At 53.5% G+C, this 53081-nt stretch carries 31 protein-coding genes; 14 read left to right on the top strand and 17 right to left on the bottom strand.

What is annotated here, in order from left to right; all coding sequences use genetic code 11:
* Nucleotides 1-301 precede the first annotated feature (301 nt).
* A complete protein-coding gene (locus RC85_RS10385) occupies nucleotides 302-688 on the bottom strand; it encodes an ATP-dependent Clp protease adaptor ClpS (protein ID WP_068262143.1) in 387 nt (128 codons plus the stop codon).
* A gap of 163 nt (nucleotides 689-851) precedes the next feature.
* Here RC85_RS10385 and RC85_RS10380 point away from each other — a divergent pair, with 163 nt between their 5' ends.
* A complete protein-coding gene (locus tag RC85_RS10380) occupies nucleotides 852-2225 on the top strand; it encodes a dipeptidase (protein ID WP_068262124.1) in 1374 nt (457 codons plus the stop codon).
* Nucleotides 2226-2287: 62 nt separating this feature from the next.
* Complete coding sequence (serS, locus tag RC85_RS10375; protein WP_068262121.1) at nucleotides 2288-3562, top strand: serine--tRNA ligase; 1275 nt, start codon at nucleotides 2288-2290, stop codon at nucleotides 3560-3562.
* 99 nt (nucleotides 3563-3661) lie between these two features.
* On the opposite strand, the gene RC85_RS10370 is transcribed toward serS, so the two are convergent.
* The 10 genes from RC85_RS10370 to RC85_RS10320 form a co-directional block, all read right to left on the bottom strand.
* Entirely contained in the window at nucleotides 3662-4666 is a 1005-nt protein-coding gene (locus tag RC85_RS10370) for a serine/threonine protein kinase (RefSeq protein ID WP_068262140.1), read from the bottom strand.
* Between the two features lie 159 nt (nucleotides 4667-4825).
* On the bottom strand, nucleotides 4826-7189 hold the full coding sequence (locus RC85_RS10365) for an alpha-L-rhamnosidase-related protein (RefSeq protein WP_068262118.1): 2364 nt from the start codon (nucleotides 7187-7189) through the stop codon (nucleotides 4826-4828).
* On the bottom strand, nucleotides 7186-10734 hold the full coding sequence (locus RC85_RS10360) for a glycosyl hydrolase (RefSeq protein ID WP_149752671.1): 3549 nt from the start codon (nucleotides 10732-10734) through the stop codon (nucleotides 7186-7188). The genes RC85_RS10365 and RC85_RS10360 overlap by 4 nt, the downstream gene beginning before the upstream one ends.
* 683 nt (nucleotides 10735-11417) lie before the next feature.
* A complete protein-coding gene (locus RC85_RS10355) occupies nucleotides 11418-14375 on the bottom strand; it encodes a glycoside hydrolase family 2 protein (protein ID WP_068262113.1) in 2958 nt (985 codons plus the stop codon).
* A 344-nt stretch (nucleotides 14376-14719) separates the two neighbouring features.
* Nucleotides 14720-16306: a GH39 family glycosyl hydrolase gene (locus RC85_RS10350; RefSeq protein ID WP_068262111.1), complete on the bottom strand. Its 1587-nt coding sequence runs from the start codon at nucleotides 16304-16306 to the stop codon at nucleotides 14720-14722.
* 1206 nt (nucleotides 16307-17512) lie between these two features.
* Nucleotides 17513-17770: a hypothetical protein gene (locus tag RC85_RS10340; protein ID WP_149752670.1), complete on the bottom strand. Its 258-nt coding sequence runs from the start codon at nucleotides 17768-17770 to the stop codon at nucleotides 17513-17515.
* Nucleotides 17771-18162: 392 nt separating this feature from the next.
* Complete coding sequence (locus RC85_RS10335; protein WP_068262102.1) at nucleotides 18163-21387, bottom strand: sulfatase-like hydrolase/transferase; 3225 nt, start codon at nucleotides 21385-21387, stop codon at nucleotides 18163-18165.
* A 163-nt stretch (nucleotides 21388-21550) separates the two neighbouring features.
* The gene (locus RC85_RS10330; protein WP_160148087.1) at nucleotides 21551-22351 is read right to left on the bottom strand and encodes a PEP-CTERM sorting domain-containing protein; all 801 of its coding nucleotides are present in this window, start codon (nucleotides 22349-22351) and stop codon (nucleotides 21551-21553) included.
* Nucleotides 22352-22770: 419 nt separating this feature from the next.
* Nucleotides 22771-23421: a response regulator gene (locus RC85_RS10325; protein WP_068262138.1), complete on the bottom strand. Its 651-nt coding sequence runs from the start codon at nucleotides 23419-23421 to the stop codon at nucleotides 22771-22773.
* Nucleotides 23422-23428: 7 nt separating this feature from the next.
* Nucleotides 23429-25714, bottom strand: coding sequence for a sensor histidine kinase (locus tag RC85_RS10320; RefSeq protein ID WP_160148086.1), 2286 nt, complete (start codon nucleotides 25712-25714; stop codon nucleotides 23429-23431).
* 583 nt (nucleotides 25715-26297) lie between these two features.
* Between RC85_RS10320 and RC85_RS10310 the strand changes: the two genes are divergently transcribed.
* The 6 genes from RC85_RS10310 to RC85_RS10290 all read left to right on the top strand — a co-directional run bounded on the left by RC85_RS10310 (nucleotide 26298) and on the right by RC85_RS10290 (nucleotide 34070).
* Complete coding sequence (locus RC85_RS10310; RefSeq protein WP_068262093.1) at nucleotides 26298-27578, top strand: DUF1559 domain-containing protein; 1281 nt, start codon at nucleotides 26298-26300, stop codon at nucleotides 27576-27578.
* A 126-nt stretch (nucleotides 27579-27704) separates the two neighbouring features.
* Nucleotides 27705-27866, top strand: a complete 162-nt coding sequence (locus RC85_RS26790; protein WP_157593911.1) for a hypothetical protein — start codon at nucleotides 27705-27707, stop codon at nucleotides 27864-27866.
* A 594-nt stretch (nucleotides 27867-28460) separates the two neighbouring features.
* A complete protein-coding gene (locus RC85_RS10305) occupies nucleotides 28461-29876 on the top strand; it encodes a sulfatase-like hydrolase/transferase (RefSeq protein WP_068262091.1) in 1416 nt (471 codons plus the stop codon).
* Nucleotides 29877-29918: 42 nt separating this feature from the next.
* Nucleotides 29919-31133 carry a sulfatase/phosphatase domain-containing protein gene (locus RC85_RS10300; protein WP_068262084.1) on the top strand — a complete coding sequence of 405 codons (1215 nt, stop codon included), beginning with the start codon at nucleotides 29919-29921 and terminating at the stop codon, nucleotides 31131-31133.
* A gap of 55 nt (nucleotides 31134-31188) precedes the next feature.
* Nucleotides 31189-32601, top strand: a complete 1413-nt coding sequence (locus RC85_RS10295) for a sulfatase (RefSeq protein ID WP_068262083.1) — start codon at nucleotides 31189-31191, stop codon at nucleotides 32599-32601.
* 53 nt (nucleotides 32602-32654) lie between these two features.
* Entirely contained in the window at nucleotides 32655-34070 is a 1416-nt protein-coding gene (locus RC85_RS10290; protein WP_068262082.1) for a sulfatase, read from the top strand.
* A 357-nt stretch (nucleotides 34071-34427) separates the two neighbouring features.
* On the opposite strand, the gene RC85_RS10285 is transcribed toward RC85_RS10290, so the two are convergent.
* The 3 genes from RC85_RS10285 to RC85_RS10275 are packed head-to-tail and all read right to left on the bottom strand — an operon-like array spanning nucleotide 34428 to nucleotide 40974.
* Nucleotides 34428-37826 carry a glycosyl hydrolase gene (locus tag RC85_RS10285; RefSeq protein WP_068262081.1) on the bottom strand — a complete coding sequence of 1133 codons (3399 nt, stop codon included), beginning with the start codon at nucleotides 37824-37826 and terminating at the stop codon, nucleotides 34428-34430.
* A gap of 39 nt (nucleotides 37827-37865) precedes the next feature.
* Nucleotides 37866-38582: a 3-keto-disaccharide hydrolase gene (locus RC85_RS10280; RefSeq protein WP_149752669.1), complete on the bottom strand. Its 717-nt coding sequence runs from the start codon at nucleotides 38580-38582 to the stop codon at nucleotides 37866-37868.
* A 40-nt stretch (nucleotides 38583-38622) separates the two neighbouring features.
* On the bottom strand, nucleotides 38623-40974 hold the full coding sequence (locus tag RC85_RS10275; RefSeq protein WP_068262076.1) for an alpha-L-rhamnosidase-related protein: 2352 nt from the start codon (nucleotides 40972-40974) through the stop codon (nucleotides 38623-38625).
* A gap of 615 nt (nucleotides 40975-41589) precedes the next feature.
* Here RC85_RS10275 and RC85_RS10265 point away from each other — a divergent pair.
* Nucleotides 41590-42342 (top strand): hypothetical protein, encoded by a 753-nt coding sequence (locus tag RC85_RS10265; protein ID WP_068262070.1) that lies wholly within the window; start codon nucleotides 41590-41592, stop codon nucleotides 42340-42342.
* Here RC85_RS10265 and RC85_RS10260 read toward each other — a convergent pair.
* Nucleotides 42284-43456: a glycosyltransferase family 4 protein gene (locus RC85_RS10260; RefSeq protein WP_235033490.1), complete on the bottom strand. Its 1173-nt coding sequence runs from the start codon at nucleotides 43454-43456 to the stop codon at nucleotides 42284-42286. The genes RC85_RS10265 and RC85_RS10260 overlap by 59 nt on opposite strands.
* Before the next feature lie 167 nt (nucleotides 43457-43623).
* Nucleotides 43624-44508, bottom strand: a complete 885-nt coding sequence (locus RC85_RS10255) for a polysaccharide deacetylase family protein (RefSeq protein WP_068262066.1) — start codon at nucleotides 44506-44508, stop codon at nucleotides 43624-43626.
* Nucleotides 44509-44802: 294 nt separating this feature from the next.
* Here RC85_RS10255 and RC85_RS10250 point away from each other — a divergent pair, with 294 nt between their 5' ends.
* The 3 genes from RC85_RS10250 to RC85_RS10240 all read left to right on the top strand — a co-directional run bounded on the left by RC85_RS10250 (nucleotide 44803) and on the right by RC85_RS10240 (nucleotide 49408).
* Nucleotides 44803-46101, top strand: a complete 1299-nt coding sequence (locus tag RC85_RS10250; RefSeq protein WP_149752668.1) for a DUF1559 family PulG-like putative transporter — start codon at nucleotides 44803-44805, stop codon at nucleotides 46099-46101.
* A gap of 420 nt (nucleotides 46102-46521) precedes the next feature.
* On the top strand, nucleotides 46522-48717 hold the full coding sequence (locus RC85_RS10245; protein WP_068262065.1) for an APC family permease: 2196 nt from the start codon (nucleotides 46522-46524) through the stop codon (nucleotides 48715-48717).
* Between the two features lie 7 nt (nucleotides 48718-48724).
* Nucleotides 48725-49408 carry a DUF2293 domain-containing protein gene (locus RC85_RS10240; protein ID WP_068262062.1) on the top strand — a complete coding sequence of 228 codons (684 nt, stop codon included), beginning with the start codon at nucleotides 48725-48727 and terminating at the stop codon, nucleotides 49406-49408.
* Nucleotides 49409-50097: 689 nt separating this feature from the next.
* Here RC85_RS10240 and RC85_RS10235 read toward each other — a convergent pair.
* A complete protein-coding gene (locus tag RC85_RS10235) occupies nucleotides 50098-50820 on the bottom strand; it encodes a peroxiredoxin-like family protein (protein WP_084422546.1) in 723 nt (240 codons plus the stop codon).
* A gap of 258 nt (nucleotides 50821-51078) precedes the next feature.
* Between RC85_RS10235 and RC85_RS10230 the strand changes: the two genes are divergently transcribed.
* Both RC85_RS10230 and RC85_RS10225 read left to right on the top strand, forming a co-directional pair.
* Entirely contained in the window at nucleotides 51079-51825 is a 747-nt protein-coding gene (locus RC85_RS10230; RefSeq protein ID WP_084422538.1) for a Bax inhibitor-1/YccA family protein, read from the top strand.
* Nucleotides 51826-51884: 59 nt separating this feature from the next.
* On the top strand, nucleotides 51885-52652 hold the full coding sequence (locus RC85_RS10225) for an LON peptidase substrate-binding domain-containing protein (RefSeq protein ID WP_068262058.1): 768 nt from the start codon (nucleotides 51885-51887) through the stop codon (nucleotides 52650-52652).
* Nucleotides 52653-53081 lie beyond the last annotated feature (429 nt).

The raw sequence follows: 53081 nt of genomic DNA, 5'->3' as shown, positions 1-53081 counted from the left end.
CCCTCCAACCCGACACGACGACTTAACGAGGCTCCCGCTGCGCGATGAGCGCAGCGGGGGTAAGGGGGAAACCACCCCAAAACCCATCGAAAACGAGATAGTTCAACAAGTCGCCAAGAGTTTCGGCCACGATCGCGGGATCACCGAAAGCCCTGGTCTTGGCGACTTCCGCTACCAATTGCGTCACAGCGATACCAGCCGTAACTCGCTCCACTCGCTACGGCCTACTTTGGCAACCGTCACAGCTACGGTTGCGGTTTTCAGGTCCGGAATCCAATTCCAAAAACTCTTGCGAAGCAGTTTATTCGGGAACCGGTTCGATCGTTGCCGACATGCTGCCTTTGCAACGTGCAATCAGATCGTCTTTGCCGAACGCATGAATTTGATCGCGTTTCAATTCGGCGTGTTCCAGCGTTGTGGTCAAGCAACATGCCTTGCCACCCTTATCGACCTGCTTGGCAATTTGGAAACCAATTTCGATCGGATGATGAAATAAATCCTTCATCATTAACACGACATAGTCGTAGCTGTGATCTTTATCATCCCACAAAATAACGTTGTACCGAGGTTGGCGTTTACGCTCGGTCTTTTCTTGGCGTTGTCGTCGTGTGCTGTAACGTTCTTCGACTTGATCTTGGGTCTGTTCGTCGATTTCAAGTTCAGCCACCATGGATTGTTCGTCTGACATGATGCCGCTTGCTCCTTGCAACTTCTACCGGGCATTAATCTTCGGCCACTTTGGCGTTATTCTTTCACTGCTAACATTCTAGCGCGTCCGACCACCGATCGGGAGTCCCAAAATTGCGAAATACCCAGGCGAAACGTACGTGACCGAATCCACTCAAAAACCAATGTCAGCCCATTTCATGGCCCAATCGCTTCAGCAATCACAACAGCGACATCTGGACGAATTGATTCAATGGCTAAAAATTCCCAGCGTTAGCAGCGACACCTCCAAAATCGGCGACGTCAAAGCCGCTGGCGACTGGATCGCTAACAAGTTGGCAGATTCCGGCTTAAAGGTCGAAACAATCCAGACCCAAGGCCATCCGATGATCTATGCGGAAAGTCCGGCGATCGATGGTGCGCCCGTTGTTTTGGTCTACGGACACTACGACGTTCAGCCGCCCGAACCGCTGAATCTTTGGACCACCCCCGCGTTTGAACCCACCGTCCGCAACGGAAATTTGTATGCACGCGGTGCGACCGATGACAAAGGCCAAGTCTTAACACACGTCCATAGCATTTGTGATTGGATGGCGACCGGTAAACCCTTGCCGCTACAGATCAAGTTGCTGATCGAAGGCGAAGAAGAAGTCGGCAGCGAAAACTTGGAACGCATGATGCCAGAATTGGCCGACAAGCTGGCATGCGACTGCGTTGTGATCAGCGACAGCAGCCAATACGGTCCCGGCCAGCCGGCGATCACCTACGGACTGCGAGGAATCGCGACCTACGAATTGTTGGTGCAAGGTCCAAAACAGGATCTGCATAGTGGTTCGTTTGGCGGTGCGGTGATGAATCCGGCGATCGCGCTGTGCCATCTGATGTCATCGATGGTCGATCGCGAAGGCAGAATTGCAATCGATGGTTTCTACGACAGCGTTCGCGATCTTTCGCCAGCCGAGCGTGAAGCATGGGACCAGCTTCCTAAAACTGACGACTTCGCCAAGTCCGTCGGTGCGAGTGAACTGTTCGGCGAAAAAGGTTACTCGGCCGACGAGCGACGATGGGCGCGGCCGACGTTCGACATCAACGGCCTGACCAGCGGCCATCAAGGCGAAGGCGTCAAAACCGTCTTGCCAGCACAAGCGTCCGCAAAGTTCAGTTTTCGTCTTGTTCCCGATCAGGATCCCACGCAATTAACTGATGCCATTAATTCACACCTGACAAAGCACTTGCCGACCGGCGTCACGTTTAAACTGACGCCCGACCACGGAGCACCCGGCATGTTGGCCGACACCAACAGCCGTTTCATGGACGCAGCCCGCGCCGCCATCACGGCAGCTTTTGAAACGCCACCCGTCCTGATTCGCGAAGGCGGTTCGATTCCCATCGTCACACGGTTCCAAGAAACACTCCGGTGCGATTGCCTGTTATTGGGATGGGGTCTGTCGGATGACAACGCTCACAGCCCCGACGAAAAATTCTGCATCGAAGATTTCTACCGCGGCATCCAAGCATCAACGATGCTGTGGGAATCGATTGGGAAGTTGTCTTCCTGAATTGATTCTCCCGTGTAATTTCCACCGCACATTCCTCTCCACTGAACCCAATCACGATTCCCATGCTTGATCGAAAATTCCTTATCGAAAACTTGGACGCCGTTATCAAAAATTGCGCCTCGCGTGGCGTCCAATGCGATCCGTCGGCAGTGATTGCTTTGGATGCCAGTCGGCTGGAAAAACTAAAGCTCGCCGAAGACCTCAACCGCCAAGCCAACGAAACCAGCAAGCTGATTCCGAAAGCAAAGGATAACGATGAACGTCAAGTGCTGATCGAAAAAGGCCGAGAACTTCGCGCCGCCAAAGACGCAGCGCAAGCCGAACAAGATGCAATTGATCAGCAAATTAGCGAGATCATTTCAGAACTTCCCAACATGACGCATCCTGACGTGCCCGAAGGTGGCGAGGATGATGCAAAAGAATTGTCGTTTGGGAAAACAGCCAAGCCGGAGTTTGATTTCCAACCGCTGGACCATGTTGCGATTGGCGAAAAACATGACCTGTTCGACTTCGAGGCCGGTGCCCGCGTTTCCGGTTCGGGTTTCTACTTTTTGAAGAACGATGCCGTGCTTTTGGACTTGGCGCTGCAACAGTTTGCAATCAGCAAGCTGGCCGGTGTCGGCTTCACCCCGGTCACCACACCTGACTTGGCCCTGACCCATATCCTACAAGGAATTGGGTTCAATCCGCGTGGCCCTGAAACTCAAATTTACAGCGTCGAAGACACCGAGTTAAACCTGGTCGGAACGGCTGAAATCACGCTCGGTGGCATGATGGCTGGTCAAACGATCGACGCAGCTGATTTGCCGCTACTGCTTTGCGGACTGAGTCACTGTTTCCGAACCGAAGCAGGCGCGGCGGGTCGAGCGTCCAAAGGTTTGTACCGTGTACACCAATTCACAAAAGTCGAAATGTTCGCTTTCACATCACCCGAGCAAAGCGATGCAATGCACGATCGACTTCGCGATTTAGAATGTGAGATCTTTGACGCGTTGGAAGTTCCCTATCGTGTCATCGACACCGCTGCCGGCGACCTTGGCGGACCGGCCTACCGCAAATTCGATCTGGAAGCATGGATGCCAGGCCGTGGAGATTCGGGACAATGGGGCGAGGTCACCAGCACAAGTAATTGCACCGATTACCAGGCACGCCGATTGAACGTGCGATCCAAACAGGCCGGGAAAAAAGGAACCGACTTCGTCCACACGCTCAACGGTACCGCCGTAGCGACCGGCCGAGCCATGATCGCGATCCTGGAAAACCACCAACAAGCCGATGGCTCGGTCAAGGTTCCCAAGGCGTTGCAGCCCTGGGTTGGCAAAGCAGTCATTGGGTAACGCGAACGAAGGTCCGTCTGCCCAATGCATCAGCGAGCCAAGCAAAGCCAGGCCAAGCAAAGTTAGGCCAAGCAAAGTTAGGCTAGGTTACGGTGAACTTCAGAGCGATTGGATTAACTCTTCCAGATCTACAATCAGTTGATGCATCGATTCGTACCTTGCGGATGGCTGCTTTGCGATCGCTCTGGAAACGATCGCATCCGCACGTGCTGGGATCTGGTGTTGTGGCGAACGTTCGCTCGGTGGAGCGGGTTGCCGAGAGCAGATATTCTCGAAAGTTTCGTCTTGATTCGTGCCGCGAAAAGGTTCCGCAATTGCCATCGCTTCGTACAGGCAAATGCCGGCTGAAAAGATGTCGCTTCGCTCGTCGAGATCAAGATTGCGAATCTGCTCGGGTGACATGTAGGTCGGTGTCCCGAGCAATTGCTTGGTCGGCGTGAGTGCTGGCAAGTCGGCGATGCCGCTGTGGATGTGTTGGACAGCAGGATCATCAACCTCCGCTGACATCGCATGTTGTGGACGCGTAGGAGTCACTTGATATCGGTCATCGTCAAAGTTGGATTCTCCCCAAACCTTAGCCGTGCCCCAATCCAGCAACGTCACTTCGCCAAAGTTCCCCACCCAGATATTGTCGGGCTTGACGTCTCGATGAATGACACCGACCGCATGAGCGAACGATAAAGTGCGACAGGTTGCAGTCACGATTTCGATCCGACGTCGCAGCGGAAACGCTCCGACCGTCTCTTCGTCGCCCTTCCCAATTCTCCGTAGCACCGCAAAGAAGTTCTCGCCAGAGATTCGTTTCATCGCGTAATAGATTCCGAATTCGTCGTCGTCTCCGATTTCGTGAACCGGCACCGTGCCGGGATGTTCAAGTTGCGCCGTCACGCGAGCCTCTCGCAAAAGCCGCCGACGATACGAACGGTCAAAGCGGAACTGAGGCAACAGCGTTTTGATGGCGACTGTTCGCCCGACAATTTGATCGTGGGCAGAATACAAAACCCCGTTACCGCCACGGGCCATTTCCTTCAATTCGCTGTACTTAGCCAGCCCATGAAGGTCGCCGGAAGGAAGTTGGATGTCGGTGTTGGAAAGTGTGATCATCAGCGAAATCTTTCGATTGCAGTCCCCTTCATCAAATGCGGCCGCTGTTACGTCCGCATCTGTTCTAGCAGGTTCAACAACGCTTCTTGGGCGACCGACGCACAGTCCTAATTGGTCTTGCCCTATCAGTTGCAAGGGTGGTCAGCATGAACTTTTCATTTACCGAGCCGTCGCGGAGATTTTCCAGGTGCCGGCGGGGAGTTTGAACTTCAGGTATTTGTCGTCTTCATCTGCTTGCTGGATCTGCAAACCGCTGCTGATGAACTGCCCTTCCTTCCAGATCGGTTTGTCGTTGGCACGGATTTCGGCCAGGGTTCCGATTGATTTTGGAATACCGATGACTGCCGTCGTTCCATCTGGCGAAACGAGGTCCAGGTTGAAAGCGTTTTCCTTTTGTTCTAGGCCAACGGTGATGTCTCCACTCACACTTGGAACCACCTGTTTCAGCGAAGCGAAGTGTTCCATGTTTGGCAAGATCTGAAATTCGCTCCAGCCGATACCGGTCGGTTCAATGCCAGCGATGTGCTTGGAAAGAATCGTGTTCGGCGCGTTCCAAGCGTGGTTGTACGTTCCACCATTGGGGAACATTTCATACAACGTGCTCATCCCCTCGCGATCGACCTGACTCTGATATCGTTCTTTCATTCGCGTCAGAGCAGCGTCGTATCGCCCGGCATAGCACATCGCCTCCTCCACCATCCACTCAAAGTGCGGACTGCAAAACTGGTTGGGGATCAGCACATTTTCGACGATCGAATCGTGCTTATCCTCGTCAGCTAACCCGGACAGAATCGTCAGGCAGTTCGCCCGATCGTCCTGCAACTTTCCTGGGCGACTGCTGTAATACTTGCCCGTCCAGTACGCCTTGTTGAAAGCCTTGTCCATCGACTCGATACGCTCGTCGTACCAGACGATGTCTTTTTTCTCGCCGAGTTCCATCGCCATTTTCTTTGCGCTGTTCAGTGCCATGTAGTACAGCGAATCAAGCACAACGTCCTGATCGAGCGTATTCTTCACTCCCCAGTCGCTCCAGTTCCAAAAATCGCTCGAACGCTTTTCTCGTTTGGGCAAACCATTGGCACCGATGCTCCACAGATTCAAGTATTCGCGAACATACGGGTAGGCGTATCGCAGCGTTTCTTCGTCACCCGTGTTGAAATAGTATTGCCAGATGCACTGGTCCACAAACTGCAGACTCTGGCTAGGAAGTTCACGCAAACGCAGCGGCCCCAGCGCGGCATAGACGCCGTCTTCGCTATACGCCATCGTCACCCGGATCGCTTTTTTCAGCAGTTGTCGTCCCGGATCGTCCATGCAGTAAAACAGATAGCTGGCCTGATCCGACACGTCGCCGATCCAACACGCCCGTTCGCGGTCGGGGCAATCCATGAAGTTGTCGCGGGCGCAAACAAAAAGCGTGTTGCGCCCCATCCACCACAAACGTTCGTAGAATGGGTCGCTGCATTGAAATGAACCGGCCATGTTACCGACGCTCATCCAGCGATACTTCAACCCGTGTATCTTCACGCCAGCAGGGATTTCATAGATCACCTTGTGACCATTCATCCATGAAAAACTCTCAAAGCTTTGACGGCCCTGTTTAGTTGTATAGAACGCGTCGATCATATTGTGACGGTCATCGGTGGTGATCTTGATCTCCAGCCCAGCGTCGCATTCAATGTCAAGATAAGGCGTGATCTGCTGGTTGAACGGCAGCGTGCAACTGATCGCTTGGCCTTCACTGATCAGCGGGAATTTCGATTCCGGATAGTCTTGATAGAACTGCAAACCGTGGTTCACCAGCGCGGGCACGTAGTTCTTTTCCAGGTTGTACCAAGGTGCTGCTGGTGGGATTCCTTTCTCGGTTGCTGCTTTCCAATCGGCATCGGAATAGTCCGGTGACATCCAGTCGCCCATCGATTTACGAGCGTCGTACTTCACATGGAACTGCACGATGTTTTTTCCGGTGTCGCCACTGTCGATCGCGTAAGCGGGATCCGCTTTGACTTTCCAACTGCGATCGGAAACCAGTTTCTTCTCGCCAATGTCAGCCTGGAAAATGAATCCGCCTTTGCCGCTATCGATGTGGGTGCCCTTGTGAGTTTCGTTGCCCCAATACCAAGCCAGCACCGCAATCGTGTTTTCGCCCGGTTCTAAGAATCGCGTGATATCAACTTCTTCGTACCAAGTGTTCGACGGCTTGGCTTCGGGTGGCTTTTTCCAAACTTCTTTGCCGCGTTTCCAGGGCTTGGACGGACTTGGTCCGCGAGCGACGCTGCCTTCAAAGACGACCATCTCGCCGTTGATCCACATCCAGTATTTACTGTCAGCAGAAATGTTCGCGACCACTTTCTGTGGCACTGCATCCAGTTTGACGTTTTTGCGAAACGCCACCCAAGAATTCGATGGGCCATCTTCCGCCTGCCAAATCCATTGCGCCTTCCAATCAACCGGTTCTGCATTCACGGAGCCGCATAGAGGTATGAATAACGATGCAGCGAGTATTGTAAGTAATTTGTTCATTGGTTCTCTTTTGTAGTATCAATCCGGTTTAAATCAGCAGTTTCCAATGGAGATTGTACGACCGCCCGGACGTAGGGTCGTACCAGGACCGGCCCCAACAAACCGGAAGGTTTTAGTTCCGAATCCTTACTCCAATGCTTATACCCTTGAAAAGTAATTCGATTCGTAGGGCGTTGGCTACCCCGGGACAGCCAGTCCGGCCATTGTTTCACATTCGGTCCCCGCCTTTTTACATCATCAGGAAGTTGTTCATCCCCGATCAATCGATTGGGCCACAGATTCGTGACTCTTACTTCCAAATCATTCACGCCAGCTTTGGCATGTTTATCCAGATTGATTCGGAACGGTGCTTTCCAAAAAACGCCCAGGTTTTTTCCATTGACGATGACTTTCGCCATCACGTGAACGCGGCCAAGATCTAACTCAATAGAATAATCTGACTGCACCCAATTCTCAGGCACATGGAACTGTTTTTGATAGTTTGCTGTTCCGGAAAAGTATCGAATTCCATCAATGGGCGAAGTCGTCCATGAGGCAAGTTTATTGATGACCTCACTTTTGGGCGCGCCCAAGTTGGGAGGGAATTCCACGTTCCACGATCCCGTCAACTCAATCGGTGCTGGAACAGATTTCACTTCCGCAGTGACTGTCTGACCCGATGCCATTTTGCACGTCAGCGTTCCCGGACAAGGCGTCTTCCACGTGACGATCCGGTTGCTCCGTAAAAGAGTCGGCTCTGGGGTTGGCTGCGTTAGCTTTAAAAATTTTCCGGCAGCAACCGTTTGCTTGAATGTTTCCACACCCGACGAATACACGAGTCGCAACGTATTCCGATGACCAACAACCGAAGCACCTTCGACTAACCCATCATCGACAGCGATCTGATACTTGCCAGCATCAATCAGCGATTCAATTCTATCCGTCACATCATGGACGGGGTAAACCGACGGAACACCCTCCACCCCCAATTCAAACTTTCCGAAGACTGCCTTCAAGATCGTTAGCTCACCTTTTCCGTTGGCGTCAATTTCAAGTCGCTCGCGTTCCTTGGCATATTTGAATGCACGTTGGTCACCGATTTGGTATTCCACGCGAAGTTCTTTGTGATAACCCGGCGCTGGATCGCTCTGGCAAAGTTCGCTGCGTGTGGCGTTCAGGCTGAGCATACCGTTTTTAATCCGGCTTTCGACAATCTCTTTAACGTCGATCAATCCGGCTGGCAGAAACGTTCCATACTGGGCCTTCACTATTTTCAAATCAGGTAGTGGAGTCGGTGCGGTGCGATTTAGGTTCATTGCGACTTCGACAATCGAATCCGATGCGGCAGCAGGCTTTTGGAAGATGACAAACACGGACGCTTCGGATTCCAGTTGAACTCGCACCGTTGTGGTGCCGTCACCATGATCGTGCCACACGGCGGCATTAGAAATTTCGCCGGTCATTGCGTCCCAGAACTCGGGCTGTTTGCCGGCTACCCGAAAACGGCACTCTTCAACTCGACTGTTTTTTTGTGAGTTGGCGAGAAAATAGATTTCAGTTTCACCAGCCCTGCGATGAGTCACGTCAAGGTTTTCGTCTGAACCTCTCACCACCCTAAAGTCAGGCGACAGTGTTCCCTGCTGAAGCATATCGAGCACGGGATCGTTCCTAATGATGCCAGTATCCCAAAGTGCATCGGCCATTTCAGCAAGCTGGTCATCGCAAGCGGGATAACCTTGAAGACTCGGAGATCGAGTCGGTTTCGGTCCTGTTATCGTTGCCCCCGCTTTCGCGAGTTGACGAATCAAACCAAGGGTCTCGGGACGCATCCAAGTCGTTTCGGGAAGCATCAAGATTGAATAGGCATCACCAAATGGCGTGTAAATCTTTCCATCCTCAACAGTCAACGCAGCCAATTTGTTGTGTCCGATCAAATCGTAATTGAATCCAAGCTCCTCGATGCCCGGAACCAGAAACGTATCATTGGGCGACGATTCGCCGACGAAGACCAAAACATCCGCAACGGTCTGACCCTGTTGCAGCAAGAACTGCGAACGGGCAACGTAATCCATGTATGCCTTGCCCTGTTCCCACCACGTGTTGTGGCGATTGAATGAAATACCGAACGGCCCCAGCGTCAATCCCGGTTTGGCGTCCCAGGGTTGATGAACGTACGTGTGATAAACAAATCGATTGATCCCTTGCGCCCACGCTCGATCGCCAATGGCTTTCAGTGTCGCCGGCGACTGGTCCCATCCGCCGGTGGACGTAAAGGCTTCCGATTCGGCTATCGAACTTCCGTTGAGTTTTGCGATGGAGGCGACAAACTTGGGCGAATCAAAAAACGCCAGTACTCCACTCCAGAATTCTGCCATCACCACATCCGCCGCTTCACCGACCTGCATATTGTCGAATGGTCCCCAATACGGTTCCAAGGAAAAGACCATTCCATGTTGATGAGAAAGCTCACGAAAGCGACCGTAGTAATTCTCAGCCATCAAGTCGCCGATCGTACGACGAAAGTCCCACAAGAACCGTTCGGAGACGTCGCCGCTTTCAACGTAGTATCCAGCCAATGCCGGCAAGAAATCACTGCAATCGTAACCGCGAAGCCGCTTGAATTCTGTTTCAAAATCTTTCGTCCAATTGGCTGTACCTACCTCGTAACTATCGATGTGGCATTTGGTAACGGCCGTCCCAATCAACGGCCCCAGTTTTTGAATGATCGGATCAATGCCATCCTTCCAAAAAGCATCCACTGCCTTGCGGCTCATCTTGTCGCATTCCAATCCTTGGCCACCCACAACGCCCGGCCGATTTCTCGCGCCGGTCGGCGTATACCCAAGCCGCAGAATCGTCCACTGGCCGGCGGGAGCGTTCCAATTCAGCAACCCTTCGTCCGAAACGCGGTCTGTGAGATCAATCAATGTCTCCGCTCGGATCACCGCATCGGCAGGAATCGTTTTTGATTCAGGCATCAAGCGATTGCGAACTTTTCCGGAAAGCGTTTTGTAGTCCAACGAGTGGATGTGTTCGGACACTTTCGGTGTAGGAAAAGCCAGAATGGCGATGTCCTGGTAGTAATCCAATTGAGTCTTCGGTTGAGGCAATCGGGCCTTGAACGGCTTCCCGCCCTGATGCGTTACCTCACTGAAAACCAACTCTTGCATCGCGAGATCGGGTGTGACCCACGGCCCACCGCTGGACGACCAACCGGGGCCATTATGGAACGCAAGTTCCAACCCCAGACGATCCGCCTCCTCGGCAGCAAATTTGAACAAGTCCAACCATTCCGGATTCAGGTACGCCGTAGACCCCGGAGGATGACCGAGGTTGACATTGAACAACTGGGCACCGTGAACCCCCACTCTCTTCATCGATTCCAAATCCTCCGTGATCCCTTCCTTGGAAACATTGCCATTCATCCAATGCCACCACGTCAAAGCCTTGGCAGAATCGGGCGGCGTACGGAAACCCTGTTTCAAAGGGTCAGATGCCAGCGCGTTCGCGGTTGCGACCACAAGCAGAATGGTGATGCTAAAGAAAATGCGTTTCATTGCTTTCATGCTTACTCTATCTATTTAGGAACGAGCGGAAAATTAGTGTCGCCTTTCGCTCCGCGAAAGTAGCGAATCCGCTGCTTTCGCGGAGCGAAAGGCGACTATCAAAAGTCGCACGTTCCCTAGTTCTTATTGCTTCGGCCAAATCAAATTTTGCGTACAACGGACGTCGTCTTAATTACAACAACTGAGGTAGCGAATCTCGCAGAGAGATTGGGCTGTGTGGAAATCAAAAGTCTCTGCGGCTTTCGCTACCTCAAAGCTCGTCACTTATTGATCACGCGATGCTTCGTTTAGATCGTTCTCTCTGGGGAATTGTCCTGAAATGACTTCCCGGTTTTCCCGTAGCTGGGCCCGCCAGGGTTCAGTCCAGTTCAGTCCAGTTCAGTCCAGTTCAGTCCATCATTAGCTGTACTCGACTGAACCCTGGCGGGCCCAGCTACGAGAGATTTCCCCAAATACGGAAGTTGTTTCGGGGCAGGTTCTAAAGGTAGGCGGGAACTCGCCGCGTCGCCGCGGCTTGAGCGTACGTTGTTGCCATGGTCAGGGCGTCAAAATCGATACTGCAATTTTTGGCTCATGACTTTCTTTGCAGTCACAGAACGACTTGCCAAGTAACACGCAATACATCGCTGACAACGGCTCCGCTATTCCAGATCGCGGAACCGTTGTCCATTTGCTGGGCGATTTCAATGCGTCCCCTTCTTCGCCAGCACCGTATACATCACGGCATTCTCTGGAACTTCACCATCGCTGTTTCCAGCCATGATGATGCTTTCGCCTTGCTTGGCAACTCGTTTGAAGATGGAAAGCTTGGTACCGCCGAGATTAAGATCGTCGCCGGTATCGGTGAAATCATTGAGCAGGAATTCTGGCCGCGGCACACGGTCATCGTGACAGACATAGATCGTCATGTCCGCGCCGGCAATAAACTGCAACTGATCGCGTGCCCAATACGACTTGTCTGAATTCGGCGTTCGGATGTATTCGCAACCCCGAAAGTACTTGGGGATAACGGTGTAGTTCACTTCTCTATCAGTGTACGCCTTTTTGCCCCAGTTGGTGTTGGTGCGTAGCATCGCTTTACCGTCACCGGTGTAGCTAAATCGGGTGAACAGTTTGCTCTTGTTCTGCTCGCTTGGAATGTACTCTGGCATTTCCGGTACATGAGCCGGAAGCGGTTCTCGCTTGAGCGACCAGGCGGCGTAGGCCTGCGGCATCTCCAGCGACAGACCGTCCTGAACAACGACGGGTTGCGATTCAACACTGATGCTGACTGGTTCCAGTCCTTCTTTTTCCGCCGTCACGGTAACGGTGCCTGGCGTGCGCTGCGAACGTATCGCCACTCGGTTGATGCCACACTCGGTATCGAGATAAAGATTGTTGGTGCTGTTTGCCTTGCCACTGTTGTAACCACCTCGCCAAGTTCCGGGGCCAGTCACCTGGAAATCGACGCGGCCTTTGTCCAGCGGGCATCGACGACCTTCGCTGTCGACCACTTCCACATCGATCAGAACCACGTCGGATCCGTCAGCTCGCCAACCATTGATTCCGGTGATCGGCGTTAACTTGAGCGACGCCGGTTCGCCGACTGTTTCTTTGGTTTGAGAAGTACGTAACTTGCCATCGATAAAAGCCTTCGCCGTGATCTGGCCCGATTCCCAATTGACCTTGGGAAACGTGAACAGGTAACCATTCTCGGGCGTTTTGTTCGCGGCAATGAACTTGCCGTTGACCAACAGGTTGACCTGATCACAATTTGAAACGACGTGGATGTCTTTCCGAGTCTTGTCGTCGTAGTTCCAGTGGCCGATGAGATGCACCTGCGGTTCGGGTCGCCACATTGCCTTGACGGCATAGAAAGCTTCTTTCGGAAGCCGGACGGCATCGACTTCACCGCTGGCTCGCGTGACTTCGGTTGGGCAGCGACCGCCGTGAGGTCCATCGCTGAAAATCCAGTTCGCGCCGCCGGAGTGATAAGTCTTTTTGCCCATCTTGTTCCACCATTGATCTACCTGACGGATCGCAAATTCCTCGGACCCGATCTTGTAGATGTTCTTTTTCAGATTCGGGTGGCTCCAAAAGTTGTCGTCCGGGGATTGTTTATCCCAAATCCGTCGCGGTGCTTCTTCGCGGCAGTATTCGCTTTCCACCAACGGCAGATGAGCGTACTCGCGTTCCCAACCTTCGGTTCCAATTTCGATGGTCACATACTTTTCGGATTCCAGCTTGACGTCGGCCCTGCGGTTGCCCATCAAACGTTTGCCCTTGGGATCGTAAGTTTCGATGACGTCGAGGATCTGCTGGTAGTGCGCAGCCGTTTCTGCCCAGTTTCCTCCCTCCCAGATAAAGATCGAGGGATGGTTTCGGTAGTACACGACCGTGTCCCGGAAGGCAGCGATGCGGATGTCCCACGTTTCGCCATGATCAGATGATTCGCCACTGACGCCCGGCATCAACGTCACAAATCCATACTTATCGCCCATCGCAACTTCGCTTGGCCCTCCTGCGCAGTGCCCCCAGCGAATCAGGTTTCCGCCGGCTTCATCCATCAGGTGAAACGTCAAATCTCGTAGCCAATCCGGCAAAGCAGCTCCCAGTCCGGGCCACGCATGAGTCGGTTTTTGTCCCCAGCCAGTCAGCTTTGCATACTCGCCGTTGTTCGAGAATCCAGTGTCCTTGTTGAACTCAAAGCTGCGAATTCCCAATGGCGTTTCGCAGGAATCGATTTCCTTTCCGTTCTCTTTGATCACCGTCCGAACCGAGTACAGATAGGGATAACGCGTGTACCATCGTTTTGGATTTGCTAATTGAGTTTCAACGGAAACGTTGACCGTTTCGCCGGCGCTGATTGTTTTTTCCGTCGAGGCAGTGTCAACCGTTTTTCCTTCGGCATCGATAATCTGTGCTTCAAACGTAATGCTCTTTCCCGCAGGATGTTCGTTCCTCACTTCAGCCTCAACGGTGATGTCCGCGCTCTTCTCACTGATGTTTTCTGCATAAACATAGGTGCCGACGGTTTCAAGGTTGTCGTACAGTGGCAGCGTGATGTGCAGCGGATCCATCGTGTGCAGGAACACGTTGCGGTAGATTCCGCCATGGATGGGATGCCAATGTTCGTGGTTCCAAACCAGCGGAAAGTTGTCTCGGAAATGATCGCCCCGGTCGTTGTTGACCTTGACTGCAAGCACGTTTGTTTCATCACCAAATTTTAGGTGTTCAGTGAGGTCATACCCGAAAGGGATGAATCCAGTTTGGTTCGTACCGAGATGCTGGCCGTTGACGTAAACGTCAGCAATCTGACGCACTCCTTCAAATTCGATGAACACTTTTTTCCCGGCGTCGGCTGCGGGCAATTTGAATTCCTTGCGGTACCAAACCGTACCCCGCCAATGATTTTTTTCGCCGTTGTGTTTCCCCAAGCTGAGATCATCGAAGGTGTCGACGTCGTTGAATGTGTGAGGACAACTCACTGAGGCCCAGGCGGAGTCATCAAATTCAACTTGCAGGGCTTCTGCAGGATTGTCTTTCAGGAACTTCCAGTCGTAGTTGAAGTTGTACTTCGTGCGACCTTCTTCCGCGAAAGCAAGTGGGACGCAAGTGACGAAGAGTCCAAGAACGATCGTGAATAGTTTTGCCTTTGGCATGTGCAGGGATCCTTGCAAGTTGATTATCGCGTTGATTGGTTTCATAAGTTTCATGCTCGAATGCTGATTGCTCAGTCGTTTGAATCGTTGATTGGTTGGATGTTACTGATTAGGAAAACGTCGTCTTGGTAATCGTTATTGTAAGCTTCTTTAAAGCAAAACAAGAACTCGTTCTTGAACAGTTCGCTTTGAATTAAGGGTAGCGAAACTCGCCAAGGGTTTCGGAAATCTTAGGGAACGCCGAAAGTCTTGGCGACTTTCGCTACCACCCAAACCTAAAATTAAACCCGGATGAAGCGTTAGGCGATCGGCAGATGACTTCTTACCTGCCGTCATGGATCTTGTCATTTCAATTGCATCATCTCGATTTTCTCGAACGAAAAAAGTGGAAGTTGGGTGTCAATGACAATGACGGATCCGGGGCGACCGTCAGCAGTCGGACGCGTCTTGATGAATTTTGTTTTTGTCCAGCTTGGCAGACTCGAAGAGCGATAACTTGCCCAAGCGGCTTTTCCAGCATCGTTAAGAGAGTCGTTGGCGTTTCCGTATTTACTGCCGCCCTTTTTAAGCCAGGACGAACTCGATCGATGCTGCATGAAGGAGCTGAATTGATGATGTTCGCCAGTTATTAGTACTTTGCGAAACGCAATCCTTGTCCCGACCGGGAACTCGGTTGTCAGCGTTAGGTTGACTTCTTGGAAATCATTGGCTTCGAGATCGGCTGGGTTGTAGTAGTAGAGCAGTGCGTCGATCGATTCGTTGGAGGCTCCCTTAGCGACGATCGCGCCAACGTGCTTCGCTGCACTCGACTTTCTGCCTTTGATCTTTGCATCGAAGCGAGTCTTTCCGATCATTCCTTGAAAGACCTTCGTGGGCCATGCCGGCTCGCTATCAGTCCGGTTTCCCCACTGGAAGATCTGGCTGACTCCGTGAGTATAAAAATGGTCCGTTAGCGCGACCTTGAATGTGTCCGCTTGAACAGAATCGGAGCTGGACAGAGGGTCCATGCTCGTGATCACGCTGAACTCTTCCAAATCGATGACCGTACCGGGCAACCACTTTGGATGGTTGATGAGCGGTTCGAAGAGAGTGGCGTACTTTGTCTTCGGATCGCGTTGCTCAGCGATTTTGATGTTTGGATAGTCCGAGATGCCCCAAAAGTCATAGCGGATTTTATTGTCGTGGCAGTATTCGATGATTCCATTGGCGAAAGACTTGATCTGTTCCCCTTTGTAGTTCCCCGATTTATCTTTCACGTAAACGAAATCCGGCGGACGCGTGTGGAGACCGACGATCGCGTCTGGCATGACCGAGCGGATTGCTGTGACCGTGTTGGCAAAGTGTTCGATGAAGTCTTTTTCGGTTCCAAACCAATGGTCCGGCGTCTCGATTTCTGACCCCACTCGGAATCGCCAATTCTGGACAGTCTTTTTGCCGTAGACCTCGATCAAATGTCGCATCAGCGCCTTGATGAAATCCGCCCACGCCTCCTTGTCCGAAGGTGGCAATGAATTTCCGTAGTGCGATACTCGCTCGTTTTCGCGAAAGTTGATCCCATCCCTTTTTCCTTCCGGGATGAACTTATAGTCACGGTGAAAGCACCAGGGTGGTTGGTCGAGCACGATCTGGTGGATCTGCGTGCCGCCCTTTCCGATGCGGTTGATGCGATCTACCAATCGGTCGAAATGGTAAACGTATCGTTGCCGCCGTTGGTCGTAGGTGCAGATGTCGAACTTAAAATTGGGTCGCTTTGATTGTTTTCGGTTCTTGTCTTTATGGACGATTCCGCCGAGCATTCGCACGGTATTGACCTTCATCCCAGCACGAACGTTGGCTCCATTTTTCGGACTGATTCGGTTGGCAACGTTCCACATGTCGAACAAGCGTTCACCAGCGGTTTCTGCCGCGGTGAAGTCGACGGTAACAACCACGGGGCGCTCAATGGCGGCGCATGTGCTTACCCCAGCCAGAAAAACAAGGGCAGGAAGCGTGAGCCTGCGGCCTATCACACTCATTGGAATGGGGCACCAACCTGTGTTCCAAATGCTCCTCGGAAAGCGGCAAAGTCGGTGAGGCCAAGTTCACCATCGCGATCGGTTTTCAAACCAGCGACCGAATCTGTTTTAACGAAGATGCTTCAAAGGAGGGCAAAACGAATTGACAGCGAGTTGGCCGCCAAAGCGGAATGACCAGATCGCTATACTAAGTGTTACCCAAACTGCCCAAATCTCACCCGTCTGTCCACGCGATTTCTCGGATTTCAACCAAACTGGGAAGTTATTCCGGGACGGTTCCCAAAGTAGGCCGTAGCGAGTGGAGCGAGTTACGGCAGGGCTTCAATCGGGTACAGCTAATCATGGACTGAACCCTGGCGGGATCAGCTACGGGAAAACCGGGAAGCTATTCCGGGACTGTTCCTAAAGTAGGCCGTAGCGAGTGGAGCGAGTTACGGCAGGGGCTCAAATGCCGTAACTCGCTCCACTCGCTACGGCCTACAAAAACCATTGGCGATTTGTGTTCCTGTACCCACTTGTCTCTCACTGAACCCTGGCGGGATCAGCTACGGGAAAACCGGGAAGCTGTTTCGGGACAGTTCCCAAGGGGCACTCGTCGCGGGAAACGCGGGATCCCGTTTGTTGTTCGCGTTGTTGGCAATGTGAAGCCACTCAAGAACCTCGGTCATGCTCGCAGCGGTGACGGCATTCGTCAAAATCCTTCGGTAGCGCTACGGTTTAGTCCGTCGCGTCCTGCCACCTTTCTGGCCGTGAGGCCTTCGGGCAATGCGGTAGGCCCGGCCGCTCACGCGTCGCGGCTCACTTTAATCGACAAGCCGTGAAATGTCCGATCGCATTAGAGGTTCGTGTGTAAGACATCGGATCATTGATGGGATATCGTTTTGCGAATCCCAAAATGAAGTTGCACCGGACCGATCAGCCCGGACTCAACCAAGGGCGAATCCTGGTCGTAGAACCGGGCGGTGGCGAATGATCTTCGCTTGGTTGTCGGCCGAGGTTTTCCGTTCCTTAACCAACCAGGATCTTTTTCAATCAAATGCTCTGTCGGATTACGACCCGCCATGTAACGGTCAGTCGCCGGATACTATTCGTCGCCAATCATGCGGTTCACCCACAGATTGGTCACCCGCACTTCAAGCTGATTGCTCTTACCTTTGAGCTGTCCTGATAGATCGAGTTTATAAGGCGGCTTCCATAATCTTGATAGAACTGCAAACCGTGGTTCACCAGCGCGGGTACGTCGTTCTTTTCCAGGTTGTACCAAGGTGCTGCTGGTGGGATTCCTTTCTCGGATGCCGCTTTCCAATCGGCATCCGAATAGTCCGGCGACATCCAGACGCCCATTGATTTGCGAGCGTCGTACTTCACATGGAACTGCACAATGTTCTTGCCCGTATCACCGCTGTACTACGCATAGGGGGGATCCGCTTTGACCTTCCAACTGCGATCAAAAGTCAGTTTCTTCTTGCATTCGCGATGACTTTTTTGCGGCACCTCGTTTAAATCAAATTCTTTGCGGAAGGCCACCCATGTGTTGGCCGGACCATCTTCCGCCTGCCAAATCCATTAAGCCTGCCAATCCACCGAAGCGTCGTTCGCGGCGACTCCCATCGAAAACAGAAAAGTCGATGTGGCGAAAACCAGCAATCTGGCCATTAGACATTCGCTCGTGGAACAAATCAGTTCGGGGGCGTTTGGAAATGACTTCTGTGGCGGCTGATTGGGTCTCGTCCGCGCCCTTTGCGCGTGTAGGTTCGATGCTGGGATTTCGATCAACGGCGTCGGCGTCGAAGCGTAAACGCCCCCGCCATCAACAAGAAAGCAAAGCTAGAGGGTTCGGGAATTACAATGGGAACGCCCACCTGGTACGTGGATGTCGGAATTTCAATGAGCTGAAAGTAATCCACCAGCCCGGCAAGATCCGTTGAACCGGGAAGGGTGAAGCTACCCAGATTGATTCCGCCAATGTCCGGGTTGCCATCGGTAAAGATGAACTGATGCTGGCTGACACCATCGGCCAACAAATCAATCAGCCATTGGCTACCTGCCAGCGACTCATCGTGGTCGCGAGTATCCAAAACGAGGGTTAAGGTCGCAAAGCTATCGAAATAGGTCAGGTCGTCTATTGAAAACAACTCCGAACCTTCGCCACCGGTGCCGCCATCGGGGAAACCGTGCAGCGTCAAATCATCTAGTGAGGCATCGTTGCGTAGGCGTGCCCATGCGACGCCATCCGCGGAAGGGTCGATACCTGCTTCGGAACCCTCTTGGAAACCGAATGACACCCACGACAGGCTGTTGTTGGTGGCCGCCGGTGACAGGGCCGTCCGCAGTTCGTAACGCTTGTCGTCCTCCGGTGTAAACGGCAGCACTGCCATGGTCCGCCCGGCGATCTCGCCGTTGTTGTTGACAAATTGCGGGCCGACTTCCCACTGGTTCAAAGCGACAACATCATCGATGACGTCGGGGGTGGTCCCCTGAATCGAGCTTGCTGATCCGTTGAATTCGTGGCTGTAAATCGTCGTGGGACGGTTAGTTGCGTACCAGTCGTTGACTTCCTGGGTCATGCTGGCGACCCGATCCGCATTGGCACCGACGTTTGCAAGGTTGTTTAAACCATCGGGATCAGCGGCCAAGTTATACAATTCTGCGGAACCGGTTTTGGGGACCACCAGCTTCCAATCTCCTTCGGTCATCCATCGCCACCGCAGGGTATCTTCGGGCGATCCTACACGGTACTGGTTGTTGACATACACTTCCTGATCATGGTGATAGATATCCCCGAACACTTTCTCGCGGCGATGCGTCGCCAGGTTGACGCCTTCCATGCGCTCGGTCGGAGCCAACCCCGCGGCGGCCAGGATGGTCGGCGCGATATCGATGCTGCTGGCTAGCGACGTGTCGGCGAGCTTCGCTTCCAACGATCGCGCATCCAGGATCTGGTCTTTCCACGAGATCAGAATCGGCGTTCGAATCCCCGCCTCATTTGGTCCTCGTTTTCCATTGTCTCCTGGCAATTCCCCTTGGCGATTAGGATCCTGATCCCAACCGTTGTCCGCCACGTAGACGTACATGGTATTGTCGTCAACGTTGTTTCCACGGGCATCGGTCTTGCCTTGAATGTGGGATCGGATGCGGCCAACGGAATCATCCAGCGCGTCAATGTTGGCGTAGTAGTTAGCCTCGTGAGTGGTCAACTGGCCGCTGGCAACCAGCGGGTCATATCGGTCCCGATAGTTCGCATGGGGGTTGTGAGGCGTGTGCGGCAGGAAGGGTGCATAGAACGCGAAAAACGGATTGTCGTCAGCCACCGCACGATCAACGAAATTCGTCACTTCGGACACATCCGAACTCTGGCCGCCGCCGGGGCGTCCGATTGCAATGTTGTCTTGATGTCGGTCGCTATCTCGAACAAACCCCTCGGTGAAACCTGACCTTCGATAATCGCCTTCCCACAGTTTTCCGGTTTGCTGGCTGACGTAGCCGGCCGACGCCAACATCTTTGGAAGCGTCGCATCGTGTTGGATGTTTCGACGGATGATTCGATTGTCGACCGAATTTGGATAGCTGTTATTTAAGTTGAGGGGATCGCTATCCCGACGGGTGTTTGGATCGTTCCCGTAAACTCCATTCTGAACGCCGTACATTCCAGTCAACATCGTTACCAAAGAAGGGCGGCACAACGACATTGGCACGTAGCCGCGATTGAACATCAAGCCTTCACGGGCCAAGGTGTCAATATTGGGAGTGTTTACAAAGTTATTTTCGCCGGTGTACGAATAGTCGCGCCAATGGTGATCGTCAGAAACAATCACAACAATGTTGGGGCTGCTGCTTTGTGCATCGGCCATGGAAGCAAAAAATGGCAACGCAAGAATGGCCAATAGCGAAGCCAGCAATCTTTTGCTTTTGGCAAACCCCGCATTGTGTCGGCTGGCCCCCGCGCGTCCGCTGTCTTCTTCACTTGCTGAATCATGACGTCCTGGCCGCACTCGCCGGCGAATCAATCCTGCGGCAAACAGCAACGCCAGCCCCAAGGCGGATCCGGGCTCGGGCACGCTGGTTGCGATCAACGAGGAAATCACGGCTTGACTCGCCTGTGTCAGTGGCCCCGTGTAATGGATTTGCCAGACTTCCAGATCGCCGAAGACAAACGTCGTTCCATAACCCGCACGAATGGTTTCTAGATCACCGAGGTCGACCAGGCGATCACCGTTGTAATCCCCGGGGATCAGAATTCCCGTGTTGCCGTCAAGCATGCCCCCGTCGGCCACGGTCTCTAGCTCAGAAATGCTCAATACCCGACCGTACAGTCTTACATCATCAATGCTTCCGTCGAAGTATCCACCGGGGTTCCCTCGCCCGATTCTCAGTTCGCCAGTGGAGGCGGCAGGCGCACTATTGGTCGTCGAGATTGATGCGGCGGGCTGGGTCACGTCGTCTAGGAAGAGGCGCTGCTGATTGGCCGTGCCGTCAAAAGTCGCGGCCAAAAAATACCAAGTGGATGCATCTAATTGTCCCGCGCCCGTTAACGGGATATCGGCATTGCTACCGTTGTCGTTGTTGTTGGTTACGTTGAAACGCAAGGGCGACCCGCCGGGTTGAATTCGCGTGTAATAGACTTCGTTAGGCGAGCCAGCGCTGCCAATTTTTCTAAGCAGATGCTGCGCGCCGCTCGCGCCCGGCTGTTCGCTCTTAAACCAACTGGTGATGGTGAATTGCCCACCCAGATCAAGCAGCGAGCTGTGAGGGACAGCAACGTAATCGTCGATTCCGTCCAACGCCAAAACGCCAGTGCTTCGATTAGGATCTGAAACACCTGCAGCCGCACCGCCCAACAAGGATCCGTTGAGTCCATTGCCAGAACTGTCGCTGGCGTCGTTATCAAACGTCCAACGCGCGATCAGGTCCGCTTGCGCGAAATCCGAACCGCCCAGAACCACGACTAGGCATCCGATTACCAAACCGACGGGGCTGACCAAGGAACGAGCAAGCATCTTTTTCCATCCAAAATGTAAAGTCATTGCGATCCCGCATCAGAGCGGGCAGTGAGAACACGCATAGGCCCTTCCCCGTGAAAACCGAATTCATCAACCGGTCAAAGGGAACAGAAAAACCCGGCCGCATAATGCGGCCGGGTTCGTTGCTAGAGAATCAAAATTAGGCGTTTCGCTTTCTGCGACGCGCCATCGCACCTAGGCTGACCACCGACAAAAGCGCCAGCGATGTCGGTTCCGGAATAACGGTGGCGGTACCGAAAACATCGATTTCCGAGTAACCAACGCCATTGTTTTCCTGAGCGGGGAAGTTGAAACGAATTCCAGCGACACCCGTCGCAGTGAGACCCGAGATGTTCATGATCGCCTGGGTTGTGCCGGCTGGCGGATCGTACGCTGCTGGCGCAATCAGATCTTGATCGAAGACCGTCGGAGATCCGACCAAGGAGTAATCGATATCAACGTTGATCTCGTTACGCCCGTCACCCGTTCCCCAATTGCTATACAGGTCGATTCCGGTGATGTCGAAACCCAAAGCAGCCGAGCTCAAGTCAAACGTGTACTCGATGTACTCGTCAGTTTGGAATACTGCGGTACCTCGGCTCGTAGCAGCCTCGTTTCCCCAAATGCCATCGGAAAGCATGGCCGCATTCGACAAGCCGGTCGCGGTGACATGTGCCGCCAGAGTAGTTCCGCCAGAGTTGGTCAGAGAGGTTCCGTCATTCCCCAGCCATGAGGCATTGATGCCGTTGCCTGCGGTAATAGTGTTGGCGATCGTACCGCCTGTGAAGGCTAGGTTACCCTCGGTTCCTTCACCCGCCGCCAGCGAGGTCTGCAGTAGATCAATGCTAGAAACCGTCGGACCGGGCATGTCTGACGGGGCGCTGGTCACAATGGTTTGGGCATTGACTGCCGTGGCGCTCATCGCCAGCAAAACTAAAAATCCTGATAAGAATCGCTTCATTCTTGTACTCCTTAAACTGGGTGTAAAAACTAGTCGCATTAGCTTTCGCTAACGTTTAAGGCCCGGGCAAACTAACGAAGCAACCTCAGACCCCAGGGTGGAGTTGCAACACCAACCGCTTTCAGCGCGAAAGACAATTCGTTGTCACCAAACCAACCTCAATTCCTCTCGAAATCCTAGTGCTGGCCATCAACGGGAATTGACTGAGGCCTCTAAGGCCACCAAGACCACCTAAGAACCGTTTAAGGTAGTAGCCGTGTTTGGGCGAAACTATTGTCCGATAGGCCAGTGTTTTGGAAATCTAAGCAGTTTCTGACACCTCTCGGTGAACGCCGGTGCGTATTCACTCTCCTTCCGGGAGAAACAGACGATCGGTTCATGTCACCAAACGAAATACAGCGGATTGATTCCTGGATCGTTTAGGGGCGAAGTAAACCGCGTTCGAATCCTTTCGCGACTGCTTCGGCTCGATCCTGAGCCTCCAGTTTTTCCATGATGGCTGCGACGTGTGCTTTAGCCGTTCGTGCAGTAATACGAAGCTCGTTTCCGATTGCGGGATTGCTCATCCCATGGCGAAGCAGATGCAGAACTTCCAATTCGCGAGGCGTCAGATGAGCCTGACGGGATTCCACTTCCAAGCGGCGTTTGAGATCTTCGTCCAACGCCTGTTCTCCGTTTAGGACCGTCTTAATGGCAGCGATCAGTTCAGCGGGCAACGCGGTCTTGCTGACGAAGCCGCTGGCACCTGCGTGAATGGCTTCGTCGATCTCAGCGATCATCTCGGTCGAGCTAAGCATCAAAATTTTGGCCGCCGGGTCGTGATCCCTGATCCGTCGCAAGCACTCGATACCACTGATCCCCGGCATCATGACATCGAGCAACGCAATGTCAGGCGAATGAGCTTTGTAGTGTTCGAGTGCCAAGTCGCTATTGTCCGCTTGAGCAACGACAACGAATTCCGGACGTGAATTGAGCATATTGGCTAGTCCCGCCCGCATGACCGCATGGTCGTCGACTAATAACAATCGTTGCGGAGGATGAGCAGCAGGAAGATTTGGGGCGGACTTCATCATAAGGTCAAGCTATCTCTGAATCGAACTGATGAGTGGGGACTTCGCCCGTCACGGTCGTCCCATGACCGACCTGACTGTCGATGACCAGCGTGCCGCCGAGTCGTTCAATGCGGTGGATCATTCCTTCGATGCCGAAGTGTCCGTCTTTTGACCTGCGCCGCTTGTCCACATCAAAGCCACCGCCGTTGTCCCGAACGCAAACCCGAACAGACTCACATTTAGCAACCTTTACCATCTCGACTTCGATCTTGCTGGCGTCCGCATGTTTGACGCAATTGTGAATGGCTTCTCTAACGAACAAGAGCAAATTGCCGGCGATATGCTCAGCCAGCGGAGGAAAATCGTCGGAGCTACGAACGTGGACTTTGAGCGGATATCCACTGGTGATTCGCCCGGCCGCGAAACGCACCGCATCAGGAAGCGTATCTTCATCATTCGGGAGGCTATTGAGCGCCCAGACTGTATCGCGAAGATCGTCCTGTCCATGCTGAATCATTTTTCGCGCTGTCTGCAGCGAAGCGTCGATCTGCTTTGGGTCTTGACCTTCGTGCTGGGCACAGGTTTCCACTTGGTAGGCGATACCCGCCATGGTTTGCAATAAGGTGTCATGCAAGTTGGCGGCCAATCGGGTTCGCTCTCGCATGGCACCCTGGAATTCAATCGCTGCATCGCGCCGATCCTTCATCTCGCGGGTCAACTGACCGGTACGCTGTTTCAGCGCGCGTCGCAATGCGAACGCCCAAGCGAAGGCCGCCAAGGAAATGAACGCAACCAAGGTGAACGCGGTCAACGCACGCGGTCCGGTCCACCATGGTGGAAGGCTAAGCACAGTGATGTCGTCGTCGGAACGAAGCAGCAAGTCCAACTGATACGGCATCGCAAAATTCGAGTTTGCAGCAGGCGCGTCGTTAAATTTCACAGCAGGCGCGTCGTACAATAATCGAGCAACGCCGGTCAGCCGTAGCTTTGTTTGGGGGCGAATTTCCTCGGAGGCGGCGAAAAGGTAAGCGGTGGTAATCGAATCGCCACAATCAATCGCAAGGCGATGGGGCTGCGGTGCCCTCGCGACTTGGAAATTCAATAACACCCCTTCGATCGACACCAGCCGACCATCGAGCCGACCATCCATATCACGTTGCTTTGACGAATTCCATTTTGCTTTTTTGTGGTCGATCAAGATCTCGTCAAAGGAAATTGGCTGCGGTTCGATGCGGGCCTCACCTTGCAATCGCCGAATGAGTCCGCCAGACAACCCCGCTTGGTACTGGCTGGTATCGATAAAGCCTGTGACGTCCACCCGTTCGCCAACTTGAATCGATTCGTCGCTTTGATTCAGGGTGATCCTGACGGCAGTATTTTCTGACTGCACGTACATCGTCTGTTGATTGTTAAACGTGACCGTTCCTCTAATACGGCGGCGGTGCAGTGGACGACCGTCGGGATGAAAGGCGTCGACCTGCTTGATCGGCACCAGGTCAACCGAGAACGGATCGGCAGGTGCCGCTTGAAGGACGACGAAGTCATCATGCTGATTGACAATCAGTCGGGGGCAGACAAATTCTGCCCGCCAGTTGCGAGACGTTCCGGCGAGTCCCGTGACGCGAACCTTAGCATCTAGTAGTCGATCAGGGGCGTAACGAGGTTGTTTAGGCAACCACGTCAAGAAGTGGCCGACACCCGTTTCAATTCGGAACAAGTAACCTCGACGATTTTCTTTTGTCAAGTTTTGCACCACGCCATTGACCGTTACCCTTCGCAGCGCACTGCCACCCCTTAAGAAGGTGCGAAGGCTCGCACGCTCGGCAGGCGGTAAGCTCCCGCTTCCTTCGAATTTGATCGAGCGAGGAATAACGACTGGGGCGAAACCACCCTCACCCAAATCACCGAAGATCTCGACACGCTGACCATATTGAATTTTCGGTAACACCTCTTTGGAGTCAACTAGAATTCCTTCTCGCATCGCTTGGATGACCTGCACCCAAATCCCACCGGTCGCGTCCTCGATGCAAAAGTGCCTGGGGGAATTGTGTTCGGGGGGCGTGGCAGCGATTCCCTCCCCGACTGAAGAAACGGTACCAACAATACGAATCGGGGGCCGAAGAGCGGCTTCGTCGCGAGGGGTTGCGATCAGCTCACCGATAGACTGGACTTCCAACGCATCCTTGTGCACCCCGTCTGTCCGGGCACTGACCACCGTCTGGGCACTGACCACTGTCTGGGCACTGGCCACCGTCGCGAGCATGATGACCAAAATGAACGGTGCGGCTTGGATAAGAGCGGTCTTGCTCACCAGGCGCGAACGTTCGTGCACAAGCAATCCTAGCAATTGTAAAGTCATCATTCGGCCTCGCCTGATACCGTCGCCCCAGCCGGGATGATGCTAGTTAGGGAGCAACCCGAACCCTAACCATAACCCGAATTTTAACTCGCGATACTGTCCGATTGGCCAATAGTAATGCGGACGCGGCTCCCTTGTATGCTCAAGAAGGCTTGATCGGATTCGGCCCAAACGAGTGAAGTTGTCGTGAGTCAATGACTCGAAACATTTTAAGTCTGTTTCGGCGAGGTGTGTTCCATGACGACCGGGCTAGGGACGACCGGACCAGGGACCACCGGGCCAGGCATTTTTCGTTTGCTGAAACGGAATTCGCTTTTGCTCTGCTGGGGTGCTGTTGGAGACTCGCATTTCAAGGCGCCTGTGCACGAAAAACACCCGTTGGAGAGACGCATTTTTTCGGCCAGGAAGAAGGTTGATATCTCCAAGACACTGGCCTATCGGACAATAGTGGTGCCCAACCCCGCCTTCTAAAATCCCTGGGGTAAGCGGTTCCCAATTAGCGGATTCCAATTTCTCTTTTCTTAAAGGTTTAGTGATGATCGTTCGATCGAACCGGCGAGGCTTTACACTCGTCGAACTTCTTGTTGTGATTGCCATTATTGGCGTCTTGGTGGGACTACTGCTGCCTGCAGTGCAGGCGGCTCGTGAAGCTGCTCGCCGCATGAGCTGCAGTAACAACTTCAAGCAAATCGGTCTGGGAGTTCACAACTACCATTCTGCCTTCAAGCAAATGCCGCTTCATGGCGGTGGTTCCAGTGGTCCGAACCGAACCATCTCAAGGGGTGCGTCCCCGGCAAATGCCGTTCGCAGCTACAATCTGACCGAAGCCAGTTGGTTGGTCGGGCTGACGCCTTTCTTCGAGCAGCAGGCTGTTTGGGAGCAGATCAGCAATCCATTGGGCTTCAGCGCTACTCAGTCGTTTCCACCGATGGGCCCCAACCCAGGAAGACGCCTGGCGGATCACAATGTTGTTCAGTACGACCCGTGGTTAACCAACATTCCAACTTTGCGTTGCCCCAGCGATCCAGGTGTCGGCCTGCCTTCGCAAGGGCGAACCAATTACGCCGCGTGTATCGGTGACTCGGCCTACTTCCAGCGAGAGGGGTTTCTTGGCGACGATGGGACGATACGGACTAACAGACGCGGTGGTGCCTTGACAGAAGCCGAGGCTAGCCAGCGACTTCGGGCTGGCAGTCGTGGAGCGTTCATGCAGCGATATGAGACCAAATTCCGCGACATCCTCGATGGTTTGTCGAACACGATCATGGCGGGGGAAATCGCAACGGACTTGGGTGACCAGGATATCCGTACGAGTGCTCAAAGGAACACTGCGGGGAACAATAATGAGACAGGGGGCAGTGCGTTTGGCCAGGCAGGAGACAACTTGAGTTGTCAGTCGCTGATTGACCCTCTAAGACCGCAGTTCTGGTTGGCGGCTGCGACAGGCACCGCGATTTTCCCCGGTAGCGTTGGAACGCCTGCTGAACACGGTCGCGGTTTCAAGTGGGCATACCACCGCGGGCTTTTCGGGAGCGTCACCACGATTTCTCCTCCTAACCGCGATCTTTGCCTTGGATGGAACACTCTTTCGCCAGCATTGCTGCCGCCAAGTAGTCGCCACCAAGGTGGAGTTCACGTCTTAATGGGTGATGGAGCCGTGAAGTTTGTGACTGACTCGATCGAGGCGGGAGATCAAACAAGCCCTCAAGTCGGAAGCGAAGCTGGATTCTTGCCAGCCGGTTCGGCGAGCCCTTACGGGTTGTGGGGTGCATTGGGCACACGTGCTGCCAAGGAAGTGATCGACGAAGAGCTGTAATTCTCAGCTAGCGTTCACGTTTAATCGCGGTGCGTCGGATGGTTCGCCGCGATTTTTAGTTTGATTGGGTTGCCTGGTTCTTCTGGGCGACCGTCCGTTTTAATTTTTTTAATCTAAAGGTTTTCGATGGCTCGACAATTATTGGTCCTGATCACTTTGTCGTTCTCGATGACGCTGCTCGGTTGCGGCGGCTCGAGTTCCCCAGAGGTAAATACCACCAAGGATGAATTGGCAAAGTGGAACGAACAGAACCCTGCGCCTCCGGTAGAAGGTGAAGATGACCTCTAGTTCATGATTGAAATGGTGCCTGGACTCCAACTTCGGTAACTCTTCGTTACCCACGTTCGCGAGCTTGCATCCGCCACCTAGCATCATTGGCGTAGTGGATCTTGCCAAAGATCTCCAGCATGGGATCTTTAGCAGACGCGCCCGACAAAAGTCCGAACAGGCAAAATATGGTTTCCTTCACAACCCGACGCGTTCGTTTTGAAGTTGCATTTTTCGAGAGTGCCGGAGGCACGATAGCACCTAGCCTGGGGCGTCAGCCCCAGGTTTTTCCGGACAAGCATCACAGAAGCCCCGAAGGGGCGACAGCGATCAACCATTCGGGAAATGTGTCGCCCCTCCGGGGCTTTGCAGAAATGCGGTATTCGATTTCCTGGGGCTGACGCCCCAGGCTAAGTGCTGCCGCCACTTCGTGGCTAGAAAGGCGCAACTTCAACATACGAGCGAGGGACAGATAAGAGTCCCTCGCTCACGCTTCGGGTTACTTTTGTCGGGCGCGTCTTAGCAAGATCCACTACGGTTAATTCATTACTTGTTGATCACACGCTGCCGTCTCTGGCTACTCTCTGTTTTTCAATTCACCCCACAGCTCTCACCATGAACAGTAACACCGAGTCCCTCATCTTCTTCTGTGGCCGTCGGCTTTCGGCGATTGCTGCGATCGTGGTCATCGCTATCAGTTGCCTAGGCATTCCTGTGAAGGCCGCCGAGGCGGAGAACTCCGATCGCCCCAACATTGTCCTAATCATTTCAGATGATCAGGCTTGGACGGACTACGGATTTATGGGGCATGACGACATCGAAACACCCAGTCTCGATGCGCTAGCACGACGAAGTGCTGTGTTCAAACGAGGCTATGTTCCAACAGCACTTTGTCGCCCGTCTCTGGCGACATTGCTGACGGGTCATTACGCGTCGACCAACCATGTCACCGGGAACGACCCGTCGCCCAAGTACGCTGCCAAAGGCTCCGAGCTCTACAGGCAACGCTGTGCAGAACTGATCGCCAAGACGGATGCATTTGACCTGCTTCCAGAAGTGCTCGGGCGGCAAGGCTACCTATCGCATCAGAGCGGGAAGCTCTGGGAGGGGAGTTACCAGCGTTGTGGATTTACCCATGGAATGACACGAGGTTATCCAGAGAAAGGCGGGCGGCACGGTGATGATGGGCTGAAGATCGGCCGGGAAGGGCTGGAGCCAATCGTTGACTTCTTGGATATCGCCGAGCAGCAGGAAAAGCCGTTCTTTCTTTGGTATGCACCGTTTCTACCACACTCGCCTCACAATCCTCCCAAGCGACTGCTGGATAAGTACGCGGCGAAAGTCGAGTCACCTTCGGTCGCAAAATACTATGCGATGTGTGAATGGTTCGACGAAACCTGCGGGCAGTTGATCACGGAGATCGACCGTCGGGGAATGACGCAGGACACTCTGTTTGTCTACGTCTGTGACAACGGCTGGATTCAAAACCCGCAATCTGGAACCTTCGCAAACCGTTCCAAGCAATCGGCCAACGAAGGTGGTGTTCGCACTCCGATCATGTACAGTTGGCCTGGGAAGATTTCACAACAGGAACGTCCTGAGTTGGCGACAAGTTTAGACATTTATCCAACGATCTTGGCAGCGGCGGGTGTGGAACCGCCAAACAACTTGCCAGGATTGAATTTGTTGCCTCCGCTAACCAATGCGACTCCAATCCAACGCGAGCATGTTTTTGGCGAGGCGCTCGCGCATGATATCGCTGACCTGGATGATCCATCGCGATCATTGTTGTACCAGTGGGTGATTCGGGATAACCACAAGTTGCTGCTTCGTCGCGATGGTGAAGCCAATCGCTATGCAGGGCGACACCCCGCGACTCCCGAAGTGCAATTGTACGATCTTTCGGTGGACCCAACTGAAGATGAAAATTTAGCGGCAAAAATGCCCGAGAAGGTCAGCGAGTTAACCAAACTGATCGACAATTGGCATCCCGCTGAACACCCCGCCGGTTCGGCCAGCATTGGCAACTAGTGCTGCGACTAACTTTAGTCTTAGTTCGACTTTCGCACTTTTGTGAGACTCGAATCGCTTGCGATTCGCTTTAAGGACACACGAACGGTTTGTCACTATCTGAAAGATCTGGACTATGACGTGATCCTGTGTGGCAAGTCTCACGTCAATCCCCGCAGTGCGTTTCCATGGACGATCGAAATGCATTCAAAGAAACCTGCCGGTGATCCCAAGATGTACACGAAGCCGGCAACGCCTCTGGATCAGTTAGAAGCGTATTTCGCGGGCGGTAGCCCAAACAACCAGCGACCTTTTTGTGTCATGGTCACCAGCTACTATCCACACGGCGAACACCCGAAACAAACGACGCTCACCGAGGACTCAGTGGCAATCACTCGCTTTCAAGAAGACTCTCCGCGAACTCGCGCATCGGAGGCTCAATTCAATCAGGCGGTCAAGAATAGCGATGAGGAGTTTGAGCGAGCGCTTGCATTGTTGGATAAGTACGATTTGGCCGATAACACGGTGGTCATCTACGCGTCGGATCACGGGCGGTTTGGGAAGTGGTCCGTTTACGATCGTGGTTTGAGCGTTCCCTTTGTCGTTCGTTGGCCCGGCGTGGTTGAGCCGGGAACTCGATCCGATGCACTTGTCTCGTTTGCCGATGTTTTGCCAACGATGATGGAGATCGCGGGTGCAAAACCTGACTCGGATTTTGACGGCAAGAGCCTGCAATCATTGCTAAAGGGACAGACCGACTCACACCATCAATACGTCTATAGTGTGATGACGAACCAGGCCATCATCAACGCTCATGTTTTCCCCGGCCGAATGATTCGATCCAAACAATACAAGTACACTCGAAACTACAACGCGATGGAAGTTGTCCAGCGCAAGGAGAAAGCGGGCGAAGCGTTGACCGCGTTTCTAAGAATGGGTGCCGAGCAGCATCCCAACGTTCCGGAAGAAGAACTGTTCGATATGATCAAAGACCCGCACGAACAAAACAACCTTGCGGCTGATCCTGCGTATCGTGAAATCAAGTCAGAGCTAAAGCAGAAGCTACAGCAGTGGCTTGTCACGCAAAACGACTTCTTGAAAGACGAGGGCAGCATGCCTTTCTTGGCGACGCATAAGCATTTTAGGTTGGACTTGCTAAATCACCCAAAGAACAAGGTGACGCTGCCGCGCGAGTTAAAAAATTCTCTTAATGGATATGATTTCTATCAACACCGAAACGAGTCGCGCCAGAAAGAATCCAACCGGGGCCGCGAATAGTCACCCGAATGCCGACTCTGAGCAACATGTTTTTTCCACGAACCGATCAACTCTGATGCAACGACTTAATCGAATGCCCTGTCTTCTGCTGATCGGACTCGCTATTTCATGGGTGCTCACACCTTACCCAGCGGCGGCCAGCGAAAACGCTAAACGACCCAACGTCCTGTTCATCGCAATTGATGACCTGCGGCCGGAACTTGGGTGCTACGGCGACACGGTCGTCAAGTCGCCGAATATCGACAAGCTGGCTTCACAGGGAATATTGTTCAATCGAGCCTACTGCCAAGTCGCGGTTTGTGGTGCATCACGCGCCAGCATGATGACGGGCATCCTTCCAACCAGAACTCGTTTTACCGAAGCCAAATCTCGCGCCGACCAAGACGCACCGGGCGCCAAGACGCTTGCCCAGGTTTTTCGTGAAGCTGGTTACACCTCGCTGGCGCATGGCAAGATTTTTCATCAGAGCGGCGATACGGCGGATCGAAGTTGGAGCCGTCCGGTTACCAGTCCCGGAATGAGCCACATGATCCATGTTGACCCTGCCACGGTGAATGTTCCGTCGGATCGAGGCCGCGGGTTGTTCTATGAATGTGTTGACACCCCCGACAACACTTATCCCGACGGTGTCGTTGCAGAGAACGCGATCGCGGACTTGAGGAAACTGAAACAGAGTGGTGAACCCTTTTTCCTGGCCTGCGGGTTCATTCGGCCTCACTTGCCATTCTATGCCCCAAAAAAATACTGGGATCTTTACGACGAATCGAGTCTTCCGTTGGCAAGGAATCGGTTCCGCCCCAAGGATGCGCCCAAAGCGCTAAGGGGTTTCCGTGAATACGCCGCCTATGCGATGGGTGATTATCAAGCAAAATCAGAAGCCTTTCACCGCAAGATGCGCCACGGCTATTTCGCCGCGACCAGCTACTCCGACAAGTTGGCGGGCGCTGTCCTCAACGAATTAGAATCCCTCGGACTTGCCGACAACACCATCGTCGTCGTTTGGGGCGATCACGGCTGGCACTTGGGCGAGCATGATTTCTGGGGGAAACACAATACGCTGCACAACGCAGTGCGTATTCCCTTGATCGTCAAAGTTCCGGGAAAGACATCCGGCCAACAAACGAACTCTCTGGTTGCCGGTATTGATATTTTTCCAACTCTCTGCAAGTTGGCCGGAATCGAAGTTCCGCAATCGGTGCAAGGCAAGAGTCTTCAGACGCTGCTAAAAAATCCGGAAGATCAGATCAATGACGTGATCTATACGCGGTTTCGTGAAGCCGACGCCGTCGTCACTGATCGCTTGACGTATTCGCGATTTGAGAACGGTGAGGAAATGCTGTATGACCTAGAAATGGATCCGCAAGAGAACGAAAATGTTGCCAACTCGCCAGAATATGCTCAGCAACTAAGGAGCATGCAAGCGAAACTCAGCGAACAGATGAAACTTGCGGATGAAGCTAGCTTTTGATGCGAGTCCTACCGAATACTCCACGATTCTTTCCGTCGAAAAGATAAACTCTGATGCAACTTCTTGAACGTCTGCCAGCTTTTCTGCTGATCGGTCTAACCGTTTCATGGACACTCGCATCCGGCTCGGTGTCCGCTAGCGACAATTCTGAAAAACCCAATGTTCTGTTCATTGCGATTGATGACCTGCGGCCTGAACTTGGGTGCTATGGTGCCGATCATGTTCTTTCGCCCAATATCGACGAATTTAGCTCGCAAGGAGTTTTGTTTGAGAGCGCTTATTGCCAAGCTCCCCATTGCGCGCCCTCACGCGTTTCACTGTTAACCGGGGTTCACACCCGACATTTCGACGGCATGCCGATGGTTCCCGAAACGCTTGCTCCCGGCAAGCCGACTCTGCCGGCGACTTTCCGCAAAGCCGGCTACACCACGATCAACAACGGCAAGATCTATCATCAACGCGAAGATGATGCCGAGCAAAGCTGGTCCGAAGAACCATTCTCACTCGTCGACGGACTGCCAGAGAACAATCACCGGACCCTCCACGATCCCAATTCAGTAAACTTCATCAATCGAAAAAATAATCTCGGACCCTTCTTCGAGATGCCTGATGTTTCTGACAATACGTACATCGACGGCCAAACATGCGAAAAGACGATCAAGGACATGCGTCGGTTGGCGAAGATGGACGGGCCGTTCTTTCTTGCTTGCGGGTTCGTTCGGCCACACCTGCCTTTCTATGCCCCCAAGAAATACTGGGATCTCTATGATCGCGAAAAGATTGCGCTGGCCGACAATCGCGATGCACCGAAGAACAAGCCGCGTGCGTTGAGAGGTTCAGGAGAGATCCGCGGCTATTACGACCGCGGGATTCAGTACAACTCAGATGAGTTCCATCAGATCGCGAGGCATGGCTACTACGCCTGTGTCAGCTACGCCGACACGCTGGTTGGCAAGGTTCTGGCAACGTTGGACGAACTCGATTTGCGAGACAACACGATCGTGATCGTCTGGGGCGATCATGGTTGGCATCTCGGCGAACACAACTACTGGGGCAAACACAATCTGTTGCACAATGCGCTGCGTGTTCCGCTGATCATCAGCGCACCGGGATTTAAGAAAAATGTCACCACCGATAGCATCGTTGAACTGGTCGATCTTTACCCGACACTGTGCGAACTCGCGGGGATCGAACCTCCCGAACACTTGGAAGGAAAGAGCGTCGTACCATTACTGCAGGATCCTCAAACGCCAGGCAAACCAGCAGCGTTTACAAAATGGAAAGACGGCCTGGTCGTGACGACACCGGATTTCACTTACACCGAGTATGAAGGTGACGAATCAATGCTTTACGAGCGAAGCCAGGATCCCGAAGAGAATGTCAACGTCGCGGATGCCCCCGAGCAACAGCAGACTGTGAAGCGACTAAGCGGGGTTCTGGACGACGCAAGAGAGCAAAGCGAGCCGTAGTCGATGGCGGCGATTGAGATTGTCGGTAGCGGAACTCGCCAAGAGTTTCGGCTTGATTCTTGATTCGCCGAAAGTCTTGACGACATCCGCTACGATAGGGCTACACCATGACCTACAAGTCACCCTTTCATCTCGCGATGAATCAGCATCCTTACGCTACTGATATCGCAGTCTGCGCTTTTCGCCGACATTCCCGCCGTCGTCAATCTTAAAACCGATGCTCGCGCCCGTCTGATCGGGCTGGAGGCAAAGCACCTACGGTTTTCTTGGCATCTGGCTCAACCCGGCATCCAGGCGGCGTGGCATCTTGAAGTGACCCATTGCTCGGCTGCGGTACTCCAAATAAAACCCGACGGATCATTGATGGGATATCGCTTTGCGAATCCCAAAATGAAGTTGCACCGGACCGACCAGCCCGGACTCAACCAGCGGCGAATCCTGGTCGTAGAACCGGGCGGTGGTGAACGACTTCCGCTCGGTTGCCGGACGCGGTTTGCCGCTCTTCAACCATCCGGGAATCTTCTCAATCAAATGCTCTTGCGGTTTACGACCCGGGATGTAACGGTCAGTCGCGGGATACTGTTCGTCGCCAATCATGCGATTGACCCACAAGTTGGTCACGCGGACCTCAAGCTGATTGTTCTTGCCTTTTAGCAGTCCTGTCGCATCCACCTTGAAGGGCGGTTTCCATTGGATCCCCAGGTTTTTCCCGTTAAGAATGACTTCCGCCATTACCTGCACCTCGCCAAGATCGAGCGTGACCGCGTGGTCGTCGCCCAGTCGATTGGCCGGCACATCGAACTGCTTGGTGTAGACCGCAGTGCCGGAAAAGTATTTCAGGTCGGGGTCACTGTGGTCCGCCCATGAAATCAGTTGATCCAATTCGATCTGCGACGGTCCCCAACCATCAGGGCAGTTGAGGTTCCAATCACGCGACAGATCGACCGGTTTCGGGATCGATGAAACCTGAACCGATCGTCGCGATCCATCGGAATAGACCAGTTCATAATCGCCGGTTTCCATCGCTGTCAGAACGGAACCTTTTTCAGATTTCGACAGCACGGCGGGTTCTGGCGTTGCAGCAACCATTTCAGTTTCGCTTCCTAGATTGAGCATTTCATTTTCATTAACCAAGATCGTGGACTTGTTGTCACCGAGTGAATAAACCACTCGTAATTGTTTTTTTGTCTTGGGTGCTGGGTCACGCCCCGCCAGTCGATTGTTGACGACCGCACGGAGTGAATGATTGTTAACCCGTTTCTTTAACGTCGCGGTGACATTCAACTGACGGCTGGAATCGCCGTTCAAGTCTCCGTAGACGGCTTGGTGAATCTGCAAGACTTGCGAGTCTTTCTTTGACGTCGTGAACGAACTTTTCCCATTGTGCAAAACGTCCACGACGCTGGGCGTTTTGACCTGTTCGTCAAAGACCACAAACACGGATTCGGCTGGTTCCAAAAACAGTCTTACCAGCGTGCGTCCATCTTGGGTGGATTGATAGATCGGTGCCTGCTGGATCGAACCGGTCTCCGCGTTCCACAACTCAGGCACACGGTCGGTTACTCGACAAACAACCTCGACCTGACGAGCGACATCCTGTTGGTTGGAAATCAAATACACATCCGCAGATTCGATCTTGCGATGAATCCATTCATAGCCATTGCCTTCATAAAGCGTGGGTGCGATGGCTTGAGCCGACTGGAACTCGACATCCGGAAGAACGTCCATCGAAGCAAGAATCTCTGGCAGCGAATCGGTCCAGTAAATCTTTCCTTTGCCGAAGCTGGCTTCGGTGACGGTTTTCCCATCGCAGTCGCCCCACATTTTGTCTGCGGCGGCACGCACGACCTGATCCGCTTTGGGATAATCTTGCAAAGCGGGTGTAAGCTGTGGTTTTGCCCAAACCACGTGGGCACCTGCCTTCACCAAACCTTCAATGTGTTCCAACACATCGAGCCGCACCGGACCTTCGGGCATCACCAGCAACCGGTATTTCATCAACCCCGGCAGCACCACGTATCCGTCTTCGACAGTCAACTTCATCAAGTTGTTTTTCGAAATCGTGTCGTAGTCATATCCTGCGGGGACAGCCGGTTGCATATCCTTGCGCAGTGCCGCGACCTGCGGCGCATTTTCGCCGGGGTAATAACATAGGTCTGCCTGAAAGGTTCCTTCCTGCAACATGTATTGGCTGCGGGCCAGGTATTCGTTCCACGCCCGCCCCTGTTCGTACCACGTATTGTTGCGGTGGTTTTGAAATCCCCATACGGCCATCGTCATGCCGGGCAGAACATCGTCGCCCCAGGGCTGATGAACAAACGAATGGAAGTAAAATCGGTTGATGCCCTTGCAGAAAAAGTAGTCGCCCTGCGCTTTTAACACGTAGGGGTGATTCACAAACGCAGCTTCGGCTCGGCCAGCGGTAAAGGCTTCTGCGCCCACGAATCGGCGACCATTGGTGTGTGCGGCGGACGCCGCCATTTTTGACGAACTGTTGTGCAGTCCCGATGACTTTCTGGCCCACCATTCACCCATCGGGATGTCCGACATATCGGCAACCTGAAAGTTGTCCAAGTTGCCCGGCAAACCGTAAGGCTCACACGCAAGCAACAGGCCGTTTTCGTGGCACATTTTGGCAAAGTGACCGTAGTAGTTTTCGGTCCATAGGTCCGCAACGACACGTCGAAAATCCCACAGGAACCGCTCGGTGTATTCCAAATCATTGATCACACGCCCCGTCACGGCGGGCAGATGTTTGATCACGTCATAGCCCATGCGGCGCTGGAATTCGTCGTCGAAGCCGCGGGTCCAGTTTTGCTGCCCCGTTTCGTAGCTGTCGATCAGCACGCTATTGAATGACTTGCCCGTCAGCGGTCCTGCATCATCAATCACTTTTTGCACCGTGTTTTTCCAGTGCCACTCTGCAGCGGCCTTGCTCATTTTATCGCATTCGTTTCCGCGTCCTTCTTTGGGTGCAGGACGGTTGCGAAGTCCGCAGACCGCATGCCCGAAGCGGACGATCGTCCAATCGCCCTTGGGTGCGTTCCATCGAAGTCGGCCGGAGGCGTCCATCTTTTCGGTCAGGTCAATGATCGAGTTCAACTCAATCAGATCGCCTGAATCGACTTTGCGAGTGTCCGCTTGAATGTCATTGTCGCGTTCGTAACCGGCTTTGGCTTTCCAATTGTCGATGCGAAAACCTGTTTTGTCACCGCGTTCTGATTTCGGGGTTGGGAACGCCAAAACAGCGATGTCTCGGAAATAGTTATCCCGCAAATTTTTGGGACGTGGCAGCTTCACGTCGATCCTCTTGGCCCCCGGCATCTGTTGCTGCACCTGTTGCTGGGTCCAGACAACCTCCTGCATCGCGTACTCCGGTGTAATCCATGGTCCGCCGCTGCTAGACCATCCGGCACAGTTGTGAAAGCAGACCTCCAGCCCCAGACGCTCGGCCTCTTGAATCGAATGCGTCATCAGCTCGCGCCATTGGCTGCTCAGATACTTAACCGGCCCGGAATCCATCCCAAATTCAATCTGAAAAGCCTGGAAACCGCCAACCCCGGCACGCTGCATCGCTTCCAGATCCTTCGTGATGCCGTCGGCCGTCACATAGCCGTTCATCCAGTGCCACCACGTATGCGGCTTGGCTGAATTGGGGGGCGATTGAAAACTATCCCGCAGCGGTTCCGCGGCAACCAGGTTTGTGACAGCAGCCATAAAAAGAGCTGCAACCGCAAAATGTCTCATGATGCTCATCAGTATTTGTTTCAATTAATGGAATGCTTCGTGGATGTCTCAGAGTTCTTTGATGCTGAGATTCCGCCAGTGGATGGTGCCCTGTTTGCCGCCATGGACCTGCAGGCCGATAAAGCCGTTGGGGTATTCGTTTTCTTCGTCGATCCAGTTCGCCGCAGGTTGGCCGTTGATCCAGGTCTTGAACACGTTTCCCTGCACCTTCACCGTCATGCGGTTCCAACCGCTGCGGTCGATGATGTCTTTGAGCGGTCGATGCTCGGGGGATTTGAGCGGGTAAAACCAACCGCCGCAGGCCTGCCCATAAATTCCGCCGGACCAACCACGTCCCTTTTTGGCAAGGTCTTCCATCTCGACCTGCGGACCGAAGACAATCTCGACGTCCTTACCCTTGCGTGTTCGGGATCGAACCTGGACGCCGGAATTCCCATCGACCGCCCACTTGAATTCGCAGGTGAAGACAAAATCGGTGTAGTCCTTTTCCGTACACAGGAACGTGCTTGGCCCCTTGCTGCAGGTTCCAACGATCTCGCCATCAATTGCCTCGAACTTCATCGTCCCCTGCCTGGTCACCCAGCCATCGAGCGTTTTGCCGTCGAACAGGGATACGAATCCTTCGCCCTTCAGGTATGGTTCGGAGTCGGTGTTGATCGGCTGTTTCCCGGCTTTACCTTTCGCGGCAACCGAGGTCGCGGCGGTGGCTACGCAGGTGAAAAGAAGAAGCAGGGCTAAGGTGTTTTTCATCGGAGAGATATTCACTATGGGTTCCTAATGGAATTTGATCGAAAAATGGAAAGGTTCAATCCGCTTTTGCGGTAAACGTCCACGTTCCAGACGCGACGTCAAATTTCAGATGTTCACTACTCTCTCCGTTCCAAGAGATGCCCGAAACGTTGTCAACGAAGGTGCCATTTTCCCAGATGGTGGAACCGTTGACCATAATCACGGTGGTAGCAATCGATGCCTTTGGAATCCCGACGACCGCCTTCGTGCCCGCTGGTGATATCAAGTGCATCGTGTAGTTTTTGTCGGATAGTTTGATATCGACGGAGATATCGCCTTGAACGCTCGGCACCACTTGCTTGACGGCGGTTAGGTGCGCAAGGTTGGGCAGAACGTGATAGCTTTTCCAGGCGACTTCGTCCGCCGCAATTCCAGCGATGTAACGGGATAGCACGTAGTTGGGTGCGTTCCAGGCGTGGTTGGGCGTGCCTCTTTTTTTACCGAACTTTTCGCACAACGTGGTCAGGTCCTTGTCATCGACCTGCGATTGATATCGCTCGCGCATTCGTTTCAAACCAGCAGCGTGATCTCCGGCTAACATGATCGCTTCTTCGACGATCCATTCCATGTGCGGGCTGGCGTTGTACTCGGTCGTTAACACGTTTTCTAGCAATGCGGAATACTTGCTTGGGTCGGCCAGGCCATTGAGAATCGCAAGCGCGCTGACCCGTTCATCCTTGACTGCGCCTTGCGAACCGTAATAGCCATCTCGCCAATAGATTTTGTCAAAGTTGGCTGCGATGCTTTGGATGCGTTCATCGTACCAGCCGATGTCGTCCGGTTTGTCTAGTTCCATCGCCATCTTTTTGGCTGCGTCCAGCGCGATGTAGTACCAACACACTTCGACAGGCTTCTTGTCTGGATTAGTTCCCCAATCCACCCACGATGCATAGCCTTTGCGAATTTCAGGCAAGCCACTCGGTTCCATGTTCCATAACTTCAAATAGGCTAACACTGAGGGATAAGCATTTGCCAGCGTGGCCTTGTCGCCGGTGTTGAAATAGTAACGCCAAATTCCTTGATCAATGTATTGCAGGCTTTGGGCCGTCAGTTCGCTGCTCTTGCCGCGGTAGTTGCCAAATCCTGGTGCCAGTCCCTGGATGATATCGCTGTTCTGATAGGCAATCGTGTTGTCGATTCCCTTCTTCAAAAGCAAACGTCCTGGTTCGCCAAGCGTGTAAAACACCGCGCCGGTCTGGTCAGCCACATCACCGATCCAAAGTCCACGTTCGCGGTCTGGGCAGTCCATGTAACAATCGCGTGAACAAATATAAAGTGTGTTTGCGGCCATCGACCACAGTCGCTCGAAAAACGGATCGCTGCACTGGAAGGTTCCTGTGATCGATCCCAAACCGGTCCAGCGATATTGCAGGTCTTGAACTTCAACGCCTGGCGGAACCGTATATTTCACTGCATGGCCGCTCATCCACGAATACGTCTCGAACGATTGCACGCCATGTTTGGTCGTGTACTGTGCGTTGATCAGATTCCACGAATTGTCGGTTCCGATCTTGATCGTTCTGCCGCCGTTGCTGTTCACCTTCAAGTAGGGCGTGATCTGTTTGTTTTTAGGAAGCTTGGCAAAAATGGTGACCGGTTTTTTGCCTTCATTCTTGTACGGCAACGTGATCTTCTTTTTGCCAATTCGCAGTGATTCGTAATCGGTCAAACCACGATCGTTCCAATGCGGGATCGGTCGCTTGACCAGTTTGCCCCACGGCATTGCCGGTGGAACGCCTTTTTCGGTGGCAGGCTTCCAGCTTTCGTCCATTGAATAATCAGCCGAATACCACGCTTTGCCTGACCAGTCCCCCATGGCCTTGCGTGCGTCAAATTTAACGTCCATCGCGTTGGGTCGGTTGGCCGATCGATTCAGTCCTTTGCTTTTTGGGTCGTAAGCCGGATGCACTTTCAGCATCCAACTGCGGTCGGACTGCAGCACTGTTTCGCCCAGGTCAGCCGAAAAGACCAAACCACCTTTCCCGCTATCCTCGTGAGTCTTTGCCGTTTTTCCCCAGTACCAAACCAGAATTGCGAGGCTATTTTTTCCCGGCTTCAGGAATGGTTGTAACTCGACTTCGTCATAGTACGTTCCATCGCGATGCGGCCCGCGAGCCAGTCCACCCTCGAACAGCACCATCTCGCCATTGATCCAAAGCCAGTATTTGGTGTCGGTCGAAATGTTGGCGAGCACCTTTTCTGGCACCTCGTTCATCTCGAATTCTTTGCGGAACGCCACCCACGTATTGGCCGGGCCATCTTTGGCTTGCCAGATCCAATGTGCCTTCCAATCCATCGCTGCTGAATTTGCAGCGGATCCGATCGTCAAGGAAATAGTGGTAACAATAAGTAATAAGAATCGGTTCATTGGAATTCCGGGGGACTAACCCAGGGATCGGGAGTGAATTATTTGGACAGGCGATCGCTACAATAATAACAAAACCCAACGACGATGTTTTGGAACTACCGTAGGCCGGAACAAGCTTGGCGCAGTTCCGGCATTGCATGATGGTCTAGCGCCATTGCCGGAACTTCGCTGCGTTTGTTCCGGCCTACTTCATTTTGCTAGTTCGTTTAACCGCGCGGGCATCGGCCATCGCGTTTCGTTCAGCGTGGACGCGCGGGGCGATGCCCACGCGGTTAAACGGTTTTGAAACCCTTCACGGCGATGCCCACGCGGTTTAGGGATTGTCCCGAAATAACTTCCTGGGACCGGATTCCACCAAATCTGAACCCGAACGCGTGAGCGAGGGATTTCCGCGTCAAACACGATCCCTCGCTTACGCGTTCGGGTTGGGAAATCAGGAACTTGTTTCGTGACCATTCCTTAGCGGTTCAGTACCGGGTTTGCTGGAAATGGATTCCCCAGGCACTGCGATGTGAAGCTGTAACGGCTGAATCGATTTGTTTGATCGCACTAGTCAACAAACGTCGATGACCGGTGTAATGACGATTTCCGCTCATTTTCGATTCGCAATGCATCATGATTTCTTTCACAACACCAGCCGCTTTTTCCCTGCTTGCTCTCACCAGTTATGAAGTGCTTGCCGGTTTGGCGAGTATTTATCTGGGGCTGATCGTCTGCTGGGGCACCTACTGGCTATTCTTTGGCGTGTCACAGAAAAAACGTGACAGTCAGATCCTGGCGATCAAGAGCCAGGTCTATCTGCAGCAAAAAGAAAACGCTGCCATGCAATTGGAACTCAACAACACGGTCGAAGCCTTCGTCAGTTGCAACCACCGATTGCAAACGCTGCAGTTGGAATTCACGGACCTGCAGCATCGTATCGAGCAGCTCGAATCGGCTCAGTATGAATTGGAACAGCAGGCGATCGTTCACGCAGAACAAGCGTCGGCCGTCGCTACACTTAGCCTGTACGAAGACGCTGAATCAGCTAATCAAGACAACGCTAGCGAAGTCGGTTTCACCAGTGAAGTAATCGCTGCCGAAGATTCCACGACCCGAATCGATCCGGAACTTGGTTTGGTCTACACCGAGGCGCCCGAACGCTGCGACGACCTTACCGAGATCTGGGGTATCGGTGGCGTCAATCAGCAAAAGCTGTACGAGAACGGCGTTTACTTGATGGAGCAGATCGCTGATTGGACACCAGAAAATTGCGAAGCGTTCAATGCGATCCTAGGATTCAAAGGACGCATCGAGCGTGAGCAGTGGGTTACCCAAGCCGCCGGTCATGTGTCGTCCCAAGTCGATTCCATTCGCGAAGCGGCATAGCTTTTTCTTCAGCAATTTTGCCAGCGGTCTTGCGGCTGGCATGACGAGCGTACTGAGTCATTGCTAGGTCCTGGTAACCGGCAACCATCGAAACCAACGATCCGGTTTCCAGCACCAATTTGCGGCCGGCTGTTCCCATCTGTTGTCGTAGCGATGCATCGCCAAGCAAGCGACCGATGCTCTCAGACATTGCATCCGTATCCTCCGATGCAATCAGCAGCCCTGTGCCTTCGTGGATCACCGTTTCGCTGACTGAACCGACATCGGTGGCAACCACGGGCACTCCGCAAGCCAGCGATTCCAGGATCGATACCGGCGATGCTTCGTTCAGCGAACACAGCGTAAACACATCCAGTGCTGCAAGAATCGCTGGTGTGTCATACCGAGTGCCGAGCAAGTGAATTCGATCAGCGACGCCTAATTCTTTCGCAAGACTTTCGATCGTCGGTCGCTCTGGCCCATCACCCACGATGATCCAATGCGCATCAGGATGCTGGGATTTCAATTTTGATGCGGCGCGGACCAACATCGAATGATTCTTTTCGCTACGCAGCGCTGCCACAATTCCGATCAGCGGTGTGCCGGACGGTAGGCTAAGCTCTTTTCGCAAACTACTTCTTGCGTCCGGGTTTGGCGAAAATCGTTCGCAATCGACACCGTTGCGAATGACATGAACCTTATCGGCTGGGAACTTTTCAAAGCTTCGCAGGAATTCCCCATGAGAATCGGCGACACCGATGACTGCATCGGTGATCGGCGTCAGCAGCCGATTCAGGCGACCAACACCGTCTGGCCACCCGGTCGAGTGCAACGCGGATGCGATCACGGGGACACGTGCCAAAGCAGCGGCTAGTCGGCCCCAGAACATTTTGTCGCCAGCCCCGACCGTGATCACGACATCGAATTTTCGCCGTTTCATCAGCCTGGCCAATCGCCAAGCGACAGCAATGTCCCATTTCCCGCCGATCAAACGGCTGTGGACGGGGAATTCATCTTGAATCTGTTCACCAAGCGGGCCTGGTTCTTTTAGGCAGATCACTTCGGGTGCGATCTTGCCAGAATCCATTCCCCGCATCATGTTGACCAACAGTGTTTCGGCACCGCCAACGGGCATGCTGGTGATCACAAAAGCGCATCGCAGGGGCTTTTGGTTTTGTTGAATTCGTCTTGGTCGGCAAAGGTTTAGCATTCAGAGTAGTCGATGGATCGAGCAGGAAAATTTTCGCCTTTCGCTTCGCGAAAGTGCGTCAGAGCACACTTTCGCGGAGCGAAAGGCGACTATTAAGATGCGATTGTTTGGTTGGCGTGACTTGCTTGGTGACTGTTCGCTTCAGATTCTGGCATCAGAAGTTCAGGTTCAAGCTGTAGTTTTTTCTCATCATACGAACACCAATTGACCAGCCGAGCAAATTGTGGGTCGCCGTGGAAGCGTCGGATATGGAAAGCATCTCGGCCGACAAGGTTGTAGCCGCCGAATGCGCTGCAATACCCTTCAAAACCGGCTTGGTGTACCGTTTCGATTGCCTCCGGCGTCAACTGTTGTTCTGTTCCAAAGGGAAACGCAAAGTGTCGCACTGATTTTCCGATGATCTGTTCCAGTTCATTCTTTGCGTCAACAATTTCCTGCTTTCGTTCGGCGGGATCGTGGACTTTCCCAAAATCGACATGGTTGCGAGTGTGGCATCCCATTTCGATTCCCGCATCTGACCATTCACGAATTTGTTTCGCTGTATTGATTGGCAATGCTATGCCTGATTCAATGTCATGACCAAACGGCTTTTGATCCAAAACGTGTGCTGTTGATACAAAGTATGTGCATGGCATCTTTCGCTCGATCAGAAGCGGCAAGGCGAATTCGATGTTGTCTTGATATCCATCATCAAACGTCATCGTGATCGTGGGCCTCGCCGAATACGATTCGCGAACGCGGCGTTGCACTTCCGACAGCGATACTGGTTCAAACCGACGCTGGAAATAGTCAAGATGTTTTCGGAAGCCTCTTCGGCTGATCGACCAACCGTTCGGGTGCGTGTCGGCAACTCGGTGATAGAAGGCGACCATGCAGGGAGCTTCCCCACGCTGTGACATCAAGTTCAAACGCTCTTCGCGACGCCTGGCAACCAGGGCATTGCGAAGGGTAATCAATTGAGAGCGTAGGTAGTTCACGACAGCGATAAGGCAGTTTTAGGGTCCAAAGAAACGTATGCTTCAAAAACCTAGCCCGTCATCTGATTGCCGATTGACGACATCGGTTACTTCTTCGAGAAGGCTACGAAAGCTCGTTAAATGAGATCGCTCAAAATGGTTTTGCGGATTCCGCCAATCAGAACGGTCAGCCGGATTGGAGCGGTTGCTTTTCGCGTTCCCCGCTACGAACTTGACGGAAGCTCGCCAAACAGACATAATGTCTTTAGTGGCGAGTGGTGTCTTCTCGCCTGGATCTTGTCGCAAGGTTAAATCATGTCTTTGGTGAATCATCGCGGGCACTTCGCAGGGCAGAAAAGCTGGACCGGTTTTACGATGATCGAGATCTTGGCGGTCGTCGCGATCATCGGCGTGTTGGTTGGTTTGTTGTTGCCGGCGATCCAAGCGTCGCGTGAAGGTGCGAGACGGATGTCGTGTTCATCGAACCTGTCTCAGGTTGGTTTGGCCGTCGTCGGTTACCACCATGCCTTTGACCAGTTTCCGGTGCAGCTCTCTGGTACGGATGGAAGTCTGATTGCGGGTCAGGACAACGATCGGCGGCTGAGTATTTTTGTTGCGTTGCTGCCGTTCATGGACAACACCAGTTTGGCGGACCAGATCGGTCATGCTCACCCGAAGGTTCTGTACGATCCCACCGGTGGCTACATCGACCAACAATTTTCAATGCAGCAGAACAGTGAAACGGTTGCTGAAACCTGGCCTGCTGGAGGGCCTGAAACATTCCAAAGCCAATACCGTTGGTGGCATGTCGAGCCACTGGGTTTGCGTTGTCCCAGCGATCCAGGGATGGGGCATCCTTCGATGGGACGTTGCAACTATGCCATCTGTCTTGGTGATGGCGTTGTTGCATCATCGACTGGACCATTGAAAGAGGTCGAGGGAACGTTTGTGTTTGATCCGCAACGAGCATTGGAAACAGAAATTGCGATGCGAGGAGTTTTTGTTCCTCGCCGTGTTACAAAATTCGCTGACGTGACCGATGGTTTGTCGCAAACGATTTTGCTGGGTGAGATCTGCACCGATTTGGGTGACGGCGACAATCGCACCGCCCCGGTCGCAGTCTCGTTGACGCAAACAGCGAAACTGCTTCGCGATGTACCGTTGCTTGCATCAAAGCTAAACTGGCGTGACGCTGATCGTCCACAGTTCTGGAAATCGGGTGCGCCGTTTTTAACGGCGGGCGAATCATCGAGCTCCAAACGCGGGCATCGTTGGGCCGATGGCATGCCTTTGTTTACGGGCTTCAATACGATCCTGCCACCCAATCGCGAGATCGCATTGGCATTGGACCAGGAAGACAGCGACGGTGTTTTGCCGCCGAGTAGCCGTCATCAAGGTGGCGTGCAAATTTGCATGGCAGATGGTGCCGTCAGCTTTGTGACTGATTCCATTGATGCTGGGAATTCAAGTCAGCCGACCGTTCACGCGGGCAGCCATCCAGAAGCCGAATCGAAAGACGCTGCTACCATCCCAAGCCCGTACGGCGTCTGGGGAGCGTTGGGAACGCGAGCGTCGTCCGAGGTGGGTGCAGGCGACTTCGAGGTCATTGATTAAGAAAGAGGTTGGCCGATTTAGAAACCCATCATGGCGTTGGAGAGAAAAGTAGGCCGTAGCGAGCCAAAGCGAGTTACGGCAATGTGCGCACCGCCGTAACTCGCTTTGGCTCGCTACGGCCTACTTTCAAGGGTCGTGACAAGCTGGCAACGACACCTTTTCATCAGCCCAGTCCAGTCGGGTACAACTAATGATGTACTGAGCAGGTACTGAGCAGGTGCTAAACCCTGGCGGGTCCAGCTACGGGAAAGCTGGTAAATTATTTCGGGACAATTCTCAAGCAGAACGCCTGATTCAATCCCAACCGCCGTCATTCATTTGTCGCGTTGGTGACGCTAGAATCAAGGATTCAGGATCCGAGTGGTTCCTAATGCACCTGGATCGATCGTGATCTTGCTCCGCCACGATGGCACAATCTGAATGTCCGACGCTCAGCCACGCGAATCAGGGAATCGATTCAGCACTCTGTCCGGTGTGTTTACGCCCTGCGTGTTGACGATCCTGGGCGTCATCATGTTTTTGCGTTTTGGGTTTGTCGTTGGACAATCCGGTGTGATTTTGACGCTGGGGATTGTCGCGGCCAGCAAAGTGATCACCGTCCTGACCACGTTATCGTTGTCTGCGATCGCAACGAATACCAAGTTCAAAGGTGGTGGAGCCTACTTTTTAATCAGCCGTAGTTTGGGGCCTGAATTTGGCGGCGCGATCGGACTGATGTTTTTTGCAGCCCAGGCCTTGTCGGTCGCCATGTACGTGATTGGTTTCACCGAAGCGGCAACCAACTATTTGCCCGACGGAACGTCGCCAACGCTGGTGGCAACGATCACTAACATTTTGGTTTTTGCGTGCGTTGCGATCGGAGCCGGTTGGACGATCAAGATTCAGTTCTTGATTTTGGCGTCTGTGATCGTGTCACTGTTGTCGTTCTACATCGGAGCTTGGCAAGATTTTGATTCGCAATTATTGAGCAAAAATCTGTCACCAGGTTTCGCTGACGGCGAATCGTTCTGGACGATGTTTGCGCTGTTCTTTCCTGCGGTCACCGGAATTATGGCGGGTGCGAACATGTCGGGGGATTTGAAAGATCCCGCGCGGTCGATCCCTCGCGGGACGTTGGCGGCGGTTGCGTTCACGGCGGTTGTCTATGCTTCGCAAGCGATCATGTTGGGTGGATCAACTTCGCGTGCTGAATTGGTTGGCAACACGCTGGTGATGGCGGACATTGCGATCATGCCGGCGATGATTGCGATGGGAGTATTCGCGGCGACGCTGTCGTCGGCATTGGGCAGCATGATGGGCGCGCCGCGGATCATTCAATCGGTTGCTCGTGATCGATTGTTTCGCTTGCTGCAACCGCTGGGCTTAGGATCGGCACGCGACGGTGAACCACGCCGAGCGATCTTGGCAACGTTTTTGATTTCACAGGCGGCGATTTTTGCGGCAGACCTGAACACGATCGCGCCGCTAATCACGATGGCGTTTTTGGCGACGTATGGTCTGCTGAATTTGGCAACGTTCTATGAAGCGATTACCAAGAATCCAAGTTACCGTCCTCGCTTTCTGTATTCGCACTGGACGTTGTCGTTAGCCGGTGCGGTCGGTTGCGGATTGGTGATGTTGTTAATCGATTGGCGATGGGCGATCGTTGCGGCTGTGATGGTGGCGGCGCTGCACAGTTATCTGTCGCGAACTGATTTGAACGCCGACTGGGGCAACCTGAATAGTGGATTGTTGTTCGAACGAACTCGCCGCAATCTGTTGAAGCTAGAAGACGAACTCTACCATCCCAAAAATTGGCGTCCGTTTATTTTGGCGTTTAGCGGTACTGGATTTAGCCGACCACACTTGGTTGTCTTTGGCAGTTGGCTGACATCGAAAACCGGAGTCCTAACGCTGGGGCAAGTGATCCCTGGCGATTTGGGCGATCACCAAACGCGACGCGATTCCCAAGAAAAGATCTTGCACGCAATGATCCAGGAACAAAGTTTAAGCGCGTTCCCGGCGGTCGTGGTGGCGAAGGACTACGTGGCCGGAGTGGAAGCACTGGTGCAATGCCAGGGCCTCGGACGTCTGCGTCCCAACACGGTCTTACTTGGATGCCCGCTAACGGTCGATCGAATGCGAATCTTTGGCGGATTGCTTCGAAACATTGAAGGGCTCGGCCGCAGCGTCGTGGTGCTGCGCCGTGTCGATCAGCCTGATCATCAGTGGTCGATTCCGCGTGGGACCATTGACGTTTGGTGGCGTGGCCGCGCCAACGGTGAATTGATGGTGTTGCTGGCACATCTGATCTTGGATCATCCCCAGTGGCGGCATCACACGCTTAGGCTATTGCGGGTGGTCGATCGTGCCGATGGAATTGACGAGGTTGAAAGTCATCTGCAAGGGTTGCTAAAAGAAGCACGAATTTTGGGGAAAACGAAAGTCGTTGTTTCGTCTGACCCAGCGTCAGCGATCCAAACGACCAGCCGCGACGCCGCGTTTGTGTTGCTGGGGATGGAGCCGCCACAAGCGGGACAAGAAGATGAATTTTTTTACCGGACTGAAGCTTTGGTTGGGAATCTGCCGAGAGTTGCTTTGGTGCGAAGCGCTGGCGGTATGAGATTGGAAAGTTAGAGAGATCATGGCACACGAAAAATTGGAAGTTTCACCCGGTCCGACTGAGCGGAGCGTGAAGACGATCGATGGTGAAGTCAAACAGGTTCCGGCGAACTGGGATCTATTGCCACCCGGCGACGCTGGTTTGACGCGCCGCCTGAAATCGCTGGGGCCATCGTGGACGGTGAAAGAAAAGAAGGGCCGACGTAGTTTTTCTAAAGGGGTTTGGGCACCGGCCGAATTGATTGCGTCAGCCCGTTCGTCGGTCGCGGCCGATCGCGACAAACCTGAATACGCAAAACGCAAAGTTGCGGACGCTAATCGCAGAGAAAAGAAGCAAGCGGCCTACGTCGAGGACTTCCACGGCGCAGTTTGCACGTTCCTGCGGTTTGACAGCGTCTATGCAGACCTGGCGTTCAAGCTAGCCACGGCAGTCACGAATCACGCCACGCCCGTCGGCAGCGGAACTGTCGCACGAACCGAGCGAATCCCGATCGAGCGTCGTGCTGAATCGGCGGTGATCGCATGGATGCGTCATCAAACGACGGCCTACGATCACATGACGATTGCTCGAGTCAAAGGAAAGCGACGAGAGGTTCGCCGGATGCTGGCCGAAGAATCGAGAAAGCTGCTGGACAAGTATCGACGTGGCTTGAAAGTGGATCCCGCAACATGTCCGCTCAGCAAAGCCATTTCAGCGGAAACCTAGCACCGTCGGAACCATGAGTGTCGGGAAATTGGTAGCGAAAGTCGCCAAGACTTTCGGTTTGTCGAGTTGCCGAAACTCTTGGCGAGTTTCGCTACGCCACTTATCGTTCCGACGGTCTTGGCTGAATGGTGTAACACGACTGGCTTTCAGCCGACGGGGTGACAGACAACGCCGTGAAGAGTTCTGGTACCGGAAAACACGTATTTGTTCGTTTAGCCGCGTGGGCATCGCCCCGCGTGGACGAGCGGGGAATAAGTGTTGCCTTTCGCAGGTGATTTCGCTGGGGACGTCGTATTGATTACTGCCGGATTGGTGTCGTCACTCATCCCGAGGGAAGTCGAACAAATAAATGCAAATTGTCGTTGATCGCTCCGCGATCATAACGCTGGTGAATAGTCCCGGCGGGACGGAAGCTCTCTGCCGGGGATGTAAATCCCCGGATGGCAGCGTTATATCTCACTTTTTCTCTGTAACCAATTCTCTGTCTCGGTTTCGCGGCTACGCCGCGAAACCGAGACAGAGAATTGATGTGGGGCAGCCATCCGGGTGCTCACGCACCCGGCAGGGAGCTGCCGGCCCTACGGGCCTAACTCGCAGTAACCGATGCGACGTCCCGAGCGAAAGGCGACGATAAAAAGTCGTACGTTCCTAAACAACTTAGAAACCCTTCACGGCGACGGGTGACAGGACTAGTTGCCCGAAACGGTCTTGACCGCGGCGATCACCTCGGCCGGTTCGGCTCGGTTTTTGTAGTCCGCGTCCAGGAATGCGTAGGTGATTTTTCCGGACTGATCGATCACGTAGGTCGCTGATAAAGGCAACTCCATTTTGCTGTGACCGTTGTAGGTTCCCATTTTCAGTTTGTCTCGATAGATCGGCAGGATTGGCTTGGGCAGGTCGAACAAGATTCCGTAGTCATCGGCCACTGCATTCTTTTCGTCATGCAACGCGACAATACCTAAGTTGTTCGCCTCGGCCGTTTCTTTTGCTTTCTCGGGCAGCTCCGGAGTCAGCACGACCAGCTTGGCACCTGCGCCTTCAATTTCGTTTAGGCTCCGCTGCATCGCGTTGAGTTGGATGTTGCAATACGGGCACCATCCGCCGCGGTACCACATCAAGACAATGGGCGATTCCTTCCACATGTCACTCAATTGAACCATTTTGCCATCCCAGCCGACCAGTTTGGCATCGACGGCCATGTCGCCGACCTGTTTCGCCGACTGTTCGATTCCAGTGGCTCGGACGATATCGACGCCTTTGGAAAATGCCTGGCGGAGTTGCGGCGGGGCCGTTTCGGCAAATCCTGCGGCCTTCGCGGCAAGTTGCTCGGCAAGACTCGATTGCGACTTTGCGTCGGGCGAAGCAACTTCGGTCTGCTGCGACAAAGCTTCACTAGCCCCCAGCACTATCATGGAAGCGGGAACGGCGAGCAGCAATTTTCGGACAAGATTCTTCATCGGGTTTTCCTGGGTAGAGTTGGTTCGGCGGATGAGCTTTTTCGTAGGCCGTAGCGAGTAAAGCGAGTTACGGCATTTTTCGACAGCGCTGCCGTCACTCGCTACGGCCTACTTTTGGGCTATGCGGCCGATTCTGTATCCCTCGAGCGACGCTGTTTAGCGTATGATAGGGTCGGATATCACACCTCACCACACGAAGACAAGAAACTAACGATGCAATTTGACAAATCGAATCCGTATTCGGTCCACACTCAGGACCAGCCCGCCGAATTCGGTATCTCGCTTGATGCCGAACGAATCGGTTTTATTCGTCGAACCTATGCACACCTAACCGGCGCAATTTTGGCGTTGATCGCAATTGAGGCGGTTCTATTTACCGTCGTGCCTGCGGCAACGATGGAAGCCTTGGTCGGGCGAATGCTCGGCGGAATGGGATGGCTTGTCGTCCTGGGCATCTTTATGGGCGTTTCCTGGATGGCAAGAGCTTGGGCCAGCAGCGATACTTCCAAACCAATGCAATACGCCGGGCTTGGCCTGTACGTCGTGGCACAAGCAGTGATTTTGCTGCCGATGCTTTACATGTGCATTCGCGTCATGGGCGAACCGCAATTGCCGGTCATGGCTGCGGCGATCACGGGGATCAGCTTCATCGGTTTGACCGCGTTTGTCTTCGTCACCGGTGCAGACTTGGCTAGCTGGGGCAAGTACCTGGCGATGGCCGGATTTGTAGCCATGGGTGCGATCGTCGCCGGCATCTTTTTCGGCTTTTCGTTCGGCCTTGGATTCAGCGCCCTGATGGTGGCACTTGCCGTTGGTTACATCTTGTATGACACGTCCAACGTGATCCATCACTATCACAGCAGCCAACATGTGGCCGCGTCGCTGGCGCTGTTTTCATCAGTCGTGTTGCTGTTCTGGTACGTCTTGCGGATCTTGATGATGTTTGCCAGTGACGATTGAGTATCGATGAATGATTAAACAGCTTCACTGTTTGGATACAGCGACCATTTGAGGACGCGATGGATAACCTTGACGATGTGACTCGATTGCCCGAAGACTTCGATTCAAAAGTTCGGCTATTTCCGCTGCCGGACTTAGTGGTCTTTCCGCACGCGATGCAACCGCTTCATATTCTTGAGCCGCGTTATTGCGAAATGTTGGCAGATTCGCTTTCGACCGATCGTCTGGTTGCCATGGCAACGTTGACCGGCGGCATTGCCACGGTGCCACAATCGGGGCCGCCGGTCGCATCGACGGTTTGCTTGGGGCGAATTGTGTCACATGCGGAGGTCGAAAGTGAAAAGCACAACATTCTGTTGGTCGGGATTCGCCGCGCCAAAATTGTTCAAGAGCTGGACACAGGACGTCCCTTTCGAATCGCGGAAGTCGAAGTCGATCAAGATTTTTACTCGCCCACCGGAGCGAACGGGCGGCTGAAACTGAAGCAGGAACTACTGAACGAATTCGCAAACATCATTCCGCCCACAGCCAATGTTCAGCAAAACCTGCACGAGTTGATGGCAGGTCAAATGGGGCTGGGGCCAATCACAGACATCATTTCGTACACGCTTCCGTTCGACGTCGAGTCCAAGTTGCAATTACTGGCTCAGCCCAACGTTGACGATCGTGCCGAGGCGCTGATCGAATTGCTAAAAAGCGGCAAAATCCAATTGCATTCGGTTTCAGTCGAAGAGCAAGCGATGTCTGGCCCGACTGGTTTGAAGAGTAGTTTCAAGAATGCCGGTGGAAAGTCAGATCAGTTTCCGCCGCCTTTCAGTTTGAATTAGCGGGTCAAGCTCTGACAAACATGGGGCGGCATGATTCGGGTGCTGACCGGCTTGTCGATTAAATCGATATCTCAGCGGTAACAGCTGCTGGCTGGACCGCTAAATCTTTGGTATTGCATCAGTTCTCGTTTGCGCAGGTTTCATTCTCACCGCGACGTTGAGTGCTTCCGCCGGGCTTGCCCCGGACGGAGCGGCAACTGGAAGCTACTACTAACCGCAGATATTATTCGAAAGGGTACTCTCACGTAGGCCTCCGTTGCGGGCTTGTCCCGGCGGAGCTAACGACTTGGCTACCCCCATCGCGATCAAGAGCGCGATCGAGCGAAATTCGTTGATCCCGCCGGGGCAAGCCCGCAGCGGAGATCGTGGCTGAAGAAGATTGGAACTGGCGTTGAAACGGAGCATTGGTAGCCGCCAGTTGTGATTCCG

The organism is Rubripirellula obstinata, assembly GCF_001642955.1.
In the GTDB taxonomy this organism is placed as follows: domain Bacteria; phylum Planctomycetota; class Planctomycetia; order Pirellulales; family Pirellulaceae; genus Rubripirellula; species Rubripirellula obstinata.
This window is presented reverse-complemented; position numbering and strand designations above follow the sequence as displayed.

Bases quoted from the DNA above. Each gene is read 5' to 3' on its own strand.
- RC85_RS10385 (WP_068262143.1), bottom strand. From the start codon at position 688: ATGTCAGACGAACAATCCATGGTGGCTGAACTTGAAATCGACGAACAG.
- RC85_RS10380 (WP_068262124.1), top strand. From the start codon at position 852: ATGTCAGCCCATTTCATGGCCCAATCGCTTCAGCAATCACAACAGCGA.
- serS (WP_068262121.1), top strand. From the start codon at position 2,288: ATGCTTGATCGAAAATTCCTTATCGAAAACTTGGACGCCGTTATCAAA.
- RC85_RS10370 (WP_068262140.1), bottom strand. From the start codon at position 4,666: ATGATCACACTTTCCAACACCGACATCCAACTTCCTTCCGGCGACCTT.
- RC85_RS10365 (WP_068262118.1), bottom strand. From the start codon at position 7,189: ATGAACAAATTACTTACAATACTCGCTGCATCGTTATTCATACCTCTA.
- RC85_RS10360 (WP_149752671.1), bottom strand. From the start codon at position 10,734: ATGAAAGCAATGAAACGCATTTTCTTTAGCATCACCATTCTGCTTGTG.
- RC85_RS10355 (WP_068262113.1), bottom strand. From the start codon at position 14,375: ATGCCAAAGGCAAAACTATTCACGATCGTTCTTGGACTCTTCGTCACT.
- RC85_RS10335 (WP_068262102.1), bottom strand. From the start codon at position 21,387: ATGCTTGCTCGTTCCTTGGTCAGCCCCGTCGGTTTGGTAATCGGATGC.
- RC85_RS10330 (WP_160148087.1), bottom strand. From the start codon at position 22,351: ATGAAGCGATTCTTATCAGGATTTTTAGTTTTGCTGGCGATGAGCGCC.
- RC85_RS10325 (WP_068262138.1), bottom strand. From the start codon at position 23,421: ATGAAGTCCGCCCCAAATCTTCCTGCTGCTCATCCTCCGCAACGATTG.
- RC85_RS10310 (WP_068262093.1), top strand. From the start codon at position 26,298: ATGATCGTTCGATCGAACCGGCGAGGCTTTACACTCGTCGAACTTCTT.
- RC85_RS26790 (WP_157593911.1), top strand. From the start codon at position 27,705: ATGGCTCGACAATTATTGGTCCTGATCACTTTGTCGTTCTCGATGACG.
- RC85_RS10305 (WP_068262091.1), top strand. From the start codon at position 28,461: ATGAACAGTAACACCGAGTCCCTCATCTTCTTCTGTGGCCGTCGGCTT.
- RC85_RS10295 (WP_068262083.1), top strand. From the start codon at position 31,189: ATGCAACGACTTAATCGAATGCCCTGTCTTCTGCTGATCGGACTCGCT.
- RC85_RS10290 (WP_068262082.1), top strand. From the start codon at position 32,655: ATGCAACTTCTTGAACGTCTGCCAGCTTTTCTGCTGATCGGTCTAACC.
- RC85_RS10285 (WP_068262081.1), bottom strand. From the start codon at position 37,826: ATGAGCATCATGAGACATTTTGCGGTTGCAGCTCTTTTTATGGCTGCT.
- RC85_RS10275 (WP_068262076.1), bottom strand. From the start codon at position 40,974: ATGAACCGATTCTTATTACTTATTGTTACCACTATTTCCTTGACGATC.
- RC85_RS10265 (WP_068262070.1), top strand. From the start codon at position 41,590: ATGATTTCTTTCACAACACCAGCCGCTTTTTCCCTGCTTGCTCTCACC.
- RC85_RS10260 (WP_235033490.1), bottom strand. From the start codon at position 43,456: ATGCCCGTTGGCGGTGCCGAAACACTGTTGGTCAACATGATGCGGGGA.
- RC85_RS10250 (WP_149752668.1), top strand. From the start codon at position 44,803: ATGTCTTTGGTGAATCATCGCGGGCACTTCGCAGGGCAGAAAAGCTGG.
- RC85_RS10245 (WP_068262065.1), top strand. From the start codon at position 46,522: ATGTCCGACGCTCAGCCACGCGAATCAGGGAATCGATTCAGCACTCTG.
- RC85_RS10240 (WP_068262062.1), top strand. From the start codon at position 48,725: ATGGCACACGAAAAATTGGAAGTTTCACCCGGTCCGACTGAGCGGAGC.
- RC85_RS10235 (WP_084422546.1), bottom strand. From the start codon at position 50,820: ATGATAGTGCTGGGGGCTAGTGAAGCTTTGTCGCAGCAGACCGAAGTT.
- RC85_RS10230 (WP_084422538.1), top strand. From the start codon at position 51,079: ATGCAATTTGACAAATCGAATCCGTATTCGGTCCACACTCAGGACCAG.
- RC85_RS10225 (WP_068262058.1), top strand. From the start codon at position 51,885: ATGGATAACCTTGACGATGTGACTCGATTGCCCGAAGACTTCGATTCA.